This is a genomic window from Limnohabitans sp. Bal53 (genome assembly GCF_003063355.1).
Lineage (GTDB): Bacteria > Pseudomonadota > Gammaproteobacteria > Burkholderiales > Burkholderiaceae_C > Limnohabitans_A.
The window spans coordinates 111,461-167,938 of sequence record NZ_NESH01000004.1 but is presented as its reverse complement, the minus strand read 5'-3'; the positions used below and the strand labels follow the sequence as shown (position 1 = coordinate 167,938).

Here is a 56,478-nt window from a genome sequence, read left to right as displayed (position 1 = left end):
TGCGCTGGCCGTCGAACCGGAGAACCTGGCGCTGCAAGCCCACTGGGCCCAGTGCACCCAGATGCGCAACCAATCCCTGCCAACCTTGCCCGTGGCGCTGCACACTGAGCGCGCCATCAACCCCTTTTTACGAAGCCGCCTGTCCACAGTGGCCGCCCCCGTGCGCCAGCGTGACCGCCTGGCCGTGGACGATGTGACCACTTTTGCAGCCCTGCGCCAATGGAAAAACGACTTCCGATGAACCTGATCACCCTCGTCCCAGACCGCCTCATTCGCTCCAGCTGGGTTTTGCTGCTGGCCGCAGTGGTCACCGGTTGCGCCACCTCCCTGCCAACGCAGACCTCACAGCAGGCCCCCATCGAGCGCCCGCCCGAGACCACGACTTCCCAGGCGCCCACCTCCGCTCAACCGCCTGCGCCGGTCACCGTTCCTTTGGTCCCTCACGCGCCTGAGGTGGCTGAAATGAAATCGGAGCATCCAGTGGACCTCAAAGCCCACTCCGTGCTTGGCCTCCAAGAGCAAAAAGACATCTGGGAGCGCATCCGCCGCGGCTTTGCTATGCCGGACCTGGACAACGACCTGGTGCGCAACCGCGAGCAGTGGTACGCCAGTCGGCCCGATTACATGCTGCGCATGACAGAGCGCTCACGCCCCTATCTGTTTCACATTGTTGAAGAGCTCGAGCGCAGGAACATGCCCATGGAGTTGGCCTTGTTGCCCTTCATCGAGTCGGCATTCAACCCACAGGCCGTTTCAAGTGCCAAGGCCGCAGGCATGTGGCAATTCATGCCGGCCACAGGCAAGTATTTCGACCTGAAACAAAATCTGTTCAGAGACGAGCGCCGCGATGTCCTGGAATCGACCCGCGCGGCACTCGACTACCTGCAAAAGCTCTACACCATGTTTGGTGATTGGCACCTGGCACTGGCCGCCTACAACTGGGGCGAAGGCAGCGTTGGCCGGGCCCTCGCGCGCAACAAAGCGCAAGGCAAACCACTGACTTACAGTGACCTGCGCATGCCCAATGAGACGCGCTTTTATGTGCCCAAATTGCAGGCGGTCAAAAACATTGTGGCTCGGCCCGAGGCCTTCAACACCGAGTTACCACTGATCCAGAACCACCCCTACTTCAAGAGCGTGGCCATTGAGCGCGACATCGATGTGGCCATGGCCGCCAAACTGGCCAACGTGAGCCTGGATGACTTCAAGGCCCTGAACCCGGCCATGAACCGCCCTGTGATTTTGGCGGCGGGCACACCACACATTCTGCTGCCCTGGGACAACGCCACCGTGTTTGAAACCAACTTGCAAGCGCGCCCCGACAGGCGTCTGTCGAGTTGGACGGCCTGGCAAGCACCGCGCACCATGCGGCCCGACGAGGTGGCTAAGCTGGTGGGCATGTCGGCCGAGCAGTTGCGCAGCGTCAACGGCATTCCAGCCCGCATGCTGGTGCGGGCTGGCTCCACGCTGCTGGTGCCTCGCCAAGGCAAGCTGGACAACGATGTGACCGAACACCTGGCCGACAACGGCCTCCTGTTGCTGGCACCCGAGGTGGTGCTGCGCAAGATCAGGGTCAAGGCCCGCGCTGGCGACACCCTGGCGCGCCTGGCATCTCGTCACGGCGTGAGTGCCGCCAACGTGGCCGACTGGAACCGCCTCCAGCCCAATGCCAAGCTGTCCAACGGGCAAAAGCTGAGCATTTATGTGCCCGCAAAGGCATCACGCCGGCCTGTCAAATCGTCGCCACGCCGGGCTGCGGTGCAGCGCGGCAAAGCCCCTGCCAAGGCCGCCGTCCGAGGCACCCGAACACCGGCCAAGACAACGCCCAAACGCTGATCAGGCCAACGCTCTGGACACAGCAAATCCCAACGCGCACGGCTGGGGCAGGCCTTAGCGGGCGCGGGATTTGTTCACAAACGCATTGGTGAATGTGCGCTCAGGCAAGATTGGCCTGGGGCCTAAAGTGCCGGACAACTTCATGAGCTTCGCGTGGGCCCGCCAAGCATGGGCCACGTCTTCGGCACGCACCCAACCATCCACAGCGTAAGACTCTCGCAGCTTTTGAAAAGCCCCCAAATACATAGCCCGATCCCCCATCCAGTGGCTGCTGGGTACCGTCTTCAAAATGTCGGTCAAGCCCGCCGTCTGCAGCCACTTGAGAGCCTGCACCACACCATCACTCAAGGCCTGCGCCCGTTCGGGGTGCTGCTGCAGAAAATCAGCATGTGCATACAAGCTGGCTCCGGGCACAGCGCCCCCCATCAGCTGGCGTGTGCCCTGCAATGTCCGGGCATCACCCAGCAATCGAACGTCGTTTTTTTGCTCCAGCCAATGCATCACTGGGTCGGGATTGCACAGGGCATCGATGCTGCCGCTGCGCAGAGCCTCGATGACGCCCTGTGAAGACCCCACCGGGACAAACACCACATCCTCGGTGGACAAACCATGCCGAAGCAACCAATGAGACGCCATCCAATGGGTGGTGGAGTCCAGCGCCGAGATGCCCAGACGCGCCCCTCGGATATCGGCAAACGAACGCCAGGCCACGCCACTGCGTGTGCTGCCACCCAAACTCACCTGCGGCGTGCGACTGATTTGCACAAAACTTTGGAAATTGACCCCCTTCAGGTGCAGGCCAAAAAGGTGTTCGTAAGCGCCCGCCATCACATCGGCCTGACCTGACAAGGCCAGACTCAAGGCTTTGGCGCCCGACTCCTGAGGCAACCACTCCAATTGCACGCCCGCTTGGCGGAAAAATCCCAACCGATCGGCCAGGGTCAAAGGCAAGTGGTACAGGCTTTGGCTGGCGGCCAGGGCCAGACGCACACGCGGCAAGGCTCGTCCAACCTCTGACGCGCGGGCAGCGGGCGCTTGCGTGGCGGCCAGCGTTGACACAGCAGCCAGCAACAGCGATCGGCGAGAGGGTTGGGCTGAATTCACCCGCATCACTCCAAGAAAGAAATGAACAAGCTTGCAGCTTAATCAGACGCCATGTATCGCGCATCGGGATTGATCCCGAGCGGGTTTTCACGTAATGGATTGCCGGTAATTGACAAGTCCCCAACACAAGGACTTGAATCCCCCAAGTCGCCAAGCGACCCAATGAGCGGGGCTGCTCAGAAAGGTCAGCGCCGATCGACCAAGGCGTGGGCGATGGTGCCCAAGTCCACATATTCCAGCTCGCTGCCCGCTGGCACGCCCCGCGCCAGGCGGGTGACCCGCAGGCCTTGCTGGCGGATCATCTCGGAGATCACATGCGCAGTGGCCTCGCCCTCGGCAGTGAAGTTGGTGGCCAAAATCACCTCAGTCAAGACGCCATCGGCCACGCGTTTTTTGAGTTTGGCCAGGCCAATGTCGTGCGGGCCAATGCCGTCGAGCGGGCTGAGCTTGCCCATGAGCACAAAATACAAACCCCGATAGGTGCCTGTGCGCTCGATGGCCGACTGGTCTGCTGGGGTTTCAATCACGCACAGCTGGGTGCGGTCACGCGAAGCATCCAGACAGGTGTCACACAATAGTGCTTCGGTGAAGGTGTGGCAGCTCTCGCAGTGGCGGATGTTGTCCACCGCGTTGTTCAAAGCAGCGGCCAGTTGCCGCGCCGTAGCCCGGTCGTTTTGCAGCAACTGAAAAGCCATGCGCTGGGCCGACTTGATGCCCACCCCAGGCAAGCCCTTGAGGGCTTGCACCAAAGTGGCAAGGGCGTGGGTGTCGGCCATGTTCAGACGCTCAGAAAGGCAGTTTCATGCCCGGTGGCAAACCAGCGGTGAGCTTGCCCATTTTTTGCTGCGAGACCTCTTCGGCCATGCGCACGGCATCGTTGAAGGCGGCCGCCACCAGGTCCTCCAACATGTCCTTGTCATCGGCCAGCAAGCTGGGGTCGATGGTCACACGGCGCACACTGTGCTTGCAGGTCATCAGCACCTTGACCATACCCGAACCGGACTGGCCCTCGACCTCGACAAAAGCCAGTTCGTCCTGGGCTTTTTTCAGGTTGTCCTGCATGGCCTGGGCCTGCTTCATGAGGCCGGCGAGTTGTCCTTTGTTGAACATGGTGTTTCCTTAGAAATGAAATGAGAAATGAGGGGGGGAGAAATTAAATCAGCTGGATGCTGCCGGGCACGATTTTGGCCCCGAAATCACGCACCATGGCCTGCACCAAGGGGTCGTTTTGAATGAGCTCTTGCGCGGCCTGCATTTTTTCGGCAGCTTTCACCGCCAAGCGACGAGCCGGACTGTCGCTCACCGGGCCGATTTCGATGTGCAGCTTCACATCGCCATGCCCCGCTGCAAGCAAAGCTGCCTGCAAGCGTTCGCGGCTGGCGGTGTGGTTCAGGGTTTCGCGCTCCACGCGCAGCTGCCACTGCGCACCATCGCGGCCGAGCAGTTGCGACTGCAGCGCCAACTCGCGCACCAGCGCGGTAATGGCTTCCTGGTCCAACAGGCCTTGCACCACGTTCAGCCAGACATCGCCTTCGGGCGTGGCCTGCACCGCAACAGGGGCAGCTGTTCGGGGCATGTCCAGCCGGGCCGATGGCGCGGGCGCTTCACGAACGGGCAAAGCGCGCAACGCGGGCGCAGATGGGGCCGCCATGGCCGGGGCCGAGGCCAGTGCGTCTTGCTCCGCGTAATCGGTCGTGTCCGGCCAATCTTCCCAAGGCGGTGGCTCGTCGCTGGCAGGGGCGGCAGCCGGCACAACGGGCGAAGTTAAAACAGGCTCCGTCTTGGGTGCAGCGGTTGCGGGTGGCGGGCTATCCAAGGCCGCGCGGGCAAGCACAGAAGCTGCCGGGTTGACCGGCGATGGCGCTGACGCAGCCTGCTCTGTGCGAACGGGCATGGCAGCACCAGGGCTGAACGGCGCCGCACCAGCGGCTGCTCTGGGCGTTAATTCCCCAGTTGATAGAGGTGCAGTGGAAGCAGCAACCGCTTCTACCCGAGGGCGGGAACTGGCGTTAGGGCTGGTCAGCGGACTTTTTTTTTCTGCCGTTGCCGCTGATGGCTTGAAGGCCAGCAGTCGCAGCAGCACCATGGTCAGCGCCGCGTACTCGTCAGGGGCCAGGCCCAGCTCGGTGCGGCCGTGCAGGCAAAGGCTGTAGAGCAATTGGGTCTCTTCGGCGGGCATGGCAGCGGCCAGTTCGGCCAAGCCCAGCGTGTCGGGGTCTTCACCGTCTTGTGCCATGCCGGGCACCATCTGCATCACGGCCATCCGCTGCAGCAGCATGGCCATGTCTTCCAGCGTGGCGGCGGCCGACACGCCTTGCAGGCGCAAGGCATTGACCTGGTTGACCACAGTGGCCCCGTCGCCATCGGTCAAAGCACGGATGAGTTGCAAGACATGGCTGCGGTCCACGCTGCCCAACATCTGGCGAACACCCGCTTCTTGCAACTGGCCGTTGCCAAAGGCAATGGCCTGATCGGTCAGACTCAGCGCGTCACGCATGGAGCCGCGTGCGGCGCGGGCCAGCAAGCGCAAAGCCAGCGGCTCGGCGCTCAGTTGCTCGGCCGACAACACTTGGGTCAGGTGTTCAAACACCGTCTCTGGGGCCATGGGGCGCAGGTTGAACTGCAAGCATCGCGACAGCACCGTCACAGGCACTTTTTGTGGGTCGGTCGTGGCCAGCACAAACTTCAGATATTCGGGGGGTTCTTCCAGGGTCTTCAACATTGCGTTGAACGCGGTGTTTGTGAGCATGTGCACCTCATCGATCATGAAGACCTTGAAGCGGCCTTGCACAGGCTTATAGACCGCCTGCTCCAGCAGGCTTTGCACCTCGTCCACACCCCGGTTCGACGCGGCATCCAGCTCGGTGTAGTCCACAAAGCGACCGGCGTCGATGTCGCGGCAAGCCTGGCAAACGCCACAGGGCTGGGCGGTGATGCCACCCTGCCCGTCTGCGCCTTGGCAGTTGAGCGACTTGGCCAAAATACGCGAGACCGTGGTCTTGCCCACACCCCGAGTCCCCGTGAACAAGTAGGCATGGTGCAGCCGCTGCTGCACCAAGGCATTGGTCAAGGCCTGTACCACGTGCTCCTGCCCCACCATTTCGGTGAAATTGCGGGGGCGGTATTTGCGCGCGAGAACGAGGTAAGACATGGGTGCTGATTCTATCGGGCTGGCGGGATGCCCCTGTGACCCCCGTCTTGGCCAGGGACAAGTCATTGCACGGGAGCTGGATCGATCGGCTGTAAAACCATAAAAAACAGGCCCGTGGTGAAAAGCCCTTGCCAGCTCGCCTACAATCACCCCCGACGGGCCTTCCCGCATGGTGAAGCGGCCAACCGGGTCAGGTGGGGAACCAAGCAGCCCTAACTGTGAATCCAGTGCCGGGGTCAAGGCTCGTCACCTTATTCTTTTAAAAGTGAATTAGATCACTAGGTTACCGTGAATTCGGACCTAAATTCTGTTCATTTGTATCACTCAGCTGTGTCACCTTGGATCCAACAGGATGGTCACATGGCACAGTTAACCGGTCTTTTCGATCGTGGGGGCGCTTACTACCTCCGAGTCGTTCTTCCTCTTCACCACCCTCTTTTAGACCGCTACAAAAGCGGAAAAGTCGTAACTTCTCTTGGCCGTTGTAGCCACCGTGAAGCCATACGCTTGGGGACGATCAAACGTGCTGAGATTCTTTGGGGCGAATCATTCCATCCGAAAAGAATAGAGATATTGACAGACATCAATCGCTGTAAGGCTGCAACGCCCGACACTGCAAAACCTGTGCTACTTCGAGATGTGTACGACCTCTGGGTTCAAGCTAGCCGTAGAACTGCTGATTCAATTGCTGCATGCAATCGTGCAGTTAAGCTCTTTGAGCAGCACACACACAACCCACCATTGAACCAAATGACTCGAAGCTTGGGGAATGAATTTCGCTCATTCCTACAAACATTGCCCACCACATCAAAGACAGCTAGAGATCGCTTGAACTGGGTCAAAAGCTTGTTGAAATACGCTGCTCAGGACTTGGAGCTGATACCCAAAAGTCCGTGGGTAGGGTTGGACATAAAAAGCAAAACAACGGCCTCTAGACAGGTCTGGTCAACCGATTGGCTTCAAAAATTGCTGGGTCATGAAATCTGGCAAAACGGACAATTACCGAAAGACAAGAAAGCTGGTGGATTAGCCGCTTACTGGATACCACTGCTGGCGCTGTACACAGGAGCACGGTGTTCAGAACTCTGCCAATTACTTGTGCAAGACATCGACACTTCTGGACATGTACCTTTGATCAAGATCACCGATCAAGGTGAGGGGCAACATGTAAAAACGACTGCCAGTGTTCGAAGAATTCCAATTCATTCTGAGCTGATTCGCTTAGGATTTCTTGAGTATGCGAGTTCTCAGAAGAGCATTAGCCTTTGGCCTGACCTACCACTTCGAGATGGCAAACCTGGGAGCTTTTTCAGCCAGTGGTTTGGAAGCTTCCGACGATCACTGGACGTACCGGATACATTGGTTTTTCACAGCTTTAGACATACCGTCCGTACATCACTAACTAGGTCGAATGTTCCCGAACCGATCATCGACAGACTGCTAGGCCATGAATCTCAGGGCAGTATCGGTGCTCGGGTCTACACCCACCCACAAATCGAACAGCTGAAACAAGCTATTGAGACGCTAGAAACCCTCAATTTACCTGTCGTTGCCAAAGTTGACCCTGGAAGCTGAAGACGCCCAGAAAATATAGACCGCCAGCATTTTTGCAGGTTACAGCGCGAATTTTTCAATTGTAGTACACCTGATTTGCGGAAAATTTGAGGGCCTCAGGCTGTAAAAAATGCCCGCTCAAACAGCGCTTTTGTGTCTGCATCAGCAACACAAATTCTGACCTTCTGCAACGAAGTGGGCTGCTCAAAACACTGGCGAAAACTAGTCGCCATGATTGACGCCGAAAGTTCCTTGGGAAACTTGAAAACGCCTGTACCAATTGCCGGAATTGCCATACTGGTAATGGCGTTTTGGTTCGCTGCCGCAACCACTGATTGAACACACTTTTGCAGGACAGCCTCTGGTTCATCATCGTTTAGGTAGTGCGCTGCCCTAACATGGATGACAAACTTGTTTGGCAAGTTGAAGCCTGGAGTCACCAACGCTGCACCAAATGGCAACGGTGCGTAGGGTTCGCAATAGTCTTCAAGTTCCGGTCCAGCAGCACTATGAATTGCCCCTGCAACTCCCGAGCCAAAGCGCAGGTTTGCATTGGCTGAGTTCACCACCGCCTCAATGTCTGCCTGCTTGGCAATATCTGCAAGAACAACTTCGTAGATCACGTTTGGTATCGCCTTTGGTGAATTGCTTCCTCAATCCAGTTTTCCAAATTTGCTGCAATATCAGCATGAGGATTAAGAGCATTTGGCGAGTGGATTCTTGGGACTATGAGTCGATCGCCTTGCTTGAAATGCAAACCATCAAAAGGATTTGGACCAGTAGTACCGAATCCATTACGTGGACATTTCAAATTATGAATACGCACTGCAAGGAGCCCTTTTCCATCCTCCCACGCTTTCTTGATTTCATACTTTACCCATCGACGAGATGCAGTTTGCTCTCCAACAAGGACAACAACACACGAACGCCATCTCATGTTGTCATCAATCCATTTATGTATGGAAGCATCACCAGCACGTTTAACTTGCTCCCAATTGTTTGGGGCAACTGGTTTGTTGTCATCAAGAGCCCCAATATTACGAACTTGTTGAACTCGCATCACGTCTTTGTCGTAATGAAAACTGTAGAACACTTGCCTTTTTGTCATAGACCATAAAGTTTTAATTGAACCTGCATCACATGGCTAAAACATACATCGCCATTAGTACTACACCCACTACGACAATGTGAAAAGTGAGCAGCGTCTTTGAAAAAAGAACACTCAAGATGTTGGGAGCATCATCTCTCACGATTGAAGTATCCAGAATGAATCTGTCACTTGAGATTTCACCGGAAGCAACTTTCTCATACAAGCATCTATACAACTTTTCAGTGTAGAGAAAAAAACCGTCAAGCCACCAAAAAACAAAAACGGGAAAATAAGCAAGCAGCATGAATGATTTATCTGCATCTTTAACAGCCAGTGCAAACATTGCCGCTACGAGCGTCACACTCCAACCTTTCAGCAAAAAAGAATTCGTCCCCATTCGAGTAATGATGGCTTGAATGAACCCTAGATGTGCAATTCGTTTCGTCATCTCTTCCATCAAAGTATCCGATCTGTAATTAGCATGTGCCTTGACTTCTCAAGTACCTAAGTACTTGGAGTGAATTTTCTTTGCAACCTGCTCATGGAACCAATAAGCATGTTTGGGCACGTTTAAGATTGATTTGATTAGATGCGTGTCACTAAGCACCATTTCGTAAAGTTGATTAATCACCCGTTGCTGAAAGGTTGGCGAATGAAACAACTGAGCAAAGACAGCACTCTCAAATTCTGGCAATGGATCCACTAGTAATGCGTTGGCTACTTCCTCAATCAAGATAAATTTTTCAGCTTGAGAAATCGTAGAAAACATGTCGACAAATTGATAGTGGCTTTCGTCCGACTCGCTGTTGTTGCCTAAGAAAACAAACGATGAGGAACTGGTCAACTGCGGTTGGTCATACAGTTTTTTAGTCCCAAGAATTCGATAGATGTGCTCAAGACCAGCGTATCGAACTAGATCTGGTCGCTCTGCCCTCAACTTTGCGGCTTCAGGCGTCACATAGAACTTAAGCGCCTCCTCCACTGACCATAACTCTTGCTCAGATAGTTCAAGTGTAAAACTGTAGGTTGTCATGGTGTAACTTTCGAGCCCTTAAACAGGATGATGACTATCATCAAACCAAGCGACAGGTTCGTCATCTACCAGTATCTGTGCTTCGGACAGGCTGCCGTCGAAACCTACCGCTTCATCGCCGTAGGTAACTAAAAGCGAGCCAAAGCCTGAATAGTTGAACATCCAATCAGCCTTGAATCGCTTACCTTCATAGAAAAATGATTCAACTCTTCTTATGTTATTGCCAGACAATACCCTTTGCCATGTGCGTTGGGACATTGGGCAATCATGTAATTCATTCCCCCACGCTACTGAGACAGTGACATTGCGAGTTGGCTTAGACGGCTTAGCCCACAGCCTCAAAATCGTTTCATTTTTCAGTGATTTTTCTTCTGGTGCGAGTACATAATCAGCATCACGCAGAGATTGATAGAACTGCGACTTATCTAGGAAAACTCCTTGAAATTCAGCAACAGGTCCGCCCTGTCCATGAATTGGCATGAGCCATCCAAGGATTGCCTCTTGTCCTTGCTTATTGGAAATTTGTACTGCGTGCACTGTTGGACAAGCATAACCATCTGACTCCTCGAATGCCCTTTTAACCAATTCACGGGCATAAGTCAGTCTTTCTTCGTCTGTGACTGAGATGGGCTCATCAAGATTTGTCAGCAATTCTCGGTCTGAAAAATTTAGCCAAGCCATTTCAAATAGTTTCAGCGCGACAAATTCTTCAGCCCATGCAGAGCACAAGTCATCCCAGCCTTCGTCCTCGAACCAATCAACCAACTTGCTTAAGTTCTTCGGTAAAGCAGTTCCTTTAATTGCATGAGCAACCACCTTATCCACGATAGGCAAAAGACTTGTTGGGAAATCAATCACTGGAGGTATGGAGGGTGTTTCTTTTTTCATACGCTTAGACTTTTTTCACGAAGTTCCTCTAGCAACTGCGCAGGACCGAGTAAAAATTCCTTTAATGAATTTCGCATTTGTGCACTATCCAATAACTGTTTACTCAAGAGAGTGTGTGTCGGCAATGAATCGAGGATCACGTTCAGAATCGAACTCTCTAAGTCAGGCGAATTCTCAAAGATTTCTTTAGATGGACTCTCCGCTTGCTGAATCAACAATTTCATTTCGAGTAAACGTGGTTTGATCACATTCAGAGCATAGTCAATGAAAGAATCACTGTAGATGTTCGGAAAGTTATTCATATCAAATATTCTTAAACTCAGCAGTACTCAGATCGTAGACAACATCAGCAATAGTTCCATCTTTGACCCGTTGCACCGCTTCATCGATCACTTGTAGAGGCACAAGAAACCACTCTCTAGGCTTAACTGGATTGCCAAAACGGTCATCAATGCTTATGTCAATTTGCGCAACACTAAAGATACGATGAAAAAGGTTTTCCATCTTCACTCTGTTGATGTTGTGCAACTTATATGTTGCGATCACTTCAACACCAGCCAATAGGTAAGTTGCATCCTTATCAGCACCAGAGATGCGTGTCTCAACCTTACCGCCAGTGACACCAATTTTGTGAATCAATTCACGATGCTCTGTAACGTATGGATGAGTTGACTGACTACGAAGCACATAGATCGTGCCGGACTCAATGTCCTCTGGCTCAGCCTGATCAGCAAACAAAGGCCCCATGTCGGTACTTGTCAGACGACGACCAGTCTCGTCTTTCCACAAGGCTTTTTGCAGCGAGCGAAGCAGCAAGTTACTCTCAGTGCCATTACCAAAGATGACTCGCAAGCGAGCATCGGTGTGACTTGTCTGAGTTTTGAATGACTCACCCATCTCGGCAACATAAGCAAACTGGCCTTCCAAGATGAAGAAGTCATGCAGTTGAATATTTGCATCGCGACCGAAACGAAGAGCCTTACGTGTATCCGATTTCAGTTCCCGTTCCGCTTGCTCAAACAAGGGTTTGAACGTCTTGAAATCCTTGCATGGAGTACGGTCAGCAATTTCCTCTGCCGCTTGCCGATCTGCATTTGTTCTCACATGACGCAAAACTGTTATGTCATCAGCACTTGACGGCTCAGCAGAAACACCAAGTTCAGCAAGCAGTGCGTCTTCGCTCAGTTCATCAATTTTTACGTTATGCGTCGCAGGCGAGCCCAACAGGTTATGAGTATCAAACTGAACGAGTACAGCACGTGCCTCAGGTAATTTGCGAAGTTGCTCAAGCCTCACCGCATACAGTCGCTCAAAAATATCTAGCCCTTCAGAATTGACAGGCTGTCTTTTGTGCTCTTCGTAAAACCGTTGTATGTCTTCAAAGCCAGCAATGATTCGCTCTACAAAGGCAGAACGACTCGCAACCTTGACAGGCTCAGCCACGACTCCAAGGGCGTCTAGAAGATCATCATCGTCATTTCGATTAGACATTGTTATTCTTATCCTCTGCCGCTTTAGCCTGTGCTCGGTAGCGTGCCAATGCCGCCACGCCTTCAGCCATGCGTTTTTCCCAAGCATCCGCTGAGTTGATGTCGGGCAAGCGCCCTCTTTCCATTTTGAATTGCAAGGCTCGTTTCGCCAAATCGCGAGCATCATCTTCTGAGATGCTGACTTTTTTCGCTTCGATAGTGGCCTGTACTTGCTTGAGTAACTTCTCATCCATTGACTTGGCCAAGACCGAATATGCCGCATCAAATGGGTTGATCTGATCAATCAATTCAATGTCAAGGTCTCGCACGTTGACGAATTTACGCACACCATCCAGCAAGGCCGTGCTGCCTTGTGGCTCATCCTCTCCATTTGATGCCGCTTTAGAAAGTTCCAACTTGGCTTGCTGAGTCACATTCATTGCGGCCACAGCGTGTTGACGAATTGCCTCTTGGTCATGATCACTCAAGTCTGGGTAGCGTTCGCGAACGATCTTTCCCATACGTAGTTGCGTCAACTCTTGTGGCAGAACATGCTCTTTATCAAATAGTCCCTGCTCAAGAGAAGTCTTGTCTTGCAGGAAGGTCGTGACAACTTCATTCAGGTCTTCCTTGCAAATGCGACTGGCTTCTTTGCTTTGAGGAGTTGTCAGCCCGTTAATTTCAACATGATATTGGCCCGTGGCTTCATTGACACCAACGTTTGTCTTACCCTTTTCGTACCCCTCAGGGCCGTAGTCAAAACCTTCCCTAGGCCCAGCATCCTTTGGAGTGAATTCGTAGCGTGGCGCAAGGACTTGCTCCATCAACAGACTTGCGGAAATTGCTTTCAGCATGTCGTTAACGGCTTCCGTCACAAGGGCTTGATCTGCGGCAGGCTCAGCAATCAAGTTGGTAAAGCGAGCACTTGTCTTGCCCTCTGCATCGCGTGTGGCTCTTCCGATGATTTGAACAATTTCAGTCAGACTGCTTCGATAGCCAACAGTCAACGCATGTTCACACCAAATCCAATCGAACCCTTCCTTGGCCATACCAAGGGCAATGATGATGTCAACTTGGTCGCGATTGTTCTTTTGTGCAGGATCCTTTAGAGCAGACAGGATCTTGGTTCGTTGTGCTGGGTCACTGTCATCAACCAAGTCTGCAACTTTCAATGTTCGGCCATCTGGAGAAGCAATCAAGTGAAAGCCTGTTACAGGATCAACATGCTTCCACTCACCGAGACACTCCATGATCTTTGTAACTTCCCCTTGTTTGTCTTTGAGGGCTTCACGAGCGTTGACATTAGGAATATGAACAATTGTTTTGAGCGTTGGATCAAGCACTTTATGAATTGCATTTACATATGGACCTGTGTAGAAGAAGTAGCCAATATCCAAAGACTTCAACCATGAGTAACCATTGAGTTGCTCATAGTAGGTGTAGGTGACTGTCTCGAACTTGGCTTCGTCAACTGGAGAAAGAACGGCCTCTCCATCGCCTCGGAAGTAGGATCCGGTCATTGCAACTACATGCGTCTTATCTCTATTGATAATTTCAGTGAGTTGTGATCCCAAAATGCTGTCTGGATTACTGGAGACGTGATGAAATTCATCAATCGCGATCAAGCGATCGTCGAACGCCTCAATGCCAAGTTCTTCAACTGCAAAACGGAAAGTGGCATGGGTACAGACAAGTACCTTGTCCGATGATTGCAAAAACTTGCGAACAGCATCTACCTTTGATTTAGCGACTCTTGGCTCATCTGCACCTGGTGCATTGCAAAGGTTCCATTGCGGTGCAACTGTCCAGTCCCAGTAAAAACCGAATTTGGTCAGTTGCTCGTCTGAAAAACTGCTACCGATTGATCGCTCAGGAACTACGACAAGTGCTTGCTTAAGACCTTGGTTGTTCAGTTTGTCCAATGCAATGAACATCAGTGCGCGTGACTTGCCTGAAGCAGGAGGTGACTTTATTAGCAAGTACTGCTCGCCTCGCTTGGCATAGGCACGCTCCTGCATTGTTCGCATGCCAAGAGCATTTGCTTTGTTGGTTGCACCAGTGTGTGCCGTCTTGATTGATACAGATGGCACAGGAAATTTATTGTTGGGATTACCCATTTCTTTGGACATTACTTTTTCCCTTTTTTGATGCCAGTGCTGTTAGCAGTCATCTTTTCGTACAACTCAAAAAGTTTTCCTAAACGTTCAGTGTCATTTTTAAATCGGCGACCAATGTAGATTCGTTCGATTAGTTCATCATTTCTTTGATGGACTAATTGGAGATCTTCTGGCATTGGATTTTCGCCATTTGTATCGTTATAAATTTTATTCAAAGAGTTAGGGAAATATTTTTCTTGAGCAAGCAGTAGTTCCTCTGCAGATTTTCTTAAATCTGTTTTTTGCATTTCCGTTAACTGAGGAAGAGGAAAGGTATGCCAGCCCATATCATTTGAATATCTGAAATCCTGTTTAAATTTTCCGCACACGGCTTCAACCCAGACATGATGCAAACGACTTGCAAGTACAGCAATTTGAAATATTTCACCATCGTAAATTGCTAATGCAAGGTTGGAGGCTACGACACCTTTTTTAGTCAAGATTGGAATTCGATAGTTTCTGTGCTCAGATGATAAATTAGGCAAAACAATCGAATGACTAGTTTCACGATGGCGATCACGGAAGGCATGCGGAGTTTCAGCAAGGCCTGGGGCACTTGAAGTTTTTCTGAAAACTCTACATGCATCAATACGATTACGTATGAAGGTAATTTTTGAAGCATCTTGAACTTCCCCGTCTTCAATCCATAAACAATATCTTTCAAGACCTTGGTTTATCTCCTTAGCCCCCAATATTTTTTTAACATATAGGATCGCACTTGGATCTTCCTGTAGAAGTATTTCACGATCATCACAAGACAACAAAAGAAATCCATTGTCTAACGGCATATTGCCTGATCGCATAACTTGCAGATCAGGAGATATAGGAGTGTCTTTTTTTGTAACAGTAACTGAACTACCCTCAGTCAAATAGGCATTAATTGATTTAACTTCTTTCCTAGAATTTTCATCATAAATGAAGCGCTTTCCAGTGAAATCTTTACCAATGCCAACTACAACACAGTACACAGAAGCATTTTTGGCGGCATTATTTTTCCAGAGAAAAGATCGATGACCGAAAACAATTTCACAGCCAAGTTTAAATATTGCGGGCCAAAGAATGGGAATGTGACGTCCCTGCACAATTGAATTGGTAGAAACTAAGGCTGCGACACCACCATGAATACTTACATAGTCAGCGGCCTTCATATAAAAAGCAGTTACGTAATCCAACTCACCATACTTGGAAATGTATCTTGGCATCACCAGATCCATATCCTGCCGCTGCGAGTCATTTTTATTTTTTTGCCCAGCAAATGGCGGATTCCCACATATATACGTTTCACCACCATCATTTTCAAATTCTATTTCTTTGGAATTAACTTCCAAATCAAATAAATCTTCACGAACTTTTTTTACTGTAGTTCCATTCTTAGGAAATATTTTTGACCAATCAACAACTAAAGAGTTGTCACAAACGATCCAATTTTCGGCGTCAAGTGGCAAAAATTCAGCCAATGCATCTTGCTGCCCGCGGTAGAGAACATCGCACTGGAACTCAGCAATGATCAAAGCCAATCGTGCAATTTCTGCAGGGAAGTCTCGAAGTTCAATACCCCTGAAGTTAGTCAGAGGGATCTCACTACCAAGAAGTTCCTCACCTCTTCGACGATTAATCTCTGCTTCAATTTCACGCATCTGCTTGTATGCGATAACAAGGAAGTTTCCTGAGCCACATGCAGGATCAAACACGCGAATGCGGGCCATGCGCTTTCGCAAGTTGAGCAATTTGGCTTTGTTATCACCACAGACTTCAAGTTGCGTTCGCAGGTCATCCAAAAACAATGGATTTAGAACTTTGAGAATATTGGGAACACTGGTGTAGTGCATACCCAAGGCACCACGCTCTTCATCATCTGCAACTGCTTGGATCATGCTGCCGAAGATGTCTGGGTTAATTTCTTTCCAGTTCAGATTGGCTGCGTGACTAAGGTAGGTTCTTGCAATCCTACTGAAGCGTGGTACTTCGGTGCTACCTGAGAACAGTCCACCGTTCACATACGGAAATACGCCTGCCCAATTGGGCAATTTCGGTTGTGCATTTGCCCGATCTTTAGTCTTGATGTTCATTGCACGAAAAACTGCCTCCAACACTTCATGAGCGTTGGAGCCATCTCGCTCACTCATTTGTTCTACCGTCTTGGAGAACAAACCTGTGCTGTTAAAGATGCCCGTGTCTTCTGCAAAGAAACAAAAAATAAGTCGTGACATGAAGTGGTTCATGTCTCCACGTCGCTCTGCCTTTGCCCATTCAGGGTTCTCACGAAGCAACTCTACATACAACTTATTGAGTCGTCCTGTAGCACGAACATCAATTGGGTTGTCTTTGATTTCCTTGATGGTGGAGATGCCAGCCAAGGGCAAGAACATACCGAAGTGATTCGGAAAGTCCGTATAAGCAGAAGTGACGGTCTCACCCGTAATTAATTCCTCTGCCTCAATCGTTTCACCATCGGTAGCCAAAATGAATTTGGCTTTTGCTTTCGCGTTAGATGGACTTAAGCGCAGGGCTTGTAATGTTTCAGGAACCTTACCAACCTCACAAGTTGCTAGATGGATGTTGTTGCGTAGCAGTACGCCATTAGGCAAGTCTGAAGCGTTGTTGTTACCAGTACGTAGCCGCTTGAGAGCAACCTCTTTGTTGCCAAAGGCAGCAAGGAATTGATATGGAAATTCCTGTGCGTCAAAGGGCTCAACTGAAAGGTCCGATAGTGCGGCTTCAATTTCTACAGCGTTCATTATTTTTGTTGTACTTGTAAATTAATGCTGTTCATCTTCAAGACGAAGGCGACGGGCAGCGAGAGTCTCATCCTCATACTGCCAGTAATCGTTACCACTGACGGAAGACCATTGGTATCCCATATTTCGCAAAGCAATTAGCGCGGCTCCACTTGGAGAAAGCGATTGCCCTTGGTATTGCACTCTACCATCGGCTACCACTGTGCAGGTGACGTTGGAGTCTTTTGTAAAGATCAACATTGCACCGACAGGAATGCCCAACTCTGAAAATCTGAGACGTGTCCTGCGCTCTTCTGTTGCCACGGCTCTTTGCAAGGCTTGCACATCGGAGGCATCCACGACCACATCAACCTTGGGCGTGACCTCTTTGAGTTCCGCAAGTTGAATCGCTTCTTTGACCTGATTGGCGTCTGCACGGAAAAATTCACGGTTTGAACGAATGCGCTTGTCTGAAAAGATGCGATGCAGTTTGCCTTCAACCAAAGCGGAGTTGCCAACCTCAGCCGCATAGAAGCACTGGAAAGGTAAAGGCATGCTGGTGTTGTCTAACTCCCTGATGCGTTGCTCTACGCTGGTGGTTGTGCGTCCAATCTTGACCATGCCTTCCATGGCTTCATTGGTCAGAACGTAAACAATTTCAGGCATCAACTTTCTTTCTTCTGGCGTGTAGACACAAGGAAGACCCCATTCTCTACGTTTTTGATAATTATTTGCGCTTGAGTGATGCAGCGATTGACAACTACTCAAAGGTAATTCCTAGCGATGAGTCTCGCCCCTTTGTTCCCGGATACGGGATCAGTGGCTTTTTCTCGACTGAATTTCATCTCACACCAATCTCCCTAAGTGTTTTTCGCTCTTTTCTGTGTGATCTGCCGCAGGGGCTGTCACCACACCAAGTCGAGTGATGTCGCTGAATACATAGTCATATCCATGGTCGGATTTCTGTTTCTTAGTTTAAGAAATACCGACGGGGCTGTGGTTAAGGGGTCTAACTCAGTAGGGCAAGGACTCATGATACTGTTTATTTATACAAGCCTCAAACTGTCTAGAGATGTGACTGCAAGCTTACGAAAGTAAAGAGCTTGTTGTCGCTCTGATCGTGTGTTGTTCTTGTGTAGTTAAGAATTGGCTGTTAAATAGGCCAAATGTTGTTAAAAAACACCCAAATTCAGTTTGGTTCCTCTGAATAATTTGCGCCGAATCTAAAATGCTACTTTTAGAATTATTTTTTCGATATCAGAGGGCTTCATCATGTGGCAGTGGATGTTCTATTGGACATGAGAGTAAGGGTAGTAGGGTCATAGGGTTACTGTTTTTATAAAGTACACATGCATTAAATGCTGCGCTTTATATAACCAATACACCAATTAAGTTTATTAACTACGACCCTACAACCCTATTACCCTGGAAGAATAAAGATTAAAAATCAATCATTGGAATTTCCCATCCCTGTACACCATTGCTCTTCCTATCTTTACCAAGGCGCTCTTTTAGAACCACACGAACCTCTTTGATTTGTCCCATCTTTGGATTTTCAATTTTTAGAACTCTGAGAAATTGAGTTGCTGACAAGAAATTAGTTTCTTCACCCTCAGCTCGATTCAAATAAGCTAATGTCAATTCACGAATCGGACTGATAACTTCGGCATCTTTGTTCAGGATTGTTAGCTGAGCTTCTTCTTCATTTGTTAGATACCACTTAACATCTTTGTCATAGCACTCCTCTTTGAACTGAGCAAAAACCTGTTGCATATCAAGTCCATGCTGATAATTGACGCTCTGAATAGGAATTGTCCACCAACGGCTGTTGCCAGTGATGTCATTCAGAAAGTTGGTGTCATTCACAGATGCAAAAAAAACAGTTCGTCGAGGGTATGTCGAATCAGCAGATGCATATGGCCGACGAAAAATATCTTTATCATTAGTTACGAATGATTTTAGAAGTGACACTGGTTTCCTAAAAGTTGCCTCAACTTCACCAAACTCCACAAGCCAATTACTGATAGCCGTACTCAAGGAATCTTTGTTTGATGCATCCAAGCAGTGACCTGTTAAGACTACTTCACTACGCAACTTCTCATCTGAAACTAACGAATTTAACCATGATGTTTTTCCAAGGCCTTGTTTGCCTGAGAACGTCAGTACCCCCCTGCAATGAAAACCACTTGGCATGAATACAGCTGCTACAGCACCGATCATCCAGCGTTTCATTAGGGTCTTTTTGAAATCCTCCGGAAAATCATCATCAGCTACTACCGTTGCATAAAAAGCTTCAAGACGATCAATACCATCCCAAGGAGAGGAAGCGATCCAATCCCGAACCGGGTTATAAACATTCAAGTCTGCTAATGCTTCACAAAAATCGTTGACAACTGAACTTGAATACTTATTAAGAGAACATAAGCTCCTAATGTGACTTCTTTTCACGTTGTCTGCATTGTCGATAGAGGTCTTCAAATGAGGAATATCGATTGAAGTCTTTTTCGTAATTTCGTTGTATCGGATTGAAATGCCGTATGCTTTAGCAAGGTGATGAAAGTTATCAAAAGTAGCAGGTAACTGTATTGATCTTCCGATTGGTTGATGCGGAAAACCATTAGAAGTTAGTGCTTGAACAACCCCCTTATCATTCACAAACGAATGGCCCAGGGCATCACCTGTATGGGTGTGTAGATTCGCTTTTTTCAGAATCTGATTTGCATCTAGACCACGCTCTTTCAGCATGTGCCAAATACTACCCATCGTAATCTGAGCATCAGAATTCAAAGAGAACGAATTCCATCTGTATGCAATTTTTGAAGTCCCCTCATACTTAACTCCTGCACTTGACCATTCATCCGCAATGGCGAGTCCTTCTTCCGAGCCATCAGTTGCATGATGAATAGCCATCAATACATTTCGCCATTCGTCATGTCCGATATCTGGATCAAGCGGTGCGATCAATGCTCGAATTGCCAGAAGTTTTTCATTCTTTGACGTGGGTAGAAAATTCTTTTTTGCTCCTGGTGTTGGTAAAAATTTCAGCTTGAGCGCAGGAGCAGTGCCGTTGTGCATCAATAGATCATCAACAAAGGCTTGTGTCAGCTCTACAAGTTGATCAAAGGGAACAATCTCAGCGTCCATTAGCTCCTTATCGGTACTAGGTGGAGCAATGATGTATGAGTTTCCGCAACGGATATCAATTCGCTCAGGATTGTTCTCTGTGCTATGTCCCGCTTGCTTAATTTTCAAGCCTGCATCTTGCCGATAGTAGTAATGAAAACCTTTTTTAGTCTGTACCTTCAGGTTTGAGTACAGCTGGTGTTTCGTCTCTAAGTCTTCTATAGCTTTTTGAGATTCTGGTGAATCTGCATCTAACACTACCAACCCATTAGAGCAATACAAGGCAACATCATCTTCTGGATGATCTTCCCAATGTTGTTCGATCTGTTGTTCAGAGAAGCTAGCAAGCCATTTCGTAATGTTGGTGCTTGGGTTCTTCTGCCCTTTAACAATCGGACAGGTGAGATAACCTTTAGCGTACCACTCTAGAGCAGCGGTCGAAGTAGATGAAGTATTGATTTCTAAAGTCATAGTGACTCCTTTCATATGTGCCTACAGGTGCAGACGGAGTCATCCAGAAATTTAGAAAATTAATTTAATACTAAATAATACTTGAAGTCACCTTTTGTCTTTCAGGAGCACCGGTAGAAATGTAGATAGTTCCTGATGTTGCATATCATACGAAAAAATTAACAGCAACGCCTATAGATGCAAAAAAACAACAGTCCGGATAGGATTTAGAACATTTTTTTCCCTGCAGTCTCTCTTTTGATAGCACGGAATGACTTCTCTGGATCAGAAACATCGTCAGGGCTCAAATAAAGTAATGACATATTTGAAATACTGTAACTCCACCCTAGAGTGTTTGGATAATTATTTTCATATTCTTTACCGCGAAACACCCCAATTGCAGTTATCAAATAATATTCATTTTTGTAATCCAATGTTTTTTGACCAAACCGCAAAAAGTATCGCTTAATAATGCCAGGAGCAATAACAACTGGTGCAGAACTCCTTATTAATCCATCTGGACCTAGTGCTGCGAGATTAGGGAGTAAATGTGCTGCCGTAAGTGTAGTAGCTTCCATACGCTCACCGAAATTCTTTCCAGAAATAATTCCGTTAACTGCACTTTCAGCCATCGAAGCATGAATTCCACCTGCAATTAAACCAGCGATTAAGCCTTGCGCCATTTGTCCACCCATTACAGCATTATTACCAACATCAGACAATTTAAGTCCTGCAGAAGCAACTTGATTGTTAATTGAGTTAATAGCCATAACACCTGAAGTTGCTCCAATCATTACACCGGAAGCGACGCCTTGAGTTATCGCTGAGTTAGCATTAGGTTCAAATCTACCAGATATCGATAATGGCCTATTCTTTGAGTCTTTAAGAAATCCGCTTGTTCTTGGATCAATATCCGCCGTAAAAACCAAAGCTTGACCCAGCCTCATTCTATGATTATGGTTATGTAACTTTTCCAAATCAGAATCAGTGGGAAATTTTACGGGAAAAAGTTGATCGATCTTTGCAGACTCATCAGACGTATCTATACCAACAAAACCATGTCGATCTGATCCAACTGATTTATAATCAGTTACAGCAAAAGATGATCTATTATCATAAAGCAATTCATCAGTTTTTAAATTATTCGCATAATCAAGACTAGCACAGCCTGACATAAATAAAGTAATAACTAATGGCAAGAACAAGCTTTTATTAATCATGGCGCATCCAGCTATTTTCATTTGTAAATTTAATAAAATCAAATTGGACTATATCAGAATGGACTAGACCATTGCAAGATGCTTAGCTCACTTCATCACAAACGCTACGCAAAACTGCGCGTTGTACAGAGGGACGTACGTCAGAAAGCTGGGCATACACAGGTACAACTGGCCAAACAGCTGAGCATGGAGCAATCTAACTTATCAAAGATCGAGCGGCGCGAGCGCTACCTTGATAACTTACTGTTCATTGATTTTTGCCATGCTTGCGGCGCTGATCCAGCTGACGTGATCAATATGGTGCTTGACTCAGTGGAACCAACTCTTTGAAAACAAAAGTCAATTCACACAAGATGTCACTGTCAGCCTACTAGCAATTGCATACAGCATATAAAGTGCTAGCGTCATCAGATCAAACGTCATCAATCACCGCTCGGACTGCAGGCTGTCACGGTAGCTTGATGGTCAGGCATTAGTGTGATTGTTGATGTACAAGGATCTCAAAATATCAGGGTCACCAGACAAAAGTCTGACGGCTTCAATTCACCGTGATAGAGTGGAACCTGTATCAGCTGAGTGTGTCACCTCAAAGAAAATTTGACGTTCCAAACCCGCATAACAAATTGGCCGTTTTCCCTCTGTCAGTACTAGTCGAGCAGTGGGATTCTTGAGTGTTTATGCCGGGGTCAAGGCTCGTCAACTTCTTTCAATTTCCAGTCAAATGCTGTCGCCAGCGATAACGGAAACTACGCGCACTTTGCGAACTGCCCCAAGATGGCTCGATAAGCGGCCATGAAAGCGCCGAGGTCTTCAAAGTAGGGCATGGCCCCAGCCTCCATCACCGTCACTTGCCAATTGGAGCGATCACGCACCAGGTCCAACGCACGGTAATCGGTGAAGTCGCCCCGCGTGCCGTGCACCACCCACACCGGCAGGCGCAGGCTTTCGTAGACGGTGTGCATGTCTGCACTGAACAAACCACCACTCAAAAAAGACAAGGGCGCTTGCTCGGCATTTGGAACACGGGCCGTGCGCACGGCATAGGCCCACAGCGTTTCATCGATCTGCTGGCCGCCCCAGGTGCGGCGCAAAAAGTAGCGCACCACCGAAGGCCGCGACAGTTGCCGAAACAAGAATCGGCCCCAGCCCGGCCCCGGTCGGCGCAAGAATCGGTCAAACCCAGGCATGAACAGCGTACTGCCGGCAGGCTGGCGCAGCGTCTGACCCCCCCGAAAGCCTGTGGGACTGACCAAAGCCAATGAAGAGAACAAATTTGGAGTTTCCTGGGCCAGACGGGCAACAAACTCACACGACAGCGACACACTCAACACCTGCAGCGGCAGGCCCGGGTGGCGCTGCGCCACCCATAGCGCCACGTGCCTGATGGCAGCGCACATGTCACCCACAGTGTAGGCACGCGGCAAACGCTCAGACAAACCGTAGCCTGGCAAATCGATGGCATAAACACTGTGGTCTTGCCGCAAAGCTTCAAACAACGGTCGTACTTCAGCGGCCGAAGCCAGCGCATTGATGCTGTGCACCAAGAGCACGGGCGGCCCGGAACCGCCCGCATACACGGCGATGCGGCCAGCAGCTGCACTCAGGGTGTGAAGGTCGGCACTGAGGGCTGGGGGCAAAGCTTGATTCATGTCCCCATGGTAGGCGATGCGTCGCATGGGGCAGCCCAAGGCCCCAAAACCAAGACCCTCAAACGCAGTTGCATGACGCTTGGTCAACACCCTCACAGACAAGCACAGTGGGTCTTTCAGAACTGCGCCAGCAGGCTCACACCCCGCGGTCTTTTCAAACAGCTTGGGCCCTGGCTTCTTCCTGCAAGCGCAGCACCCGGCGCTGTACCTTGCCCGTGGTGGTCATGGGCAGTTGGTCAATGAATTCGATCTCTTTGGGGTATTCGTAAGGGGCCAACAAACCCTTCACATGGGCCTGCAGATCGCGGCGCACCGCGTCGTCAAAGTCAGCTTGCTGCACACCCGAAGGCCGGCGGGCATGCCAGTCGGGCGACAGCACCACATACGCCTTGACCACCGCACCCCGGTCGGCGTCGGGCTTGGGCACCACGGCCGCGTTCTGCACGGCTGGGTGTTTGACCAGGCAGTTTTCAATCTCGCCAGGTCCAATGCGGTAGCCCGCTGCTTTGAACATGTCGTCGGTGCGCCCTTGGTACCAAAGGTAACCGTCCTCGTCGCAGACGGCCACATCACCTGTGCGGCACCAGTCGCCTGTGTATTTGGCCTTCGTGGCTTTGTCGTTGTTCCAGTAGCCCAAGAAGAACACCGGGTCGGGCTGGCCGTGCACATCAAAGCGGTTCACGGCCACCTCGCCCGGCGTGCCGGGTGGACACAACCGGCCTGCTTCGTCGATGACCGCGACTTGGTGGCCCGGGTAGCCCTTGCCCATGCTGCCCGGTTTGGCGGGCCAAAGTCGCGTGCAATTGCCCACCACGTAATTGATCTCGGTCTGGCCAAACATCTCGTTCACCGTCACGCCCATCTGCTGCTGGACATAGGCAAACACCGCGTCACCCACCGCTTCGCCCGCACTCATCATGGCTTGCAGCTTCAGGCGGTAGCGGGCTTTCACATCGGGCACCGCCTTCATCATGGCTTTGAGCGCGGTGGGGAACAAAAACGTGTGCGTGACCGCATGGCTTTGCAAAATCTCAAAAGCCGTCTCGGGCGAAAAGCGACCGTTGAAGGCCACGATGGGCCGCCCAAAGTACAGGCTGGGGAGCAAAGCGTCCATCAAGCCTCCGGTCCAGGCCCAGTCGGCCGGTGACCAGAACACCGCTTTGGAGGCTTGCGCAGGCTTGAAGGGATCAAAGCCAAACCAATTTTGGCTACAGACAAAACCCGTCAGGTTGCCGATCAGTGCCCGGTGCGGGATGAGCGCGCCCTTGGGGTTGCCGGTGGTGCCGCTGGTGTAGATCAACACCGCCGGGTCTTCGGCCAGGGTGCTCACGGCCTTGAACGACCCAGCATGACTCGACACAGCCTGCGCGTAATCCACATCGGCCATCGCCCCCGCCTGTCCCACCCCGATCAGGGTTAAAAAACCGGGGCAGACGGGCCGCGCTTGCTGCAAAGCCTGCACGGTGGATTCGTCACACACCGCCACACGGGCCTGGCTGTCATTGATGCGAAAAGACAGTGCCTCGGGGCCAAACAGCATGGACAGCGGCATGGCCACCGCGCCCATTTGCAGCACCGCCATGTAGGCCACGGCGGTTTCAAAACGCTGGGGCAACACAATCGCCACCCGGTCGCCGCGCTGCACGCCCAGGCCCTGCAGCACGCGGCTTAAGCGGTTGGCGGCAGTTTGCAGTTGGCCGAATGTCCAGCTCTGGCCCAGACCATGGCCCAACACATGTTCCCGGATGGCCGTCCGGCGCGCCGTCGACGGCTGCGCAGCCCATTGCCCGCAGCAAGCCTGCGCCATGTTGAAGCGTTTGGGCACTTTCCAGCCAAAGCCCTGGTGGATAGCGGGATAACGATCGGCAGTGCCTTGAGCTGGTTTGGGGGCCTGGCGGTCCGGGTTGCGACTGACGCTCATCATGAGTCTCCTTATGATCGAAAGTATGTACCAAGTTCAACGCGAATCACAAAGCCAATGGGTGCCGCTGCGCGGCTGCCGCTTCCACGTCCGCCATTGGGGCAGCGCCCAAGCTGGTGCCACCCCCCTGGTTTTGGCCCACGGTTGGATGGACGTGGCCGCCTCGTACCAGTTCATGGTCGACGCCTTCAGCGAGGCTTTTGTCAGCCAGCGCCCCATCATCGCCATGGACTGGCGCGGCTATGGACTGACCGAGACCCCACCCACCGACAGCTACTGGTTTCCCGATTACCTGGCCGATCTGGACGCCCTGCTCGACGCGCTCTACCCCGGCCAAGCGATTGACCTGGTCGGCCACAGCATGGGCGGCAACGTGGTCATGATGTACGCGGGAACCCGCCCCGAGCGCATCCGCCGACTGGTCAATCTTGAAGGCTTTGGCATGGCCCCCACCCAGCCTGCCCAAGCCCCCACCCGGATGGCCCAGTGGCTCGATGAGCTCAAAGCACAACGCGCGGGCGACAACACGCTCAAGCCCTACCCCGACGCCGCTGGTGTGGCGGCCCGCCTGATGAAGACCAACGCCCGCCTGAGCCAGGACAAAGCCGACTGGCTGGCCCAACACTGGGCGCAACCAGGCCCCGATGGCCAGTGGCGCATTCTGGGCGACTCGGCCCACAAAGTGATCAACCCTTACCTCTTCCATGTTGAAGAAGCGCTGGCCATGTACCGCCGCATCCGCGCTCCCGTGCTGGTGGTGGAAGCCTCGGACGACTCGCTTAGCCAGTGGTGGAAGGGCAAATACACGCTGGCCGAGTTTCACGAGCGATTGAAGTCGGTTCCTCAATTGGAAACCGCCACGATCCAGGATGCTGGACACATGCTGCAGCACGACCAACCACAAGCGTTGGCAGCGCTGCTGGAAAACTTCTTGCGCTGAGACAATCTTCAAAACATGTGCGCTTGTCTGGCGTCAGCGCTTTGGACAGACTTCAGTTCATGCGTCCGCAGTAATGAAGTCCTAAGGCCTGCGGGTTAGACCCCAACGGTCCATTCCAATGACCGCAGGGGGTTCGAGGTCGCAAGAGATGACCTGAACAGAGATGCCAGCGGGCCCATGAAAAAAGCCTTTGAGCCCAAGCTCAAAGGCCATTCAACTGAAGCTGATCAGCGACCGAAGCCTCGGCCTCCGCCGCCGTTGCCACCACGGTTGCCGCCGCCGTAGCCACCACCACCGCCGCCTCCGCCATGACGGCGGCCACTGCTGGCCAAACTGTCGATGCTGGTGCGGGTCGGGTCGGGCTGACCGCTGGTGCGCACGGGCTTGCGGTTGGGCAAATCCAGACGCGCAAACTGTGTGGTTTTGAGAGGGTCGATGTGGCGTGGCAATTCGTCACCATCATCACGGCGACGGTCTTGACCACCACCTTGACCGCCACGGGCCGGGCCACGGCCTTCAGGGCGTGGGCCGCGTGGTGCGGGACGGCCTTGGCCGTCACCCCGGTTGTCAAAGCGCGGATCGCCACGCTGCTCCTGGCCACGACCACCTTCGCGGTTGCCGTCACGGCCACCTTCGCGGCGACCATCGCCCTGGCCTTCAAAACGCGGTGCGCCTTGTGGGCCGTTGCGGCGTGATGGTGGCGGAGCGTTGCGCGACGGACGGGGCTGGCCCTGACCTTCGGCGCGAGGTTGGCGTTGGCCACCACTGCCACCGCCGACCGCGACTTTGTTGTCGCGAATGCGTTGCATCATGTCCTGGCGTGCGGCCTTGGCAGCTGCGGCCATCACATCGCGGCTCGGGGGCTTGCCTGCGCCGCCCCACAAAGTCTGGCGACCCATGGCGATGGGCTCGGCCACTTCGCCTTGCTCTGGGCCAAAGCCTTCGAGCAACTGGACTGGAATTTCTTGCTTGGTGAAGCGCTCGATGTCCATCATGAAGCCTTCTTCGTCCAAACAGACCAAGCTCACGGCCTCGCCGCTGGCGCCCGCACGGCCTGTGCGGCCAATGCGGTGCACGTAGTCTTCCGACACGTTCGGGATTTCAAAGTTCACGACGTGTGGCAAGTCTTCGATGTCGATGCCGCGCGCCGCAATGTCGGTGGCCACCAAAGCGCGGATCTCGCCGCTCTTGAAACCGGCCAGCGCTTGCGTGCGGGCGGTCTGGCTCTTGTTGCCGTGCAGGGCCATGGCCTTCACGCCGTTTTTGGTCAGGAAGTCGGCCACATTGTTGGCGCCAAATTTGGTGCGGGTGAACACCAGCACCTGGCTCCAGTCGTGCTTCTGGATGATGTGCAACAACACGTCTTTTTTCTTGCTGCGGCCCACGGGGTGGATCACCTGGGTGATGCGCTGCACCGTGGTGTTGCTGGGCGTGACCTGGATGCTCTGGGGGTTTTTGAGCAGGTTGCCCGCCAACTCGCGGATCTCGTCGCTGAAGGTGGCCGAGAACAGCAAACTCTGCTTTTCTTTGGGCACCAAGGCCAGAACTTTTTTCACGTCGTGAATGAAGCCCATGTCCAGCATGCGGTCGGCTTCGTCGAGCACCAGCATCTCAACAGTGGACAAGTCCAGGAAACCCTGGCCCTGCAGATCCAACAGACGGCCCGGCGTGGCGACCAAAATGTCCACGCCTTTTTTGACCTTGCTGATTTGTGGGTTCATGCCCACGCCACCGAAGATCACGGTGGAGTCGAGCTTGAGGTATTTGCCGTAGTCGCGCACCGACTCTTCGACCTGAGCGGCCAATTCGCGCGTCGGCGTGAGCACCAAGGCGCGGATGGCTTTGCCGCCAAAGCGGTTTTTGCCAGGCTCACTCAGGCTCAGCTTGTGCAGCATGGGCAGCGTGAAGGCGGCGGTTTTTCCAGTGCCGGTTTGCGCACCGGCCAACAAGTCTTGTCCGGCCAAGACGGCGGGAATGGCTTGGGCCTGGATGGGCGTTGGGGTTTCGTAGCCGAGCTCGCGCACAGCTTGCATGATGGCCGGGGCCAGGTTCAATTCTTCAAAGTTCATTTTCGGAGCGCCATGTCCGGCGCTGGGTGTCGACTCAATCAACTGCTGTTGGCAGTGACCAGTGTGGGTCGACAAGTCTTAAGGTGGGCATGGAAACCGCAGGCGCTTGTTTTGAGCGTTGCCTGGGTCAGGCCCCAGCAGAAGTGCTGATGCTGGGGCAACTGGAGGCCTCAGCGGTTTGCATTGTCGCACAAAGCGCGCATGAGGCCTTTTATGTGGTCCCGGTGTGGTCGTTGTCGCTTGTGCGTCATGGGTTCAAACCCCAATTCAACCCCGACCGCAGCGGCCCTAGATTGAGCCCTCAAAGTCGCACAACAACCCCAGGGAGACAGCCCATGACACAACCATCCAAAACACCACGCCGCCAATTTTTGTTGGCCACCACCGTCCTGACCGCCAGCCTGAGCGGCATGGTTGTGGTGGGTCAGGCCCAAGCCCAAGCCGCACCGTGGCCAGCCAAGCCCATCAAGATCGTGGTGGCCTTTCCGCCCGGAGGCCTGACCGACGCCTATGCGCGCAACTATGGTGACTACCTGAGCACCCGATTGGGCGTCCCCGTCGTCATTGAAAACAAACCCGGCGCGGGTGCCATCATCGGCATCGACGCCGTGGCCAAGTCGCCAGCGGACGGCTACACCTTTGTCATGAGCACCTCAGGCACCTTTTGGCAAAACCGCATTCTTTACTCCAAGCTGCCTTACAACCTGGACAAAGACCTCACCCCCGTGACCGTGTTCCCTTCGGGGCCTCTGGTGGTGGGCATCAACGACAAGATCCCCGCCAAAAACATGGCCGAGTTCGTGGCCTGGGCCAAAAAGAACAACACCTCCATGGGCACGTATGCCCCAGGCTCTTACCCGCACATGGTGGCCGACCAGACCAACCGCCAGCAGGGCACCCAAATCCAGTCGGTGCACTACCGGGGCGAAGCGCCCATGTGGCTCGATGTGGCCTCGGGCCAGTTGCAAATCGCTGTGGGCAGTTTTCAGGCCTTCAATGCCGTGTCCACCCGGGGCGTGCGCGCCATTGGCGTGACGGGCAGCTACCGATCACCCAAATTGCCCGATGTGCCCACCCTCACCGAGCAAGGCAACACCGAAAAACTGGTCACCCTCGAGGGCGGTCTGCCGCTGGTGGCCCCAGCGGGCACGCCCGAAGCCGTGCTCAAACGCATGGCCGATGAAGCCGTGGCCTGGTCCAACACCGAACGCGCCGCCAAGCTGCGCGAAACCTTCGCCATTCCCAACAAACCCAAAAATTTGGCCGACACCCGCAAAGACTGGGAAGCCGAAGTGCCCGTGTGGATCATGTTGGCGGTGGATTTGGGGATCAAGCTGGACTGAGGTGCGAGCGCTCAAATTCTCCTCTGATAGGTCTTGCTTGGGCTTTGATGTGCCCGAAGTAGCGGTTTAATCTCGCCTATGAACAAAAGTGATCAGATGAATTTTTTCGGCTTTGAGCCGGGCGGAGTGGACAAGCCCAAAAAGACGGTACGTCCTCGGCTGGCCAAGCCGGTGGCGGCGCCCCCAGCCGCTGACCTGCACATCGCTGTGCCTGTCTCGCTCGCCGTGGGGGGCGCACCCACCTTGGCTGAAGCACCCGCCGAGCCCAGCCTGAAGCCGTCGCAGGCCGCCAGCAACTTGCCCACCCAGCCCGAGGGGCCGCATGCCATGACCGAACACGAAGCCATGGCCCAGGCGCTGGCGCAGCACCCAGACTTTCGCGTCTTGCGCCGCATGGTGCCTCACAACGACTACGGTGCTGTGAACGGGCAAGCCACGCGGCGCGTGATCGTGCTGGACACCGAAACCACCGGACTGGACAGCAAAAGCGAAAGCATCATCGAGCTGGCCATGTTGTCGGTGTTGGTCGATGCGGTCACGGGTGCGCCTGTGGGGCCGGTCAGCATCTATGAGTCGTTTGAAGACCCGGGCAAGCCGATTCCGCCGCAAATCACCGAAATCACGGGCATCGACGACAGCATGGTACAAGGCCAACGCATCGACGACGCGGCCGTGAACGCCTTGGTGCAAGCGGCCGATTTGGTTGTGGCGCACAACGCCGGATTCGATCGGCCTTTTGTCGAGGCGCGTTTTCCGGTCTTTGCGGGCAAGGCCTGGGGTTGTTCTTTTCAGGGTATCGACTGGAAGAAAGAGGGCAGCGGCTCGGCCAAGCTGGAGTTTTTGGCATCCGAGCGCGGCTGGTTTTACGACGCGCACCGGGCGCAGGTCGATTGCCATGCCCTGCTGCAGGTGCTGTCTTCGCCCCTGACCAACGGCCAGACTGGCTTGACCTGCCTGCTGGCCGGGGCGGGTCAGACCCGTTACAAACTGCGGGCCACGGGCGCGCCTTTTGAGACCAAAGACAAGCTCAAGGCCCGGGGCTACCGCTGGGATGGTGAGGCACGAGTCTGGTGGTGCAGTTTGGCGTCTGATACTGCGCTGGATGCCGAATGTGCCTGGCTACGGGCCGAGGTGTATGGCTCGCGCAGCGCCCGAGTGCAGCTCGAAGCACTGGACAGCTTTGTGCAGTTTTCCAGCCGATCGGGCAAGATGAGCGAGCGCACAGTCTGATTTTTTCATGCCCAGCCCGGCAAGCTGGGATAATGACGGGTTGCATTTGCTGCTGCTGCGCTCACATGCAGGACTGCGATGAGGAGCCGACGCCCTTGGGGTGATGGGTCTCTGCCTTTTTTATTCAGGTTTACACATGGCTCAATACGTATTTTCGATGAACCGGGTTGGCAAGATCGTGCCGCCCAAACGTCATATTCTCAAAGACATTTCCCTGTCTTTCTTCCCCGGCGCCAAGATCGGTGTGCTGGGCACCAACGGCTCGGGCAAGTCCACCTTGCTCAAAATCATGGCCGGTATCGACAAAGAGATCGAAGGCGAAGCCATCCCCATGGCGGGCCTGAAAATCGGTTATCTGCCGCAAGAGCCTGTGATGGACGCGGAGCAAACCGTGCGCGAGGCCGTCGAAAGCGGCATGGGCGAGGTCAAGGCTGCACAAGCCCGCCTGGAAGAGGTGTACGCCGCCTACGCCGAAGAAGACGCCGACTTTGACGCGCTGGCCGCCGAACAGGCCCAACTCGAAGCCATCATCTCCACAGCGGGTGACGCCTCAGAGCACCAACTCGAAATCGCGGCCGATGCGCTGCGCCTGCCGCCATGGGACGCCATCATCGGCAAGCTGTCGGGCGGTGAAAAACGCCGCGTGGCTTTGTGCCGTTTGCTGCTGTCGCGCCCCGACATGCTGCTGCTCGATGAACCAACCAACCACTTGGACGCCGAATCGGTGGACTGGCTGGAGCTGTTCTTGCAGCGCTTCTCGGGCACCGTGGTGGCGATCACCCACGACCGTTACTTCCTGGACAACGCCGCCGAGTGGATTTTGGAACTCGACAGGGGCTCCGGCATTCCTTACAAAGGCAACTACTCCAGCTGGCTGGAGCAAAAAGAAGCCCGTTTGGCCACCGAGCAGCGCACCGAAGATGCCCGCTCCAAGGCCATGAAGAAAGAACTGGAGTGGGCGCGTGCCAACCCCAAGGGCCGTCAGGCCAAGAGCAAGGCCCGTTTGGCCCGCTTCGAAGAGTTGAGCGACCACGAATACCAAAAGCGCAACGAGACGCAGGAGATCTTCATCCCTGTGGCCGAGCGCTTGGGTAACGAGGTGTTCGAGTTCAAAAACGTCAGCAAGTCCTTTGGCGACCGTTTGCTGATCGACAACCTGAGCTTCAAGGTGCCAGCGGGCGCCATCGTCGGCATCATCGGCCCCAACGGCGCCGGTAAATCGACCTTGTTCAAGCTGATCGCAGGCAAAGAGCAGCCTGACAGCGGTGAAGTCACCATCGGCCAGACCGTGAAAATGGCCTTTGTGGACCAGAACCGCGACGACCTGGACAACAACAAAACCGTGTGGGAAGACGTCTCGGGCGGTCTGGACATCATCAACGTCGGCAAGTTCCAGATGGCCAGCCGTGCGTATTGCGGGCGCTTCAACTTCAACGGTGGCGACCAGCAAAAGAAGGTCGGCATGTTGTCGGGTGGTGAGCGCGGCCGTTTGCACTTGGCCAAGACCCTGATCGAAGGCGGCAACGTGCTGCTGCTGGACGAGCCCTCGAACGACTTGGACGTGGAAACCCTGCGCGCCCTGGAAGACGCGCTGCTGGAATTCGCAGGCTCGGTCATGGTCATCAGCCACGACCGCTGGTTCCTGGACCGCATTGCGACCCATATCCTGGCCGCCGAAGGCGACAGCCAGTGGGTGTTCTTTGATGGCAATTACCAAGAGTACGAAGCCGACAAGAAACGCCGTCTGGGCGAAGAAGGCGCCAAGCCCAAGCGCGTGCGCTTCAAGGCTTTGAAGTAATCAGCTGCTGTGCACAAAACAACGGGCCCTTCGGGGCCCGTTGTTTTGGGGGTCAGGCTTGTCTGACCGGTGAGTAAATGTGGGAAGGGTCAGGCTGGGCTGTGCTTGCTCAGGTGATCGATCACTTCCTGGCGCAAAGCTTCCAGTTGCGGTGCCAGTTGGGCGTAGGCGGTGCTCAGCTCACTGGCCTCGGCATGCTTGCTCATGCCTTCGACCTGGACCACCAGCTCCACCAAGCTGTCCACACAAAACACGGGCGTAAAACCCTTGAGCTGGTGCAGGATGCGGTTGGCGGCGTAAACCTCTCCTTTGTCGAGCAACTCTTGCAGTTGGGGCAAATCGTCGCTGAGGGTTTGTTGCAAGGTCTTGAGCAGGGACAGCACGCCATTGGCATCACCAATGAACTCAATGGCCCGTTCAATGGACAAATAGATCGGCTGAGGTGTTTGGCTCATGGGACGAGTTTACAAGTGAATACAAAAATCACGTAAACAAATGAAACGTGTTAACTGCATATTTTAGTCAAGCAACGCGGCCAAGCCCAGATCGGGCTCAAAACGTTTGTTTTTGAACATCAACCGACTGGGGCCAGGAAAGGCTGCCTGCTTGACCGGGTGGCGCGGATCGCCCGGGTAGCAGATGGTGCGGATGCCGTCTTGGTCAAAAGGCTCGGGCTCGATGACCGGGGGACGGCGGCTTTGCGCCTCGGTCAGCACGCTTTGGGCATTCGGATGGCGGCTCAGGTGCACCAGGCTCATGATCTGGGGCGGGGCCAGCTCGATCTCGCGGTCCCAGTAGCGCACAAGGGCCTCACGCGGTTGGATCCAGAGGGCTTCCGTGGCCTCAAAATTGTCGTGCTCGGCCAGTTGGTCGTCGGGCACCTGGGTGACAAAAAACCGCGTGTCAAAGCGCTTGTTGGTCACAGAGGCCTGACGAGGCGTGATCCAGCGGCACCAAGGCAGCAGGGGTTCGGTGTGCAAGGCCAGGGCTTGCGCCGCAAAGGCCTCGTGCCAACTCTGGCCGCTGCGCAGGGCGTGCAGCAGCGCCTGCGCCTTGGTGTGCGCGTGCGAAGCGCAGCCCAGCAGCACCCGGCACTCTTCGTAGGCTTCGCGCATGGCGGCCACAAACAAGCCTGCAGCGCGTTCACTCGGGATGTCGGGCTCATTGAGCCTTTGGTGCAAGGTGGCACTGTCCTGGCTCAGACGCTGCAGCCAGGCCGAATTCTGGTCATCGGGGTCGAGTTTGCCGCCCGGAAAGACATAAGCGCCACCCAGCACGTTGGAAGCCTGATGCCTGCGCATCAGCAGCACCTGCAAGCCGCTCGGGCCATCGCGCAGCATCACCACGGTGGCGGCATCCAAGGGGGGGGCAGTCAAGATGGTGGTGTTCAGTTCCATGAGGATGTCAATCGGGTAACAGGCCAGGCCTTGGGGCTGGTTTAAAGTTCATGCAGAAGGCTGCGGGGTCATTGGGGCCAGATTAGCAGATGAAACAAGTCAGCCCCGTCATTCAATGTCACAAGGAAAACACATGAGCATCGATTTCAAAGGCCGCGTGGCCATCGTCACAGGCGCAGGCGGTGGTTTGGGCAAGCAGCACGCTTTGGCACTGGCCGCACGCGGGGCCAAAGTACTGGTCAACGACCTGGGTGGCGATGTGCACGGCGTAGGCGGCTCGGTGTCGGCGGCGCAGGCCGTGGTCGACGAAATCCGTGCAGCGGGCGGCCAAGCCATGGCCAACGGCGCATCGGTCACAGACTTTGAGGCCGTCCAAGCCATGGTCCAGCAGGCGGTAGACGCTTGGGGCCGGGTGGACATCTTGGTCAACAACGCGGGCATTTTGCGCGACAAGAGTTTTGCCAAGATGGAACTGGCTGACTTCAAGCTGGTGATGGACGTGCACGTCATGGGTGCGGTGCATTGCACCAAAGCCGTCTGGCCTCACATGCAGGCGCAAAACTACGGGCGCATCGTCATGACCACGTCATCGAGCGGCCTGTACGGCAACTTTGGCCAGGCCAATTACGGCGCGGCCAAAATGGCCTTGGCGGGTCTGATGCAAACCTTGTCGATCGAAGGCGAGAAGAACCATATCCGCGTGAACTGCCTGGCCCCCACGGCCGCCACCCGAATGACCGAAGGCCTGATGCCCGAGGCCGTGCTGCAAGCTCTGGACCCCAGTGCCGTGGTGCCTGCCATGCTGGTCATGGCCAGCGAAGACGCACCCAACCGCACCATCATTTGTGCAGGTGCCGGCAGCTTCGAGGTGGCCCACATCACCCTGACCCAGGGTGTGCATCTGGGCACTGGCCCGGACACCGACGAGCGCCTGCTTGCTGCCATGGCGCAAGTCACAGACCGCCTAGGCGAGACGGTGCCGCGCTCGGGCTCCGAGCAAGGGTCGCTGGAAGTGGCTAAGGCCATGAAAGCGCACGAGGGCTGATCAAGCACACCGTTGACCCCAGGTGCTCCATCACAAGCCGTCAATACCGGCGAGCCTCAAGTTTGCACTCGGCACGCAACAACCCGTCCATGCAACAGCATCACATCACCACCCTCCCCGCCCTGCGCCAGCTCTTCGGCCCCACCCGTGAGCGTGCGCGCAAAAAAGAAATCCCGTCGCTCGATCCGCATGCGACGCAGTTCATTGGCTTGTCGCCGTTTGTGGTGCTGACCAGCAGCGATGCAGACGGGCACATGGACGCGTCGCCTCGTGGTGGCGATGCGGGTTTTGTGAAGGTACTCGACGCGCAAACGCTGGTCTTGCCCGATGCGCCGGGCAACAACCGGCTGGACACGCTGGAGAACATCATCGCCACGGGCCACTTGGGCACTTTGTTCATGGTGCCGGGTTTTGACGAGACCTTGCGCGTCAATGGCCGTGCCGTGCTGTCCACCGACCCGGCTGACCTGGCACTGTGCACCGATGCGCGGCGCACGCCCGCGCTGGTGATCCGCTTGACGGTGACGTCGGTGTACCTGCATTGCGCCAAGGCGTTCATGCGCTCGCGCTTGTGGGAGGCCTCGCGCCACATCGACCGAGCGCAACTGCCCAGCATGGGCGAGATGCTGCGCGACCAGATCCGCAGCTTCAGGGGTGAAGAGATCGAGGTGGAAGCCCAAGCCGAGATGCTGGCGCGTTACCAGCAATCGCTTTGACCAAATTCGCATGCCCACAGGGGGCCAGCGCATACACCCCTCAATGGTTCAACTGCCCCCAAGCCTTCTCCAGCCGCTTGATGCTGACCGGTTGCGGGGTGCGCAGCTCTTGGGCGAAGAAGCTCACGCGCAACTCTTCCAGTAACCAGCGGAACTCCAGCATGCGGGCGTCTTGCGCGCCCTTGCGTTCGGCCACCAGACGCCAGTAGCGTTGCTCTTGCGGTTTCAGCTCCGCCAGGCGCTGGGCGTCACGGGCGGGGTCGGCGCGGTATTTATCCAGGCGCAGGGTCACGGCTTTGAGGTAGCGGGCGCAGTGCTGCAGTTGCGGCCACGGGGTGGCGGCCATGAAGTTTTTGGGCATCAGGCGTTGCAGTTGCTGCGCGCAGTCTGCCGTCGCGTCGGGCGCGTTTTTGGTGTCTTTGATCTTGCGGGTGGCCGCGCCAAACTCCAGCAAGATGGTGCCCGCCAGCCGGGCCACTTCGTTGGCGATCAAGGTCAGACGCCCCCTGCCCTCGTCAATGCGGCGCTTGAAGGTGGTCTCGTCATTGGGCAGCGGGTCGAGCAAAAAGGCGCGGTCGAGTGCCACATCAATGATTTGGTTTTTGAGCTCGTCGGCCGTGCCCAGCGGCATGTAGGCCACGGCCATTTTTTGCAGGTCAGGGATGTTTTTCTCAAGGTACTTGAGCGCGTCTTTGATTTGCAGCGCAAACAAGCGGCGCAGGCCCGCGCGGTTTTTGGCAGCCGCCACATCGGGCTCGTCAAACACCTCGATGGTGACGGCGTCTTGCACGTCCACCAGCGCGGGGAAGCCGATCAGGGTCTGGCCACCTTTGCTGATTTCCATGAGCTCGGGCAGTTCGCCAAAGGTCCAGGCGGTGTAGCGCTGGGGGGGTGCGGGGGTGCGTTGGCTGGATTGCCGCGCTTCGCTCGCCATGACGGAACTACCGGCTTTGGCGGTGGCGGGTGCGCGTTGGGTGGATTGCTGCGCTTCGCTCGCAATGACGGCAGATGGGTCCACGTTGTTTTGAGGGGCATTCGCAGGTAAGGGACTGGCCGCGACTTTCAGCTGCGCCAGCGCCTGGAACGCGCCACGCGCCTTGGCCCCCAGTTCGCCTTTGAGCGCGCCCAGGTTGCGGCCCATGCCGAGCTGGCGGCCGTGCTCGTCCACCACCAGCAGATTCATGAACAAATGCGGGCTGAGCATCTCGTGTTTGAAATCGGTTCGCTTGATGTCGAGGCTGGTTTCGTCGCGGGCTTTTTTGAGCAACACGTCGGTGAGCGACCCGCTGCCAAACAGCTCGGGCACCGACAGCTCAGCGGCCAAGCGCGTGGCCGATTCGGGCAGCGGCACAAAGCGGCTGCGCGGGCGCTGCGGCAGGCTTTTGAGCAGGGCCTGGATTTTGTCTTTGAGCAGACCAGGCACCAGCCATTCGCAGCGGTCTTCGCTCACTTGGTTCAGCACAAACAGCGGCACCGTCACGGTGACCCCATCGCGGGCATCGCCCGGTTGGTGCAAATAAGTGGCCGTGCAATCGGTACCTCCCAAACGGATCTGTTTGGGGAAGGCTTGCGTGGTGATGCCTGCGGCTTCGTGGCGCATCAGCTCTTCGCGCGTCAGCATCAGCAGGCGTGGCTGCTTGATGCTCTCGTGCCGGTACCAGTCTTCAAGCAGGCGGCCGCTGCACACCTCGGGCGGGATTTGCTGGTCATAAAAGGCATAAATCAGCTCGTCGTCCACCAGCACGTCTTGCCTGCGCGACTTGTGTTCCAGCTCTTCGACCTTGGCGATCATCTTGTGGTTGGCGGCCAAAAAAGGCAGCTTGGTCTCCCACTGGTCGCCCACCAAGGCTTCGCGGATGAAGATGTCGCGCGCGCCGTGCAGGTCCAGCCGGCTGTAGGCCGTGCGCCGCCCGCTGTAAACCACCAGGCCATACAGCGTGGCCCGCTCCAAAGCCACCACTTCGGCGGATTTCTTCTCCCAATGCGGGTCGAGCACTTGTTTGCGCAGCAGGTGCGCGCCGACTTGCTCCAGCCATTGCGGCTCAATCGTGGCAATGCCCCGGCCAAACAGGCGCGTGGTCTCCACCAACTCGGCCACCACGATCCAGCGGCCGGGCTTTTTGGAGAGGTGTGCGCCGGGGTGCTTGTGAAACTTGATACCGCGTGCGCCCAGATAGGCTTCTTCGTCTTCCAGCTTGTAACCCACGTTGCCCAGCAGGCCCGCCAGCATGGACAGGTGCAGCTGCTCATAAGTGGCGGGCTGCGTGTTGATGCGCCACTTGTGCTCGGCCACCACAGTGAGCAGCTGGGTGTGTGTGTCCCGCCACTCGCGCACGCGCCGGATGTTGATGAAGTTCTGGCGCAGCAGTTGGTCGTATTGGCGGTTGCTGAGTTTGTGAGTAGGTTGGATGGTTCGGGCGCCGTCATCGCGAGGAGCGGAGCGACGCGGCGATCCATCCTGAATACCAATCGATTGCCGCGCTTCGCTCGCCATGACGGAGGATCTGTCATCGCGAGGAACGAAGCGATCCATGGTTTTCTGCCCGCTTGGCATGCTCGCACTTGACTTGACGTCAGAACGGGCAAGGGGCTCGCCACCCCGTGCGTCATGAATCCATTTCCACAGCTTCAGATACCCGGTGAATTCACTCTTGTCGTCGTCAAACTTCGCGTGTTGCTGATCGGCCTGGGCTTGCGCGTCCATCGGGCGGTCGCGCACGTCTTGCACGCTCATGGCGCTGGCGATCACCAGCACCTCTTGGAGCGCGTTGCGGCCACGCGCTTCCAAAATCATGCGGCCCACACGCGGGTCCAGCGGTAAGCGGGCCAGCTCTTGGCCAATGGGGGTGAGTTCGTTGTCGTCGTCCACCGCGCCCAGCTCGGCCAGCAGTTGGTAGCCGTCGGTGATCGCCCGTTTGGAGGGCGCTTCGATGAACGGGAAGTCTTCCACCACTCCCAGGTGCAGGCTCTTCATGCGCAAGATCACGCCGGCCAAGGACGAGCGCAGGATTTCCGGATCGGTAAAGCGCGGGCGCCCCGCAAAGTCTTTCTCGTCGTACAGGCGAATGCAAATGCCGTTGGCCACACGGCCGCAGCGGCCCGCACGCTGATTCGCCGCCGCTTGGCTGATGGGCTCGACCAGCAGCTGCTCGACCTTGCTGCGCAGGCTGTAGCGCTTGACCCGCGCTGTGCCCGCGTCGATGACATAACGGATGCCGGGCACCGTTAAAGACGTTTCGGCCACGTTGGTGGCCAGCACGATGCGGCGGCCGTTGGACGCTTCAAAAATCTGGTCTTGCTCGGCCTGCGAGAGGCGGGCAAACAACGGCAACACTTCGGCGCCTCGCGTGAGCGGCTGGTGTGCCAAGTGCTTGCGCAGGTGGTCGGCGGCTTCGCGGATTTCGCGCTCGCCGGGCAAAAAGATCAGGATGTCGCCCCCTGCCCCGCCTTGCCAAAGTTCATCCACGCCGTCTGCAATCGCGTCATTCAGGCCATAGTCACGCGACTCTTCAAACGGGCGGTAGCGCTGCTCCACCGGGAAGGTGCGGCCCGAGACCATGATGACCGGGGCCGGTCCGTTGCGCGAGGCAAAGTGCTTGGCAAAGCGGTCGGCGTCGATGGTGGCCGAGGTGACCACGATCTTCAGGTCCGGCCTGCGCGGCAGGATTTGGCGCAGGTAGCCCAGTAAAAAGTCAATGTTCAGGCTGCGTTCGTGCGCCTCGTCGATGATGATGGTGTCGTAGGCTTGCAGCAGCGGGTCGGTCTGCGTTTCGGCCAACAAGATGCCGTCGGTCATGAGCTTGACCGAGGCGTTTTTGGAGAGTCGATCCTGAAACCGCACCTTGAAGCCCACCACCTCGCCCAGCGGGGTCTTGAGTTCTTCGGCAATCCGTTTGGCCACCGAGCTGGCCGCAATGCGCCGGGGCTGGGTGTGTCCGATCAGCCGTGCCCGCTCACCCGGTTTGGCGTTGAGCTTGCCGCGTCCCAACATCAGCGCGATTTTGGGCAGCTGCGTGGTCTTGCCCGAGCCGGTTTCACCGCAGACGATGATGACCTGGTGTTGGTCCATGGCGGCCATGATTTCGTCACGGCGGGCCGAGACGGGCAGGCCTTCGGGGAAGTCGATTTGGAGGGGGGTGTCAGACAAGGCGGAAACTTCTGTGAAAATCAAGGCAAGAACAGCGGGGGATTATCCCAGCCCCGCGCCACCTGCCACTTTCGCCGCCGATTGACCACCCATGTCCACAGTCTTCAACTTCACCTTCGTGCCCTGGTTCCGGTCGGTGGCGCCTTACATCCACATGCACCGGGGCAAGACCTTTGTGGTGGGCATCGCGGGCGAGGCGATTGCGGCGGGCAAGCTGCAAAACTTGGCCCAAGACTTGGCGCTGATTCAAAGCATGGGTGTGAAGATCGTGCTGGTACACGGCTTTCGCCCGCAGGTGAACGAACAACTGGCGGCCAAGGGGCATACCCCCAAATACGCACAAGGCATCCGCATCACCGACAGTGTGGCGCTGGACTGCGCCCAAGAGGCTGCTGGCCAACTGCGCTACGAGATTGAGGCCGCTTTCAGCCAAGGCTTGCCCAACACGCCCATGGCAGGCTCCACCGTGCGGGTGATTTCTGGCAACTTCATCACGGCGCGGCCCGTGGGCATTGTGGACGGGGTGGACTTCATCCACTCGGGCCTGGTGCGCAAGGTGGATGTGGACGGTATCATGCGCACGCTGGACATGGGCGCGATGGTGCTTCTGTCGCCATTCGGGTTTTCTCCCACGGGCGAGGCCTTCAACTTGGCCATGGAAGAAGTGGCCACCAGCGTGGCCGCCGAATTGCAGGCCGACAAACTGATTTTTTTGACCGAGATCCCGGGCATCCGCATGCAGCCCGGCGAGCCGGCCAGCGAAGACAACCCGATCGACACCGAGCTGCCCCTGGCTGCTGCCAAGCAGTTGCTCGCTTCGCTGCCCACGCCGACCGAGCCGACCGACATTGGCTTTTATCTGCAGCACTGCGTGAAAGCGTGCGAAGAAGGCGTGGAGCGCTCACACATCCTGCCCTTTGCGGTGGACGGCTCGCTGCTCTTGGAGGTGTATGTGCACGACGGCATCGGCACCATGGTGGTCGATGAAAAACTCGAAGAGTTGCGCGAGGCCAGCGCCGATGACGTGGGCGGCATCTTGCAGCTGATCGAGCCGTTTGAGAAAGACGGCACATTGGTCAAGCGCGACCGCACCGAGATCGAACGCGACATCGACCACTACACCATCATCGACCACGATGGTGTGATTTTTGCCTGCGCAGCGCTCTACCCTTACCCCGAAACCAAAACCGCAGAGATGGCGGCGCTCACCGTGTCGCCCCAGTCACAAGGTCAGGGCGATGGCGAAAAGGTGCTCAAACGCATCGAGCAACGCGCCCGTGCCATGGGCCTCAAAAGCATCTTCGTGTTGACCACGCGCACCATGCACTGGTTCATCAAGCGCGGCTTTGTACAAGTGGACCCGGACTGGCTGCCGGAGGCCCGCAAACGCAAATACAACTGGGACCGCAAAAGCCAGGTATTGGTCAAAAAGCTCTGATCAGAGATCCAGCACCAAACGCGCCGTCTGGCTGCGCGAGCAGCAGATCAGCATCTGTGTGTTGGCCTCTTGCTCCTCTGGGGTGAGGAACATGTCCCAGTGGTCTGGGGTGCCTGCGATCACCTGGGTCAGGCAGGTGCCGCAAACGCCTTGTGAGCAGGAAAACGGCACCTCGTGGCCCGCGTCTTGCAGCGCGTTCAGAATGCTTTGCGTTTTGCCCACCTGTAAGGTCTGGCCACTTTTTTGCAAGTGGACTTCGAAGCTGCCGTCAGCGTTGATGGGGGTTTGGGTCAAATCGGGTGTGCTCATGCGGTGGTCTCAGAGGCGTTTTCTTGGGCCAGCAAACGGTCGATGATGCGACGCGACTGCACGCCGCCCGAGTCGATGTTGAGCATCAAAAGTTTGCGCTCAGGCCATTGGCTGATGTTGGCTTGCTGCAATTGCAGCATCTCCATGTCTTCGTTGAAGATGCCGCCTTGGCCAGCACGGATTTTGTCGGTCAGCTCGGCGTCTTCGGGCTTGAACTGGCGCGCCATGCCCCAGTGGTACCAATGCGAGGTCTCGGTCTCGGGGGTGATGAAGTCCACCACTACGCTGTAGGCTTTGACTTCAGGCGGCGCATCAAAGCCACCGTGTCCTGCCAGCGCCACGCCCACGTCGATCATGATGTGGCTGGGCGGCGTGAATCGGCAAATTTGCCAGCGGTCTACCTTGGCCTGCGGGTCCAGGCCATTGGCACTCATGGCCATTTGCCAAAACGGTGGCGCCTGAATGCCCGTCATGTGCCGCTGCAAAATGACCTGGTCACCCGCCACCGTGGTGGTGCAAGGCGTCTCGTCGATCTCAGGCTGACCAATGCTGTTAGCGTGCACATAAGTCTCGTGCGTCAGGTCCATCAGGTTGTCGACCATCAGGCGGTAGTCGGCCTTGACGTGGTACAGACCGCCGCCGTAGGCCCAAGCCGGGTTATCAAAAAACTCAAAGACCGGCATTTTCGCCTCGTCGGCTTGGGCTTGGTCACCCGGCCAGACCCAGACAAAACCATAACGCTCGACCACGGCATAAGCTTTGATGGCGGGAAAACCACGCACGCGCTGGCCGGGCATCTGCACGGTTTTGCCATCGGTGCCCATTTCCAAGCCGTGGTAGCCGCATTGCAAATGACCTTTGCAGACTTTGCCCAGAGACAAAGGTGCGCCACGGTGCGGACAAAAATCCTCCACCGCCGCCACACGGCCGTCCGGACCTTTAAAGAGGGCCATTTTTTCGTTGCAGATGGTGCGGCCCAGGGGTTTGTCGCCCAAGGCGTCGAGTTCGGCCACGGTGCAGGCCACGTACCAGGTGTTTTTGATGAACATGTTTCAGCGTTTGTTGCGGATGAGTTGGACCCCGGGTGTGACCGAGGCTTGGGGATTGAGCAGGGCCATGCCCAAGTGATGACGGGCAATGCGCGAATGCTCACGCATCAGTGATTCGGCCCGGCCCGCTTCGCGCTGGGCGATGGCCTGCAGCACTTGGCGGTGCTGGTGCTGGGCCACCACCAGGGTGTCGCGGGCATCGGGGCTGTGGGCCTGCACGCCCACAAAACCCGATGGCGAAGCAAAAGGCAAGCCCGAGGCGCGTTCGATTTCGCGCGCCAGCAAGGCGCTGTCGGCCATCTCGGCCAGCAGCTTGTGGAAATGGGCATTGAGACGCACATAGCCCGAAAAGTGCGCATCGTCTAGGCTACCGGGTTGCAGCAGAGAATCGATCTGGTCCAGGCAGGCGCTGGCTTCTTGCAGCAGGGCTGGGCGCACACCACGCTCTGCGGCCAAGCGCGCGGCCAGGCCCTCCAAGGTGCCTCGCAGCTCGATGGCGTCGGCCACTTCCCGCTCGGAAAAAGTGCGCACCGCATAACCACCACCAGGCAGCGCTTGCAGCAGGCCTTCTTCGCCCAAGCGCATCAGAGCAGCGCGAATGGGGGTGCGCGACATGCCCAAGCGTTCCACCAGCGCCAGCTCAGCAATGCGGGTGCCCGCTGGCAATTGCCCCGCCAAAATCAGCTCGCGCAGACGCTGCTGGGCCTTGACCGCTTGCGAGCCGCCTTCAAGCTCGCTGTCAGGGCTGTCGGTGTGCGGGGCACAAAGGGGGGTGATGGGCATACGGCTGTTCAAATAAAAGCCGTATTAAACCACCTTCAAGCCCACAGTTGTATACAGGAAATGCATTTTCCATCAAATATTGCTCAATATTTGAGCAAAAACGCACTTCCTGTATACCAAAAAGCCCCACTCAGCGCCCTGATCCCATCACTGTGCGAACGGATTCGTTCACGGATCAGTGACTCAAATACCTTTGAGCACGTCTGCAGTCAGCGCGACCAAGTCGGCCTCAGCAATCAGGCTGATGCGGTTTTGCACCGCGAAGTCACGCGCTTTCACGCTCACTTGGCCCAGACTGATGCACACGCTGTGGCTGGCTCCCAGTGTGTCGCGGTGGCTCACCAGTTCACGCAAGGGCTCAACGCCCATGGCAGCGGCCTTCCAGCGTTTGGAACTGACCACGGTACGCACACCCTTTTTCTCAAGCAGCATATCGGCTGCGCCCGTCAAGTGCGTGACGGTGTATCCCTGCCGGGTGAAGGCCGTGTCGAGCACCACCGAAAAATCTCGCCAGTTCATGCCCGAGAGGTTTTTCAGCGCTTTCTCCACCATCGCGGGGCTGGGCAAGTTGCGCTGGCGCCACATGGCCATGCAACCGATCACAAAGAACGGAAAGCCCCCCAACATGCCCACGCCAGCATATTCATCGGGCAGCAACGCCCCAGCCACCAAGGCAATGATGGCCACCAACAAAAAACTGATCCACCAAGGCGAGCGCAACAACACCGCAAACAATGATTTCTCAGACATCTTGAATTTCACACGCAACTCCGCTCGGTCATGGACCACAAAGGGCTAAATTGTCCACGATCCCCATGCCCTGAACTTTGTGCGTCCATCCGGCAGGCCATGCCTGGCCTCAGGCCCAATCGAGCAGGTGACTGCCCATTCGGTCCAAGCGTGTTGGAATGGGCACTTGTTCACCCTATTCCTGGTCGTGGAGAAACCCCATGGTTCATTACTTTGACGAAGCCCGCGTTCAGCGACTGCTGAGCGTGCCTGATTTGTTGCAAGGCGTACGCGAAGCCTTGGTGGCGCTGAGCCTGGGCCAAGTGGTTCAGCCGCTGCGCATGGTTATGCCCATTGGCGAGGCACGCCATGATGGCCTGCTGTTTTTAAAACCTGCTCAACTGGGCGATGCCTTGAGCACCAAGCTCATCACCTTGGTGCCAGGCAATGCACAAAAGGGCTTGCCCACGCTGCTGAGCACCATCATGCTGATGGATCCGGCCACGGGCCAGACGCTGGCGGTGATGGAAGGCAACACGATCACGGCCATGCGCACAGCAGCGGCCTCTGCCGTGGCGGCAGACGCGCTGGTGCCGCGCACCCCGCAGGTGGTGGCCATGCTGGGCAGCGGCGTGCTGGCCCGCAGCCACGCACAAATGCTGCGTGCAGTACGAGAGGTTTCCGAGATTCGGGTCTGGAGTCCCAACGCGGCCAACGCACAGCAATGCGCACACGACATTGGCGGCGTGACCTGCGCGAGCGCCGAAATGGCAGTGCGCGGGGCCGACATCGTCTGCACCGTGACCAATGCCAGCGACCCGGTTCTGCAAGGCGCTTGGCTCAAACCCGGCGCATTTGTGGCGGCTGTGGGCGCGCCCCGCCCCACTTGGCGCGAGTTGGACGACGCGGCCATGGCCAATTGGGTGGTGGCCGATCAACGCGAAGCAGCCGAAAAAGAGTCAGGTGATGTGCTGCTGTCAGGCGCCAGGGTTGCCGCAGAGATTGGTGAGGTGTTGTGTGGGCGTGCGGCTGCGCCCCCTGCTGGCACCACCATCGTTTTCAAATCACTGGGCCAGGCCGTGGAAGACACGGTGGCAGCAAGGCTGGTGTACCGCGCCGCCTTGGCCGAACTGAGCGACTGAAACCCCGACTGCAATGGCAGCCCTGCAAACACCACACTTCAACAACAGCTCAAGTTCAGGGCTCTGGTGTCGATTCTTCATGAATCGCTTCATCAAGCCCATGCTGACCATCACCAAATCGCCTGAAAAATTCGACATCCCTGTTCGACACAGGTATGTGTTTCACGGCATGGAAATCGGCGACAGCTTGTTTTTTGACGATTTCAAATTGGCTGAAAACGCACGCATCGCAGCCATTCAGTTCGTCAAGCGCAATCGTTTGTGCTGGAAGTTCGGTATCCGCAAGATGCACGACGGCTGGCGCATCTTCCGGATGGTTTAACGGCCCGAGCAGGTGGTGATGTTGCAAGGACAGTCATAGATGTCCCCCACGATCGTGGTCAAGTACCGGGAACTGCCGAGATCTGTGCCTTCACGCAAGATGATTTCCTGGTTGCCCGTGATGTAGGCGCTCTCAATGCTGTCCACTTCAGAGTGGTGCACCACCGTGACCCATTTCCCCCCCATCATGTGAGCCCGGTTTTTGAACAAGTTCAAAGCCGATGTGAAGTCGGTGTTGGTACGGATGCGGTAGCGTTGGATGAGCGAGCAGCTGTTCACCGTTGCATACACCTGCGAGCCCACAATCACCGATCGCGATTGAGGTGTTTCTTGATACAGGATGTCTGGCTGAATCAAGGTCGCATCCCCATAAGAAGGACCTTTGCTCGACACGCGCACGTCAACTGTCGCGCAACCGGTCAGTGCCACGGCACACAAAATAGCGATGAGTGAAGTTTTTGTCATGATGTCCAAACCGGGAAAAAATGACCAACCACTGCAAATCTGCTGATTGGTCGCCTTTATTATCACTTTTATCATTTGCTGCCATCCATGAGGCCCCATGTAACATCCGTAACTTGTTGCCTTTGGAACCCATTTGTCATCGGATGCCTTGAGGCCACATCTCCCTGATCAACACAGCAACTGTCATATGACCAATTCGCGCACTTTGAGCGCACAACACCCCCCTGAAAAAGATCACCGATGAACACTCCTAAAACAGTGGCCGATGTGGTGATCGTAGGCAGCGGCGTGATGGGCGCAGCCACGGCCTATTGGTTAACCCGTTTGCAGCCTGGGTTGCAGGTCACGCTGGTCGAGACGGATACGCGTTACGAAAAAGCTTCCTCGTCGCTGTCGGCCAGCTCTATCCGCCAGCAATTCACCTGCCCCGTGAACATCCGCCTGAGTCAATACGGCATCGCTTTTTTGCGTGAGGCCGATCAGCACCTGGACCTGCCCGACCACCCGGTGGCGCTGGGCTTACAAGAACCTGGCTATTTGTACCTGGCCCAGCCCGAGCAAACGGCCGCCCTGCACACGGCACACCAGATTCAAAAACAGGCCGGAGCCGATGTGGCCTTGTTGGGCCCCGAGGCCTTGCGCCAGCGCTTCCCTTGGCTCAACGTGGACGATGTGGCCTTGGGCAGTCTGGGCCTGAGCGGTGAGGGCTGGTTTGATGGCCCTGCCCTGCACCAAGCGTTCTTAAAAAAAGCCATGGCCCAAGGTGTGCAGCGCTTGCACGACCGGGTGGTGGGCCTGGAGCACACCCACACGCAAATCAAGGCGGTGCGGCTGGCCAGTGGCAGCCTCTTGCCCTGCGGCCAAGTGGTGAATGCAGCGGGGCCTTGGGCCGGTGAGGTGGCTGCCATGGCCGGGGTGCAGCTGCCCATCGAGGCAGCGAGGCGAACGGTGTTTGTGCTGTCTTGCCCCGAGCCGCTGCCGTTGTGCCCCTTGTTGATCGACCCCGAAGGTTGGTGGCTGCGACCTGAGGGCCGGTTTTTGATCAGCGGCGCAGAGCCCAAACACACCCTGCCTGGCCTGCCGCTCGACCCCGACTGGAGCGAATGGAACGACGAACAATGGGCCTCGCTGGCACACCGCATTCCTGCCCTGGCGGCCCTGCGGGTGGAGCGGGCTTGGGCGGGTTACTACGAGATGAATACCTTCGATCACAACGCCGTGATCGGCCCACACCCAGAGCTGCGCAACCTGTTTTTCATCAACGGTTTTTCAGGCCACGGCATGCAGCATGCGGCAGGGGCAGGGTTGGCTCTGGCCGAATGGATGCTGCAGGGAAAGGCGATCACCATAGCCGTCGATGAACTGGGCTTTGAGCGGCTGCTGCAAAACAGCCCATTGCGCGAGTTGGCGGTGATTGGCTGAGGCTAAAGATCCTCTCTCGCTTCGATCTGCAAGCGCTGCACCACCGAGCCCCGGGTGCCAGCCACTGCGCGGATGCGCAAGGCCGGACCGGCTTCGAGCACCACGCGGCAGTGGTAATCGAGTCCATCGGTCTGGCCCGGACAGTTGCTGGCGATGCGCCTGTGCCACTGCCGTTTGCCGTCGATCTCCAGCGTCACTTCGTGCCAAGCCTGTGCATGGTCTTCGGGTACGAGCACCACAAGGCTCACATCGATGTCGAACGTGCGTGGCCGCTTCAATGCGCCGGGAATGTTGAGCACGGCCACCGCATCGCCCACCTCGGTGCGCCAGAACTCGGGTTTTGCGCTGGCCGCCATGAACTTCAGGCTTGCAGCAAAGTCTGAAATTCGCCGCTGTCAATCAGGCGGCGCAGGTCATCGGCACCGCCGATTAAAGTGCCACGAACAAAGACCATCGGAAAAGTGGGCCAGCCGGTCCACATCTTCAAGGCATTGCGCAAACGCCATTGCGAAAAATAGCTGCCCAACTCAATGTATTCATGCGCCACGCCCGCTGCGGTCAATGCTTTGCGGGCTTTGCCGACAAAAGGATTTCCTGACAAGCCCACGACCACCAGGGCGTGCTGGGCGACGGCGGTTTGCACCCGCTCGATCACCCGCTGGTGGTGTTCGGCAATGCGTTGTCGGATGGCAGGATGGATGGCCGATTCGGCCAGTATGGGTCTGTTCATGGGTTCACTCGGGTGGTTCGGACCAGGAGAAGCAGCATCGGTATGGGCTGACACACCATGAAAAACGGGTTACAACTTTGTGAGCTGTAACCCGTTGATTTCAAAGATAAATGGTCGGCGTGGCGGGATTCGAACTCGCGACCCCTTGCACCCCATGCAAGTAACAGAGCTTCCACAGAAGTTTTAGTACTCTGAGTTATCCACAAAAAACTCCGAAAAATCAATGACTTAGGCAGATTCAAAGAAAAACATTTGTCCATGATTGTTCCAAGAAGTACACTGAAAGCCTGTCCAGCGGTGTGGCTAACAGTGTGGCTAAATTTCCAAGGGGGTGACTATGGCGCTTATAACGGTCAAAGAACTACAAGCACTGACCGAACGTCAAAACGGTCAGCGCATTAGCATGGGGGAATCCCTTTACGGCTCGGTCAGAGCAGTCCAAGACGGAGCAATCAGTGTTCATGTGGTGTGGAGGTACAAGATACATGGGAAGGTCCGACAGGTGGCCATTGGAACATGGAAAGAGTCGGGCGGAAAGTCACTCAAGGAAATTCGGGAAATCAAAAACCGCCTAGCCACCGACAGAGCCGATGGCAAAGACCCAATCACAGAAAAAGAAGCTGCCCGCCTAAAAAAACAAGCGGATCAGATCGAAGCCAAGCAAACTCAAATCACCCGCCTGCAAGAACTCGCAGCCAAAGACGCCAGAATGACCGTCAGGGGCTTGTTTGAACTTTGGCAACACACAGACTTAAAGAAGCGCCAAGACCGGGGCAGCGAGGCCACGAGGGCATTTGAGCGTGACGTTTTCCCCTTAATTGGTGAATTGGCAGCGACTGACGTTAACAAATCACACATTCAAAGCATCATCGACACCATGCTGAGCCGTGGCGTTAAGCGCATGACCGAAAGGGTTTTCAGCGACCTGCGCCAGCTTTTTGGCTTTGCATTGGACCGCGACCATATCGAGGTCGACCCAACTGCTCGCATCAAGAAACATAAGATCGGCGGCAGCGTCGAACGTGACCGGGTTTTATCTGAGGCTGAGCTGGTACAGTTTTTTAAACTATTGCCCTTTTCAGGTCTTACGGAAACATCACAAAACGCCCTCCTCATTGCCATATCCACCGGGAGTCGCATTGGCGAAACACTAAAGGCACATTGGCAACATGTTGATTTTCAGCGAAGAACATGGACTCAGCCTGAAGTATCAGCCGCTGGAAGGTTTACAAAAAATGGCAAACGCCATGTCATACATCTGAACGACATGGCTCTGAGGGCGTTCGAGGCCTTACACCAGAACAGCGGTGCGACACAATGGGTTTTCCCAAACGCCCGCTTAAATGGGCCTGTCGACCTAAAGACCGTTTCTAAGCAGGTGGCAGATAGGCAGCGTGGTGATATTGAACGTATGAGTGGCCGCACCAAGCAAACCAACGCGCTGGCGCTGGCAGGAGGCAAGTGGACTCCTCACGACTTACGGAGAACAGCTGCCACCTTAATGGGTGATTTGAATGTTTTGCCTGAAGTGATTGATCGATGCCTGAATCACACCGAACAAAACAAAGTTAAGCGCATTTACCAACGGGCGCAATATGAAGCCCCTATGCGTGAAGCCTGGACGAAACTAGGAGTGCGTTTAGAGTTGCTAATAAACAAACCCGTCAATGTGGTGACATTGGCACGGGCAGCCTAGACGCCCCTATAAAACAATAATGAATTAAAAATACTATTGATACAAGAAAAAAATATAGAAACCAAGGGTTATCCACAGTTTTATCTTCTAGACAAATATGGTAGGGAAGATAGAATTAATTCCGTCAGCTACTTTTATGGGCTGACAAGAGCCATATAAAAAGGAGCGGTGACCACCGGCAAGTGGTCCCGCATCCAGATTCGAAACAACATCTCGAACCGCTTGTGAGCAGTTTGATTTTAGATTGTTTCGGATCATATGGGTAATTTGAAAACCCTTAGAACTTTTTAAGGAATTTTATGAATCCGATAACAATCACCCTTTTATCCCGCCAAAGCGTTCAAACTCGCACAACCCTGAGTCGCTCAAGCCTTTACGCAATGATCGCAAAAGGGGAATTTCCCTCGCCCATCAAGATCAGCGGTCGGCGTGTGGCATGGCCCGAAACAACGGTTAACGACTGGATTCAATCTCGCATTGAATCAAGCAGCATCTAACCGAGGGCAATTCCATGAGCAACAAATTCATGACCGAAAGGTCAGGGTTACACACGCCAAAAAAAACAAAGCTGGCGACGATTTTGACCTTATTGGTTAGCGGCCGAAGTCTAAACACATTTGAGGCCGAACACCATCACGACCACTGCCTAAATACAACCGTCAGCACGCTGCAAAACGGGCATGGAGTTGTGATCGATCGAGAGCGTGAAAGGGTTTCATGCCTGCGCGGAGCGGCAACGGTGAGCGTTTGCCGATATTGGCTGAATACCAAGCCCGACAACATTAGTCGGGCGCGTGACCTGCTGGCCAAGCTGGAGCGCACAACATGAGCGGCCCCAATACCTACATCTACGAGGTCAAGGGGATTGGCCTGTCTGAGCGCAAAGACCCGCATACAGGGATTAAACGAAAACCCCAAACCCTACGAATGGCGGCACGGCATAACTTGCGCGAAATTCAAGCCGAAAACGGCGCTGATTACGGCAAACTAGACCCAACACGCTCACACCTGAATGAAATTCTGGCAGGACCCGACAAGGCCAGTGAAGTGGTCATTCTGAACAATCAGTTGTTTGCGACGGCGGGCGAAGACCCTTCAAAACAGCGAAAGGACTATGTTCAAGCAAGTGAACACCTACTGAGCCTTGCACCAGGACAAGAAGAACGGGGGTTTTTCAGTGTCATGGTGGAATGTTTCAAAGGCATCTATGGGGCCGACAACATCCTGAGTGCGACAGTTCATCGTGACCAAGAACAGCCGCACATTCATATTCTTGTATCTCCGATAAAGGGCGGCGCTTATCACGGCGGAAAGTTACACAACAACACTCAAACAAATCTGAACAAAGTGCTGATAGCACAAGCTGCAAAACCTATAGGTTTCACACCACCACTGACATGGAAGGTCAAAAAACAGCACATAAACGAGATGGCGGCATCAGTTATCGCAACTTTGGAATACCACCAACACCCGATACTTAATGACCCGGCATGGCCAGCGTGGTTAAAGACCATCAACAACGACCCGGCTCCATTGTTTAAATTTTATGAGTTGGACACGGCGACCATACCCAGAACAGTGGCACAGGAAAGACTGCAAAAACCTATAGGTATCGGCGCAGACGGAGCAAAAGGGCAATACCCCATGCGCCCGGTTGTGCCATAAGGGATACACCCAATTCAACTACTGCCTTGCCCAGTAACAGTCAGGTAAGACGGGCGAACTTAGCATCAGCACCCTCTTCATTCAAAATCGTTTTCCCATGAACTCAACACTTCGCTTCCCTTGCCTCTGCGCCACCACCTTTGCACTGTGTCTCGCAGCTGCCCCGGCCTGGGCAGACGGCCCGGACCACGGCGAGGGAGAGGGTTCTCGCATGGGATTGGGCCTGGGGGTGGTCAGTGAGGTCTCGGCCTACCGCGGCGTGGGCACCGACACCAAGGTGGTTCCGATGTTCATGTTTGAAAACAGCTATGTGCGCGTGTTTGGCCCCAATCTCGACCTCAAACTGCCGTCTGCCGGCCCTGTGTCTTTCGCGCTGACAGCCAAGTACGACGAAAATGGCTACAAAGCCAGCGACGCCACCGAGTTGCAAGGTATGGCCGAGCGCGAAGGCGGTTTTTGGCTGGGCGCCAAAGCGAAGTGGGACACGCCTTGGGCCGAATTGTCCGCAACCGCATTGGGCGATGCATCCAACAAGAGCCGTGGGCAACAACTCGAACTGGAAGCCTCCAAGAGTTTTGGCCTGGGCAACCGGGTGCGCCTTGAACCCCACCTCGCCCTGACTTGGCTCGACAGCTCGTATGTCGACTATTACTACGGCGTGGGCGCAGGCGAAGCGAAAACCGGGCGGGCCGCTTACACCGGCACCTCAACGGTGAATACCGAGCTGGGACTGCGACTGAAAACCAACCTGGCGCCTGGGCACATGTTGATGATGGACGTGAAACACACCTTATTGGGCTCGAGTATCAAAGACAGCCCGCTGGTGGACCGCAACGGCGTATCGACCGTGTTCGTGGCCTACGTGCACCAGTTCTGACCCATTGTCGCTGCCCATGCACCGTGTACTCCTGCTGGAAGATCACACCCGTCTTGCCGCTTTGGTGCGCCACGCGCTCGAAGGCGCAGGCCTGGCCTGCGACGTTGTCGAGCGCGCAAGCGAAGCGTGGACCGCGTTGCATGCCGTGGACTACGCCGCCGTGATCATTGACCGAGGCCTGCCCGACGGCGACGGTCTCGACCTGGTTCGCCGGCTGCGGACCGCACAAAGGTTCACGCCCTGCCTGATCCTGACGGCGCGCGACGCCTTGCACGACAGAGTAGACGGGCTGGAAGCCGGTGCGGACGACTACCTGAGCAAACCCTTTCCGATGGCAGAGTTGGTGGCGCGGGTTCGCGCACTGCTTCGGCGGCCACAACACCAGGTGGCGTTGAGCCCCATGTGGTGTGGCGTGCAGCTGCTGCCCGAACAAGGGGTCATGGTTTGCGGCAGTTCAACCTGCTCGCTGCCCAGAACCGAGATGCAGATCATGCTGACACTTTTCAAAAGCGAGGGGGCCCCGGTTCGGCGCAGCGCCCTGGAGGCGGCGGCCTGGGGTGCGCAAGAAGCCGTGACCGCCAATGCGCTGGACGTTGCCTTGCACCGGTTGCGGCGCAAACTCGACAATTTGGGATCAACCCTGTTGATCAACAACATCCGTGGAGTCGGCTATGCCGTGGTGGAAGGCTGAGTGGGGCCAGAGCCTCACCGTCAAGCTTCTGGTGACCTACCTGGTCGCCTGGTTGTTGACGCTGGGAGTTTTGGGCGTGGCATTCTGGCTGCTGTTGAACGATGTGGAAGCGCACAAAGCGCAAGAGGCCACGAGGGCGATCAGCAAAACCATTGCTTTTGACGCTCAGGGTGCGCCTGCGGGGATGGATGTGCGCGGGGACCTGACATGGCTGCCCGAGGCGTTGCCGCTGGATTTCTCGTACCGGGTGGCCGACTTGTCGGGCCGCGTGTACCTGGCGTCTAGCTCCCTCGAGCCCGCGTCAATCAACGCTCAGCCCCAGATGCATGTCCATACGGTGGACCTCGTTCACCAAGGAACCACCTGGAAAGTTACGGTCCGCATCAGCCACCGCCTGATGGCGTTGATCACAGCCTATTCCACGAAACACATGGAGGGCGCAGCACTGGCCGTGGTGGGTTTGTCGATTCTGTTGCTGGGCCTGGTGCTGGTTTTCACGGTTCAGCGCCTGTTGCATCCACTGCGAAAAGCGTCCCACCAAGCCATGCAGATCGGCCCGCAATCGCTCGCATCCCGTTTGAGCGACCAGCATTTGCCCAGCGAAATTCAACCTCTTGTCCATGCGTTCAACGAAGCACTGGATCGCCTGGAAGCGGGGTTTCGCAACCAGCAACGTTTCCTGGCAGATACGGCCCATGAGCTGAAAACACCGCTGGCACTTTTGCGGGGGCAGATTGAAATGGGTGGCCCCGAGCAAACCGAGCAATTGCTGGATGACGTGGACCACCTCGCACGGCAGGTACAACAACTGTTGCTGTTGACCGAAGTCAGTGACGCGAGCAATTTCAAACCCGAAACCATCCACCTGTTGCGCTTGGCGCAAGAGGTGCTGGCCTTCCTGAGTCCGCTAGCGGAAAAGCGCGGCATCCGGATGATTCTGAATTTTGACGATTCTCGCGCGTATACGAAAGGCGATCGCATGGCGCTTTTCGTGCTTCTGAAAAACCTGCTCGAAAACGCAGTGAAATTTTCTCCACAAGACAGCACGGTAACGATCAACCTGGGCATAGGTTCACTGACCGTGTGCGACGCCGGGCCTGGCATCGCGCACGACCATCTGCCGCTGGTATTCGAGCGCTTTTGGCGCAGCCCGGAGAGGCGCCATGAAGGGGCCGGGCTGGGCCTGGCCATCTGCAAAGAGATCGCTGTTTCCCATGGCTGGCAATTGTCGGTTCGAACGCTTGAGCCGGGTACCGAGTTCTCACTGCATTTCGGCTGAGGCAGCTTTGCCTGAAGCCGCTTCTCCCTCCCCTCCACTCCACTCCACTCCACAAAGGATCCACATGCTCCGAAAACTGTCCGCTATTGGTTTGTTTGTCTCGTTCCTGGCCATGTCCAGCTCAGGATTGATGATGTTCTTCATCGAAAAACCTTCGTTCACGATCCAGATGCACCCTGTGCACAAGCTGTTCGGGCTGATCATGATCATCTCGGTCGTGGCCCACCTGAGCTTCAATTACAAAGGTTTGCTCAACCACATGAAAAACCGCGCAGCGGCCTGGGTCGGCGGGGTGCTTGTTGTCTTGCTGGTCGCGTTGTATGGCGTCGCCATGAACAACCAAGTTCCAGAAGATCTCGCCCAGCAGATGGACGAAGCCGCTGCAAAAGCAGAAAGTGCAAAGAACTAAAAATGAAAGCAAAGACTGTGGTGAACAAGTACCGTTAAGCTTTTTTTTCCGCAGCTGACGGCTGAGCACGGTCTCGACTGCCGTCAGCTGGTCACACGCGGCTACTGGAAAAAGGGCACAACCGATCATCCCGATCAAGACACTGGCGACTGACAGGCTACACGGCCGCTGCGTTCGACGCGCTGGCCGATAAGGCGGAGCAGCCAACAGTGGCCACAACAACTTAAACCAAACAGCCTCCTCGAAACCCGGGCCGATTCAGCCTGGCCGACTTTTCCAAGATGGTCGAAGTCTTTGAGCGCCAGGGCGTGTCCTTTGTGTCGGTCACCCAGCAATTCAACACGACCACCAGCATGGGCCGCTTGATGCTCAACGTGCTGCTTTCCTTTGCTCAGTTCGAGCGCGAGGTGACTGGCGAGCGCATCAGGGACAAGATTGCCGCCAGCAAGCGCAAGGGGATGTGGATGGGCGGCATCCCCCCGATTGGCTATGACGTTGCCAACCGGCGTCTGATTCCCAATGAGGCCGAAGCCAAGACGATCGCGCACATCTTCCAGCGATTTGTGGAGCTGGGCTCGACCACCAAGTTGGTCAAGGAATTACGGCTGGACGGGGTGACATCCAAAGCCTGGACCACCCAGGACGGTCGAGTCCGGGAGGGCAAGCCGATCGACAAGGGGCTGATTTACAAGGTCCTGAACAACCGCACCTACATGGGTGAGTTGCGTCACAAGGAGCTTTGGTATCAGGCGGAGCACCCGCCGATCATCACGAAGTCCTGTTGGGATGATGCCCATGCCATTCTTAGCACCAATGGCCGGGTGCGGGCCACCACGACCAGAGCCAAGACGCAGTACCTGCTCAAAGGCATCGTCTTTGGCAGCGACGGCCGCGCGATGTCGCCATTTCAAACTGCTAAACAAAACGGTCGCCGCTACCGGTATTACGTGCCGCAGCGCGACATCAAGGAGCACGCCGGTGCATCGGGCCTGCCCCGCATGCCAGCGGCGGAGTTGGAGTCGGCGGTGCTGGAGCAACTGCGCGGCCATTTGCGCTCGCCGGATGTGGTTAAAGAGGTTCTGCCGCAGGCCCAGAAATATGACCCAACCTTGGACGAGGCCATCGTCACAGTGGCCATGAAGCGGCTTGATGATGTCTGGGACCAATTGTTCCCTGCCGAGCAGATGCGGATTGTGCGATTGCTGGTCCGCCAGGTGAATGTCTCGCCCAACAACATGTCGATGGATTTGCATCCCACAGGTATCCAGCGACTGGTGCTTGAGTTGCATCACAAGAAACTGCAACCCGAGCCAGCCATGGAATTGGCAGCGGAGGCCATGGCATGAGCGAGATTCAAATCAGATCCACTGGCACCACGGAAGTGATCCAGTCCAGCGACGGACGGATCACGCTTTCGGTACCGATTC

The 56,478-nt window shown here is 55.4% G+C and carries 53 protein-coding genes and 1 other RNA gene (2 of these 54 only partly in view); 25 read left to right on the top strand and 29 right to left on the bottom strand.

Translation table 11 applies throughout. The annotated features are described in order from the left end of the window. Together gloB and B9Z50_RS12100 are read left to right on the top strand one after the other, a co-directional pair. Nucleotides 1-241, top strand: partial view of a hydroxyacylglutathione hydrolase gene (gloB, locus tag B9Z50_RS12105; protein WP_108364695.1) — the 3' portion only. 533 nt of this gene lie to the left of the window's left edge; 241 of the gene's 774 nt are visible here — the last part of the coding sequence; the start codon falls outside the window, past its left edge; it ends in the stop codon at nucleotides 239-241. Then, nucleotides 238-1,836, top strand: a complete 1,599-nt coding sequence (locus B9Z50_RS12100) for a transglycosylase SLT domain-containing protein (RefSeq protein WP_108364693.1) — start codon at nucleotides 238-240, stop codon at nucleotides 1,834-1,836. Before gloB ends, B9Z50_RS12100 begins: the two co-directional genes overlap by 4 nt. A 54-nt stretch (nucleotides 1,837-1,890) precedes the next feature. On the opposite strand, the gene B9Z50_RS12095 is transcribed toward B9Z50_RS12100, so the two are convergent. From B9Z50_RS12095 to dnaX, 4 genes are all read right to left on the bottom strand, one after another. Beyond that, nucleotides 1,891-2,940 carry an ABC transporter substrate-binding protein gene (locus tag B9Z50_RS12095; protein WP_233249849.1) on the bottom strand — a complete coding sequence of 350 codons (1,050 nt, stop codon included), beginning with the start codon at nucleotides 2,938-2,940 and terminating at the stop codon, nucleotides 1,891-1,893. Between the two features lie 185 nt (nucleotides 2,941-3,125). After that, entirely contained in the window at nucleotides 3,126-3,716 is a 591-nt protein-coding gene (recR, locus tag B9Z50_RS12090; RefSeq protein ID WP_108364691.1) for a recombination mediator RecR, read from the bottom strand. Between the two features lie 10 nt (nucleotides 3,717-3,726). Continuing rightward, nucleotides 3,727-4,050: a YbaB/EbfC family nucleoid-associated protein gene (locus B9Z50_RS12085; RefSeq protein ID WP_019429347.1), complete on the bottom strand. Its 324-nt coding sequence runs from the start codon at nucleotides 4,048-4,050 to the stop codon at nucleotides 3,727-3,729. A gap of 43 nt (nucleotides 4,051-4,093) precedes the next feature. Beyond that, nucleotides 4,094-6,091, bottom strand: a complete 1,998-nt coding sequence (gene dnaX / locus B9Z50_RS12080) for a DNA polymerase III subunit gamma/tau (RefSeq protein WP_108364689.1) — start codon at nucleotides 6,089-6,091, stop codon at nucleotides 4,094-4,096. Between the two features lie 154 nt (nucleotides 6,092-6,245). On the opposite strand from dnaX, the gene ffs reads away from it, so the two are divergent. Together ffs and B9Z50_RS12070 are read left to right on the top strand one after the other, a co-directional pair. Beyond that, nucleotides 6,246-6,342: signal recognition particle sRNA small type (gene ffs, locus B9Z50_RS12075), an RNA gene on the top strand. 109 nt (nucleotides 6,343-6,451) lie between these two features. After that, nucleotides 6,452-7,666 (top strand): site-specific integrase, encoded by a 1,215-nt coding sequence (locus B9Z50_RS12070; protein ID WP_108364687.1) that lies wholly within the window; start codon nucleotides 6,452-6,454, stop codon nucleotides 7,664-7,666. Nucleotides 7,667-7,761: 95 nt separating this feature from the next. On the opposite strand, the gene B9Z50_RS12065 is transcribed toward B9Z50_RS12070, so the two are convergent. From B9Z50_RS12065 to B9Z50_RS17460, 12 genes are all read right to left on the bottom strand, one after another. Then, nucleotides 7,762-8,268, bottom strand: coding sequence for a macro domain-containing protein (locus B9Z50_RS12065; RefSeq protein WP_158270673.1), 507 nt, complete (start codon nucleotides 8,266-8,268; stop codon nucleotides 7,762-7,764). After that, a complete protein-coding gene (locus B9Z50_RS12060; RefSeq protein ID WP_108364683.1) occupies nucleotides 8,265-8,753 on the bottom strand; it encodes a TIR domain-containing protein in 489 nt (162 codons plus the stop codon). The genes B9Z50_RS12065 and B9Z50_RS12060 overlap by 4 nt, the downstream gene beginning before the upstream one ends. A 28-nt stretch (nucleotides 8,754-8,781) precedes the next feature. Beyond that, nucleotides 8,782-9,192, bottom strand: a complete 411-nt coding sequence (locus B9Z50_RS12055) for a hypothetical protein (RefSeq protein WP_108364681.1) — start codon at nucleotides 9,190-9,192, stop codon at nucleotides 8,782-8,784. 39 nt (nucleotides 9,193-9,231) lie between these two features. Then, complete coding sequence (locus B9Z50_RS12050) at nucleotides 9,232-9,768, bottom strand: hypothetical protein (protein WP_108364679.1); 537 nt, start codon at nucleotides 9,766-9,768, stop codon at nucleotides 9,232-9,234. Between the two features lie 18 nt (nucleotides 9,769-9,786). Next, complete coding sequence (locus tag B9Z50_RS17465; RefSeq protein ID WP_146183203.1) at nucleotides 9,787-10,656, bottom strand: hypothetical protein; 870 nt, start codon at nucleotides 10,654-10,656, stop codon at nucleotides 9,787-9,789. Continuing rightward, entirely contained in the window at nucleotides 10,653-10,958 is a 306-nt protein-coding gene (locus B9Z50_RS12045) for a hypothetical protein (RefSeq protein ID WP_108364677.1), read from the bottom strand. Before B9Z50_RS12045 ends, B9Z50_RS17465 begins: the two co-directional genes overlap by 4 nt. 1 nt (nucleotide 10,959) lies before the next feature. Beyond that, nucleotides 10,960-12,147, bottom strand: coding sequence for a GIY-YIG nuclease family protein (locus B9Z50_RS12040; RefSeq protein WP_108364675.1), 1,188 nt, complete (start codon nucleotides 12,145-12,147; stop codon nucleotides 10,960-10,962). After that, on the bottom strand, nucleotides 12,140-14,254 hold the full coding sequence (locus tag B9Z50_RS12035; protein ID WP_108364673.1) for a DEAD/DEAH box helicase: 2,115 nt from the start codon (nucleotides 14,252-14,254) through the stop codon (nucleotides 12,140-12,142). The genes B9Z50_RS12040 and B9Z50_RS12035 overlap by 8 nt, the downstream gene beginning before the upstream one ends. Then, nucleotides 14,254-17,019: a DNA methyltransferase gene (locus tag B9Z50_RS12030; RefSeq protein ID WP_108364671.1), complete on the bottom strand. Its 2,766-nt coding sequence runs from the start codon at nucleotides 17,017-17,019 to the stop codon at nucleotides 14,254-14,256. The genes B9Z50_RS12035 and B9Z50_RS12030 overlap by 1 nt, the downstream gene beginning before the upstream one ends. A 21-nt stretch (nucleotides 17,020-17,040) precedes the next feature. Beyond that, the gene (locus B9Z50_RS12025) at nucleotides 17,041-17,664 is read right to left on the bottom strand and encodes a GIY-YIG nuclease family protein (protein ID WP_108364669.1); all 624 of its coding nucleotides are present in this window, start codon (nucleotides 17,662-17,664) and stop codon (nucleotides 17,041-17,043) included. 774 nt (nucleotides 17,665-18,438) lie between these two features. Continuing rightward, on the bottom strand, nucleotides 18,439-20,592 hold the full coding sequence (locus tag B9Z50_RS12020) for a VapE domain-containing protein (RefSeq protein ID WP_158270672.1): 2,154 nt from the start codon (nucleotides 20,590-20,592) through the stop codon (nucleotides 18,439-18,441). 206 nt (nucleotides 20,593-20,798) lie between these two features. Then, nucleotides 20,799-21,791 (bottom strand): hypothetical protein, encoded by a 993-nt coding sequence (locus B9Z50_RS17460; protein WP_158270671.1) that lies wholly within the window; start codon nucleotides 21,789-21,791, stop codon nucleotides 20,799-20,801. 78 nt (nucleotides 21,792-21,869) lie between these two features. Here B9Z50_RS17460 and B9Z50_RS18085 point away from each other — a divergent pair, with 78 nt between their 5' ends. Next, nucleotides 21,870-22,121, top strand: coding sequence for a helix-turn-helix transcriptional regulator (locus tag B9Z50_RS18085; RefSeq protein WP_108364665.1), 252 nt, complete (start codon nucleotides 21,870-21,872; stop codon nucleotides 22,119-22,121). A gap of 416 nt (nucleotides 22,122-22,537) precedes the next feature. On the opposite strand, the gene B9Z50_RS12010 is transcribed toward B9Z50_RS18085, so the two are convergent. After that, nucleotides 22,538-23,440 (bottom strand): alpha/beta fold hydrolase, encoded by a 903-nt coding sequence (locus B9Z50_RS12010; protein WP_158270670.1) that lies wholly within the window; start codon nucleotides 23,438-23,440, stop codon nucleotides 22,538-22,540. A 154-nt stretch (nucleotides 23,441-23,594) separates the two neighbouring features. Continuing rightward, nucleotides 23,595-25,361: an acyl-CoA synthetase gene (locus B9Z50_RS12005; protein ID WP_108364960.1), complete on the bottom strand. Its 1,767-nt coding sequence runs from the start codon at nucleotides 25,359-25,361 to the stop codon at nucleotides 23,595-23,597. 13 nt (nucleotides 25,362-25,374) lie between these two features. On the opposite strand from B9Z50_RS12005, the gene B9Z50_RS12000 reads away from it, so the two are divergent. Continuing rightward, nucleotides 25,375-26,301, top strand: coding sequence for an alpha/beta fold hydrolase (locus B9Z50_RS12000; RefSeq protein ID WP_233249847.1), 927 nt, complete (start codon nucleotides 25,375-25,377; stop codon nucleotides 26,299-26,301). Between the two features lie 227 nt (nucleotides 26,302-26,528). Here B9Z50_RS12000 and B9Z50_RS11995 read toward each other — a convergent pair whose 3' ends face one another. Next, complete coding sequence (locus tag B9Z50_RS11995) at nucleotides 26,529-28,370, bottom strand: DEAD/DEAH box helicase (protein WP_108364661.1); 1,842 nt, start codon at nucleotides 28,368-28,370, stop codon at nucleotides 26,529-26,531. Between the two features lie 335 nt (nucleotides 28,371-28,705). Here B9Z50_RS11995 and B9Z50_RS11990 point away from each other — a divergent pair, with 335 nt between their 5' ends. The 3 genes from B9Z50_RS11990 (at nucleotide 28,706) to ettA (ending at nucleotide 32,741) form a co-directional block, all read left to right on the top strand. Then, on the top strand, nucleotides 28,706-29,713 hold the full coding sequence (locus B9Z50_RS11990; protein ID WP_108364956.1) for a tripartite tricarboxylate transporter substrate binding protein: 1,008 nt from the start codon (nucleotides 28,706-28,708) through the stop codon (nucleotides 29,711-29,713). A gap of 96 nt (nucleotides 29,714-29,809) precedes the next feature. Continuing rightward, nucleotides 29,810-30,943 (top strand): 3'-5' exonuclease, encoded by a 1,134-nt coding sequence (locus B9Z50_RS11985; RefSeq protein ID WP_233249846.1) that lies wholly within the window; start codon nucleotides 29,810-29,812, stop codon nucleotides 30,941-30,943. Between the two features lie 136 nt (nucleotides 30,944-31,079). Next, nucleotides 31,080-32,741: an energy-dependent translational throttle protein EttA gene (gene ettA / locus B9Z50_RS11980; protein WP_100117650.1), complete on the top strand. Its 1,662-nt coding sequence runs from the start codon at nucleotides 31,080-31,082 to the stop codon at nucleotides 32,739-32,741. A gap of 89 nt (nucleotides 32,742-32,830) precedes the next feature. Here the strand turns inward: ettA and B9Z50_RS11975 are convergent, their stop codons facing one another. Then, the gene (locus B9Z50_RS11975) at nucleotides 32,831-33,196 is read right to left on the bottom strand and encodes an Hpt domain-containing protein (RefSeq protein ID WP_108364659.1); all 366 of its coding nucleotides are present in this window, start codon (nucleotides 33,194-33,196) and stop codon (nucleotides 32,831-32,833) included. Between the two features lie 63 nt (nucleotides 33,197-33,259). Further along, on the bottom strand, nucleotides 33,260-34,138 hold the full coding sequence (locus B9Z50_RS11970) for an NUDIX hydrolase (protein WP_108364657.1): 879 nt from the start codon (nucleotides 34,136-34,138) through the stop codon (nucleotides 33,260-33,262). 133 nt (nucleotides 34,139-34,271) lie between these two features. Here B9Z50_RS11970 and B9Z50_RS11965 point away from each other — a divergent pair, with 133 nt between their 5' ends. Further along, nucleotides 34,272-35,183 (top strand): SDR family NAD(P)-dependent oxidoreductase, encoded by a 912-nt coding sequence (locus B9Z50_RS11965; protein ID WP_108364655.1) that lies wholly within the window; start codon nucleotides 34,272-34,274, stop codon nucleotides 35,181-35,183. Between the two features lie 89 nt (nucleotides 35,184-35,272). Continuing rightward, entirely contained in the window at nucleotides 35,273-35,899 is a 627-nt protein-coding gene (locus tag B9Z50_RS11960) for a pyridoxamine 5'-phosphate oxidase family protein (RefSeq protein WP_108364653.1), read from the top strand. Between the two features lie 40 nt (nucleotides 35,900-35,939). On the opposite strand, the gene hrpA is transcribed toward B9Z50_RS11960, so the two are convergent. Continuing rightward, the gene (gene hrpA, locus B9Z50_RS11955; RefSeq protein ID WP_108364651.1) at nucleotides 35,940-40,046 is read right to left on the bottom strand and encodes an ATP-dependent RNA helicase HrpA; all 4,107 of its coding nucleotides are present in this window, start codon (nucleotides 40,044-40,046) and stop codon (nucleotides 35,940-35,942) included. Nucleotides 40,047-40,137: 91 nt separating this feature from the next. Here hrpA and argA point away from each other — a divergent pair, with 91 nt between their 5' ends. Next, a complete protein-coding gene (gene argA, locus B9Z50_RS11950) occupies nucleotides 40,138-41,484 on the top strand; it encodes an amino-acid N-acetyltransferase (protein WP_108364649.1) in 1,347 nt (448 codons plus the stop codon). Here argA and B9Z50_RS11945 read toward each other — a convergent pair whose 3' ends face one another. The 4 genes from B9Z50_RS11945 to B9Z50_RS11930 form a co-directional block, all read right to left on the bottom strand. Continuing rightward, nucleotides 41,485-41,793: a 2Fe-2S iron-sulfur cluster binding domain-containing protein gene (locus B9Z50_RS11945; RefSeq protein ID WP_108364647.1), complete on the bottom strand. Its 309-nt coding sequence runs from the start codon at nucleotides 41,791-41,793 to the stop codon at nucleotides 41,485-41,487. It abuts the gene before it with no gap. Further along, entirely contained in the window at nucleotides 41,790-42,842 is a 1,053-nt protein-coding gene (locus B9Z50_RS11940) for an aromatic ring-hydroxylating dioxygenase subunit alpha (RefSeq protein WP_108364645.1), read from the bottom strand. Before B9Z50_RS11940 ends, B9Z50_RS11945 begins: the two co-directional genes overlap by 4 nt. Nucleotides 42,843-42,845: 3 nt before the next feature. Next, a complete protein-coding gene (locus B9Z50_RS11935; RefSeq protein ID WP_108364643.1) occupies nucleotides 42,846-43,625 on the bottom strand; it encodes a GntR family transcriptional regulator in 780 nt (259 codons plus the stop codon). 183 nt (nucleotides 43,626-43,808) lie between these two features. Continuing rightward, nucleotides 43,809-44,375 (bottom strand): restriction endonuclease, encoded by a 567-nt coding sequence (locus B9Z50_RS11930; protein ID WP_233249845.1) that lies wholly within the window; start codon nucleotides 44,373-44,375, stop codon nucleotides 43,809-43,811. A gap of 200 nt (nucleotides 44,376-44,575) precedes the next feature. Between B9Z50_RS11930 and B9Z50_RS11925 the strand changes: the two genes are divergently transcribed. Further along, on the top strand, nucleotides 44,576-45,496 hold the full coding sequence (locus B9Z50_RS11925) for an ornithine cyclodeaminase family protein (protein ID WP_158270669.1): 921 nt from the start codon (nucleotides 44,576-44,578) through the stop codon (nucleotides 45,494-45,496). Between the two features lie 79 nt (nucleotides 45,497-45,575). Further along, the gene (locus B9Z50_RS11920; protein WP_108364640.1) at nucleotides 45,576-45,818 is read left to right on the top strand and encodes a hypothetical protein; all 243 of its coding nucleotides are present in this window, start codon (nucleotides 45,576-45,578) and stop codon (nucleotides 45,816-45,818) included. Here B9Z50_RS11920 and B9Z50_RS11915 read toward each other — a convergent pair. Beyond that, nucleotides 45,815-46,282, bottom strand: a complete 468-nt coding sequence (locus B9Z50_RS11915; protein WP_146183201.1) for a hypothetical protein — start codon at nucleotides 46,280-46,282, stop codon at nucleotides 45,815-45,817. The two genes, B9Z50_RS11920 and B9Z50_RS11915, sit on opposite strands and share 4 nt — an antisense overlap. 240 nt (nucleotides 46,283-46,522) lie before the next feature. Between B9Z50_RS11915 and B9Z50_RS11910 the strand changes: the two genes are divergently transcribed. Beyond that, entirely contained in the window at nucleotides 46,523-47,704 is a 1,182-nt protein-coding gene (locus tag B9Z50_RS11910; protein WP_108364636.1) for an FAD-binding oxidoreductase, read from the top strand. A 2-nt stretch (nucleotides 47,705-47,706) separates the two neighbouring features. Here B9Z50_RS11910 and B9Z50_RS11905 read toward each other — a convergent pair whose 3' ends face one another. Next, complete coding sequence (locus B9Z50_RS11905) at nucleotides 47,707-48,060, bottom strand: hypothetical protein (RefSeq protein WP_108364634.1); 354 nt, start codon at nucleotides 48,058-48,060, stop codon at nucleotides 47,707-47,709. A 5-nt stretch (nucleotides 48,061-48,065) separates the two neighbouring features. Then, nucleotides 48,066-48,434, bottom strand: coding sequence for a glutaredoxin domain-containing protein (locus B9Z50_RS11900; RefSeq protein ID WP_108364632.1), 369 nt, complete (start codon nucleotides 48,432-48,434; stop codon nucleotides 48,066-48,068). A gap of 337 nt (nucleotides 48,435-48,771) precedes the next feature. Here B9Z50_RS11900 and B9Z50_RS11895 point away from each other — a divergent pair, with 337 nt between their 5' ends. The 10 genes from B9Z50_RS11895 to B9Z50_RS11855 all read left to right on the top strand — a co-directional run. Further along, nucleotides 48,772-50,130 carry a site-specific integrase gene (locus B9Z50_RS11895; RefSeq protein WP_108364630.1) on the top strand — a complete coding sequence of 453 codons (1,359 nt, stop codon included), beginning with the start codon at nucleotides 48,772-48,774 and terminating at the stop codon, nucleotides 50,128-50,130. A gap of 299 nt (nucleotides 50,131-50,429) precedes the next feature. After that, nucleotides 50,430-50,627, top strand: coding sequence for an AlpA family transcriptional regulator (locus B9Z50_RS18165; RefSeq protein WP_108364628.1), 198 nt, complete (start codon nucleotides 50,430-50,432; stop codon nucleotides 50,625-50,627). Between the two features lie 14 nt (nucleotides 50,628-50,641). Further along, entirely contained in the window at nucleotides 50,642-50,959 is a 318-nt protein-coding gene (locus B9Z50_RS17455; protein WP_146183200.1) for a hypothetical protein, read from the top strand. Further along, nucleotides 50,956-51,795, top strand: a complete 840-nt coding sequence (locus B9Z50_RS11885; RefSeq protein ID WP_108364626.1) for a plasmid recombination protein — start codon at nucleotides 50,956-50,958, stop codon at nucleotides 51,793-51,795. The genes B9Z50_RS17455 and B9Z50_RS11885 overlap by 4 nt, the downstream gene beginning before the upstream one ends. A 97-nt stretch (nucleotides 51,796-51,892) precedes the next feature. Next, nucleotides 51,893-52,672, top strand: a complete 780-nt coding sequence (locus tag B9Z50_RS11880; RefSeq protein WP_108364624.1) for a MipA/OmpV family protein — start codon at nucleotides 51,893-51,895, stop codon at nucleotides 52,670-52,672. A 16-nt stretch (nucleotides 52,673-52,688) separates the two neighbouring features. Then, nucleotides 52,689-53,363 (top strand): response regulator transcription factor, encoded by a 675-nt coding sequence (locus B9Z50_RS11875; RefSeq protein WP_108364622.1) that lies wholly within the window; start codon nucleotides 52,689-52,691, stop codon nucleotides 53,361-53,363. Beyond that, the gene (locus B9Z50_RS11870) at nucleotides 53,344-54,642 is read left to right on the top strand and encodes a HAMP domain-containing sensor histidine kinase (RefSeq protein ID WP_108364620.1); all 1,299 of its coding nucleotides are present in this window, start codon (nucleotides 53,344-53,346) and stop codon (nucleotides 54,640-54,642) included. Before B9Z50_RS11875 ends, B9Z50_RS11870 begins: the two co-directional genes overlap by 20 nt. 64 nt (nucleotides 54,643-54,706) lie before the next feature. Further along, on the top strand, nucleotides 54,707-55,051 hold the full coding sequence (locus B9Z50_RS11865) for a DUF4405 domain-containing protein (RefSeq protein ID WP_108364618.1): 345 nt from the start codon (nucleotides 54,707-54,709) through the stop codon (nucleotides 55,049-55,051). A 263-nt stretch (nucleotides 55,052-55,314) separates the two neighbouring features. Continuing rightward, entirely contained in the window at nucleotides 55,315-56,397 is a 1,083-nt protein-coding gene (locus B9Z50_RS11860; protein ID WP_255418379.1) for a recombinase family protein, read from the top strand. Beyond that, nucleotides 56,394-56,478 carry the start of a LacI family transcriptional regulator gene (locus B9Z50_RS11855; RefSeq protein ID WP_108364616.1) on the top strand. Its footprint extends 356 nt past the window's final position, so the window shows 85 of its 441 coding nt (coding positions 1-85); its start codon is at nucleotides 56,394-56,396; the stop codon falls past the right edge of the window. Before B9Z50_RS11860 ends, B9Z50_RS11855 begins: the two co-directional genes overlap by 4 nt.

Excerpts from the sequence above, each read along its gene's own strand:
- B9Z50_RS12100 (WP_108364693.1), top strand. The coding sequence starts at position 238 with ATGAACCTGATCACCCTCGTCCCAGACCGCCTCATTCGCTCCAGCTGG.
- recR (WP_108364691.1), bottom strand. The coding sequence starts at position 3,716 with ATGGCCGACACCCACGCCCTTGCCACTTTGGTGCAAGCCCTCAAGGGC.
- B9Z50_RS12085 (WP_019429347.1), bottom strand. The coding sequence starts at position 4,050 with ATGTTCAACAAAGGACAACTCGCCGGCCTCATGAAGCAGGCCCAGGCC.
- dnaX (WP_108364689.1), bottom strand. The coding sequence starts at position 6,091 with ATGTCTTACCTCGTTCTCGCGCGCAAATACCGCCCCCGCAATTTCACC.
- B9Z50_RS12070 (WP_108364687.1), top strand. The coding sequence starts at position 6,452 with ATGGCACAGTTAACCGGTCTTTTCGATCGTGGGGGCGCTTACTACCTC.
- B9Z50_RS12060 (WP_108364683.1), bottom strand. The coding sequence starts at position 8,753 with ATGACAAAAAGGCAAGTGTTCTACAGTTTTCATTACGACAAAGACGTG.
- B9Z50_RS12055 (WP_108364681.1), bottom strand. The coding sequence starts at position 9,192 with ATGGAAGAGATGACGAAACGAATTGCACATCTAGGGTTCATTCAAGCC.
- B9Z50_RS12050 (WP_108364679.1), bottom strand. The coding sequence starts at position 9,768 with ATGACAACCTACAGTTTTACACTTGAACTATCTGAGCAAGAGTTATGG.
- B9Z50_RS17465 (WP_146183203.1), bottom strand. The coding sequence starts at position 10,656 with ATGAAAAAAGAAACACCCTCCATACCTCCAGTGATTGATTTCCCAACA.
- B9Z50_RS12045 (WP_108364677.1), bottom strand. The coding sequence starts at position 10,958 with ATGAATAACTTTCCGAACATCTACAGTGATTCTTTCATTGACTATGCT.
- B9Z50_RS12040 (WP_108364675.1), bottom strand. The coding sequence starts at position 12,147 with ATGTCTAATCGAAATGACGATGATGATCTTCTAGACGCCCTTGGAGTC.
- B9Z50_RS12035 (WP_108364673.1), bottom strand. The coding sequence starts at position 14,254 with ATGTCCAAAGAAATGGGTAATCCCAACAATAAATTTCCTGTGCCATCT.
- B9Z50_RS12030 (WP_108364671.1), bottom strand. The coding sequence starts at position 17,019 with ATGAACGCTGTAGAAATTGAAGCCGCACTATCGGACCTTTCAGTTGAG.
- B9Z50_RS12025 (WP_108364669.1), bottom strand. The coding sequence starts at position 17,664 with ATGCCTGAAATTGTTTACGTTCTGACCAATGAAGCCATGGAAGGCATG.
- B9Z50_RS12020 (WP_158270672.1), bottom strand. The coding sequence starts at position 20,592 with ATGACTTTAGAAATCAATACTTCATCTACTTCGACCGCTGCTCTAGAG.
- B9Z50_RS17460 (WP_158270671.1), bottom strand. The coding sequence starts at position 21,791 with ATGATTAATAAAAGCTTGTTCTTGCCATTAGTTATTACTTTATTTATG.
- B9Z50_RS18085 (WP_108364665.1), top strand. The coding sequence starts at position 21,870 with ATGCTTAGCTCACTTCATCACAAACGCTACGCAAAACTGCGCGTTGTA.
- B9Z50_RS12010 (WP_158270670.1), bottom strand. The coding sequence starts at position 23,440 with ATGAATCAAGCTTTGCCCCCAGCCCTCAGTGCCGACCTTCACACCCTG.
- B9Z50_RS12005 (WP_108364960.1), bottom strand. The coding sequence starts at position 25,361 with ATGAGCGTCAGTCGCAACCCGGACCGCCAGGCCCCCAAACCAGCTCAA.
- B9Z50_RS12000 (WP_233249847.1), top strand. The coding sequence starts at position 25,375 with ATGATCGAAAGTATGTACCAAGTTCAACGCGAATCACAAAGCCAATGG.
- B9Z50_RS11995 (WP_108364661.1), bottom strand. The coding sequence starts at position 28,370 with ATGAACTTTGAAGAATTGAACCTGGCCCCGGCCATCATGCAAGCTGTG.
- B9Z50_RS11990 (WP_108364956.1), top strand. The coding sequence starts at position 28,706 with ATGACACAACCATCCAAAACACCACGCCGCCAATTTTTGTTGGCCACC.
- B9Z50_RS11985 (WP_233249846.1), top strand. The coding sequence starts at position 29,810 with ATGAATTTTTTCGGCTTTGAGCCGGGCGGAGTGGACAAGCCCAAAAAG.
- ettA (WP_100117650.1), top strand. The coding sequence starts at position 31,080 with ATGGCTCAATACGTATTTTCGATGAACCGGGTTGGCAAGATCGTGCCG.
- B9Z50_RS11975 (WP_108364659.1), bottom strand. The coding sequence starts at position 33,196 with ATGAGCCAAACACCTCAGCCGATCTATTTGTCCATTGAACGGGCCATT.
- B9Z50_RS11970 (WP_108364657.1), bottom strand. The coding sequence starts at position 34,138 with ATGGAACTGAACACCACCATCTTGACTGCCCCCCCCTTGGATGCCGCC.
- B9Z50_RS11965 (WP_108364655.1), top strand. The coding sequence starts at position 34,272 with ATGAGCATCGATTTCAAAGGCCGCGTGGCCATCGTCACAGGCGCAGGC.
- B9Z50_RS11960 (WP_108364653.1), top strand. The coding sequence starts at position 35,273 with ATGCAACAGCATCACATCACCACCCTCCCCGCCCTGCGCCAGCTCTTC.
- argA (WP_108364649.1), top strand. The coding sequence starts at position 40,138 with ATGTCCACAGTCTTCAACTTCACCTTCGTGCCCTGGTTCCGGTCGGTG.
- B9Z50_RS11945 (WP_108364647.1), bottom strand. The coding sequence starts at position 41,793 with ATGAGCACACCCGATTTGACCCAAACCCCCATCAACGCTGACGGCAGC.
- B9Z50_RS11940 (WP_108364645.1), bottom strand. The coding sequence starts at position 42,842 with ATGTTCATCAAAAACACCTGGTACGTGGCCTGCACCGTGGCCGAACTC.
- B9Z50_RS11935 (WP_108364643.1), bottom strand. The coding sequence starts at position 43,625 with ATGCCCATCACCCCCCTTTGTGCCCCGCACACCGACAGCCCTGACAGC.
- B9Z50_RS11930 (WP_233249845.1), bottom strand. The coding sequence starts at position 44,375 with ATGTCTGAGAAATCATTGTTTGCGGTGTTGTTGCGCTCGCCTTGGTGG.
- B9Z50_RS11925 (WP_158270669.1), top strand. The coding sequence starts at position 44,576 with ATGGTTCATTACTTTGACGAAGCCCGCGTTCAGCGACTGCTGAGCGTG.
- B9Z50_RS11920 (WP_108364640.1), top strand. The coding sequence starts at position 45,576 with ATGAATCGCTTCATCAAGCCCATGCTGACCATCACCAAATCGCCTGAA.
- B9Z50_RS11915 (WP_146183201.1), bottom strand. The coding sequence starts at position 46,282 with ATGACAAAAACTTCACTCATCGCTATTTTGTGTGCCGTGGCACTGACC.
- B9Z50_RS11910 (WP_108364636.1), top strand. The coding sequence starts at position 46,523 with ATGAACACTCCTAAAACAGTGGCCGATGTGGTGATCGTAGGCAGCGGC.
- B9Z50_RS11905 (WP_108364634.1), bottom strand. The coding sequence starts at position 48,060 with ATGGCGGCCAGCGCAAAACCCGAGTTCTGGCGCACCGAGGTGGGCGAT.
- B9Z50_RS11900 (WP_108364632.1), bottom strand. The coding sequence starts at position 48,434 with ATGAACAGACCCATACTGGCCGAATCGGCCATCCATCCTGCCATCCGA.
- B9Z50_RS11895 (WP_108364630.1), top strand. The coding sequence starts at position 48,772 with ATGGCGCTTATAACGGTCAAAGAACTACAAGCACTGACCGAACGTCAA.
- B9Z50_RS18165 (WP_108364628.1), top strand. The coding sequence starts at position 50,430 with ATGAATCCGATAACAATCACCCTTTTATCCCGCCAAAGCGTTCAAACT.
- B9Z50_RS17455 (WP_146183200.1), top strand. The coding sequence starts at position 50,642 with ATGAGCAACAAATTCATGACCGAAAGGTCAGGGTTACACACGCCAAAA.
- B9Z50_RS11885 (WP_108364626.1), top strand. The coding sequence starts at position 50,956 with ATGAGCGGCCCCAATACCTACATCTACGAGGTCAAGGGGATTGGCCTG.
- B9Z50_RS11880 (WP_108364624.1), top strand. The coding sequence starts at position 51,893 with ATGAACTCAACACTTCGCTTCCCTTGCCTCTGCGCCACCACCTTTGCA.
- B9Z50_RS11875 (WP_108364622.1), top strand. The coding sequence starts at position 52,689 with ATGCACCGTGTACTCCTGCTGGAAGATCACACCCGTCTTGCCGCTTTG.
- B9Z50_RS11870 (WP_108364620.1), top strand. The coding sequence starts at position 53,344 with ATGCCGTGGTGGAAGGCTGAGTGGGGCCAGAGCCTCACCGTCAAGCTT.
- B9Z50_RS11865 (WP_108364618.1), top strand. The coding sequence starts at position 54,707 with ATGCTCCGAAAACTGTCCGCTATTGGTTTGTTTGTCTCGTTCCTGGCC.